The 57,671-nt window shown below is 55.2% G+C and carries 53 protein-coding genes and 1 tRNA gene (1 of these 54 running past the window's edge); 36 read left to right on the top strand and 18 right to left on the bottom strand.

The window, feature by feature from the left end:
- Positions 1 to 1,197 (bottom strand): hypothetical protein (locus Q8902_13935; protein ID MDP4200659.1); only part of this gene is annotated, 1,197 nt, incomplete at its 3' end.
- Positions 1,198 to 1,325: 128 nt separating this feature from the next.
- Between Q8902_13935 and Q8902_13940 the strand changes: the two genes are divergently transcribed.
- From Q8902_13940 to Q8902_14040, 21 genes are all read left to right on the top strand, one after another.
- Entirely contained in the window at positions 1,326 to 1,580 is a 255-nt protein-coding gene (locus tag Q8902_13940; GenBank protein ID MDP4200660.1) for a helix-turn-helix transcriptional regulator, read from the top strand.
- A gap of 148 nt (positions 1,581 to 1,728) precedes the next feature.
- Positions 1,729 to 2,478 carry a sigma-70 family RNA polymerase sigma factor gene (locus Q8902_13945; GenBank protein ID MDP4200661.1) on the top strand — a complete coding sequence of 250 codons (750 nt, stop codon included), beginning with the start codon at positions 1,729 to 1,731 and terminating at the stop codon, positions 2,476 to 2,478.
- A gap of 36 nt (positions 2,479 to 2,514) precedes the next feature.
- Complete coding sequence (locus tag Q8902_13950) at positions 2,515 to 3,819, top strand: hypothetical protein (GenBank protein MDP4200662.1); 1,305 nt, start codon at positions 2,515 to 2,517, stop codon at positions 3,817 to 3,819.
- 250 nt (positions 3,820 to 4,069) lie between these two features.
- Positions 4,070 to 4,573 (top strand): DUF177 domain-containing protein, encoded by a 504-nt coding sequence (locus tag Q8902_13955; GenBank protein MDP4200663.1) that lies wholly within the window; start codon positions 4,070 to 4,072, stop codon positions 4,571 to 4,573.
- A 36-nt stretch (positions 4,574 to 4,609) separates the two neighbouring features.
- Complete coding sequence (rpmF, locus tag Q8902_13960) at positions 4,610 to 4,795, top strand: 50S ribosomal protein L32 (protein ID MDP4200664.1); 186 nt, start codon at positions 4,610 to 4,612, stop codon at positions 4,793 to 4,795.
- Between the two features lie 80 nt (positions 4,796 to 4,875).
- Positions 4,876 to 5,931 carry a phosphate acyltransferase PlsX gene (gene plsX, locus Q8902_13965; protein ID MDP4200665.1) on the top strand — a complete coding sequence of 352 codons (1,056 nt, stop codon included), beginning with the start codon at positions 4,876 to 4,878 and terminating at the stop codon, positions 5,929 to 5,931.
- A gap of 11 nt (positions 5,932 to 5,942) precedes the next feature.
- Positions 5,943 to 6,938 carry a beta-ketoacyl-ACP synthase III gene (locus tag Q8902_13970; GenBank protein MDP4200666.1) on the top strand — a complete coding sequence of 332 codons (996 nt, stop codon included), beginning with the start codon at positions 5,943 to 5,945 and terminating at the stop codon, positions 6,936 to 6,938.
- A 12-nt stretch (positions 6,939 to 6,950) separates the two neighbouring features.
- A complete protein-coding gene (gene fabD, locus Q8902_13975) occupies positions 6,951 to 7,862 on the top strand; it encodes an ACP S-malonyltransferase (protein MDP4200667.1) in 912 nt (303 codons plus the stop codon).
- Complete coding sequence (locus Q8902_13980; GenBank protein ID MDP4200668.1) at positions 7,859 to 8,575, top strand: DUF3109 family protein; 717 nt, start codon at positions 7,859 to 7,861, stop codon at positions 8,573 to 8,575. The genes fabD and Q8902_13980 overlap by 4 nt, the downstream gene beginning before the upstream one ends.
- Positions 8,576 to 8,595: 20 nt before the next feature.
- The gene (fabG, locus tag Q8902_13985; protein MDP4200669.1) at positions 8,596 to 9,384 is read left to right on the top strand and encodes a 3-oxoacyl-[acyl-carrier-protein] reductase; all 789 of its coding nucleotides are present in this window, start codon (positions 8,596 to 8,598) and stop codon (positions 9,382 to 9,384) included.
- 103 nt (positions 9,385 to 9,487) lie between these two features.
- A complete protein-coding gene (locus tag Q8902_13990) occupies positions 9,488 to 9,727 on the top strand; it encodes an acyl carrier protein (GenBank protein MDP4200670.1) in 240 nt (79 codons plus the stop codon).
- Between the two features lie 36 nt (positions 9,728 to 9,763).
- Positions 9,764 to 11,017, top strand: a complete 1,254-nt coding sequence (gene fabF, locus Q8902_13995) for a beta-ketoacyl-ACP synthase II (protein ID MDP4200671.1) — start codon at positions 9,764 to 9,766, stop codon at positions 11,015 to 11,017.
- Between the two features lie 44 nt (positions 11,018 to 11,061).
- The gene (gene rnc, locus Q8902_14000) at positions 11,062 to 12,036 is read left to right on the top strand and encodes a ribonuclease III (GenBank protein MDP4200672.1); all 975 of its coding nucleotides are present in this window, start codon (positions 11,062 to 11,064) and stop codon (positions 12,034 to 12,036) included.
- Positions 12,037 to 12,047: 11 nt separating this feature from the next.
- A complete protein-coding gene (gene aroA, locus Q8902_14005) occupies positions 12,048 to 13,403 on the top strand; it encodes a 3-phosphoshikimate 1-carboxyvinyltransferase (protein MDP4200673.1) in 1,356 nt (451 codons plus the stop codon).
- Positions 13,400 to 14,296, top strand: coding sequence for a shikimate dehydrogenase (locus tag Q8902_14010; protein ID MDP4200674.1), 897 nt, complete (start codon positions 13,400 to 13,402; stop codon positions 14,294 to 14,296). Before aroA ends, Q8902_14010 begins: the two co-directional genes overlap by 4 nt.
- Entirely contained in the window at positions 14,275 to 15,456 is a 1,182-nt protein-coding gene (aroC, locus tag Q8902_14015; GenBank protein MDP4200675.1) for a chorismate synthase, read from the top strand. Before Q8902_14010 ends, aroC begins: the two co-directional genes overlap by 22 nt.
- On the top strand, positions 15,453 to 17,159 hold the full coding sequence (locus Q8902_14020) for a bifunctional shikimate kinase/3-dehydroquinate synthase (protein ID MDP4200676.1): 1,707 nt from the start codon (positions 15,453 to 15,455) through the stop codon (positions 17,157 to 17,159). Before aroC ends, Q8902_14020 begins: the two co-directional genes overlap by 4 nt.
- Positions 17,156 to 17,587 carry a type II 3-dehydroquinate dehydratase gene (locus Q8902_14025; protein MDP4200677.1) on the top strand — a complete coding sequence of 144 codons (432 nt, stop codon included), beginning with the start codon at positions 17,156 to 17,158 and terminating at the stop codon, positions 17,585 to 17,587. The genes Q8902_14020 and Q8902_14025 overlap by 4 nt, the downstream gene beginning before the upstream one ends.
- 14 nt (positions 17,588 to 17,601) lie before the next feature.
- Entirely contained in the window at positions 17,602 to 18,462 is an 861-nt protein-coding gene (locus Q8902_14030) for a 4-hydroxybenzoate octaprenyltransferase (protein ID MDP4200678.1), read from the top strand.
- A complete protein-coding gene (locus Q8902_14035; GenBank protein ID MDP4200679.1) occupies positions 18,459 to 19,022 on the top strand; it encodes a UbiX family flavin prenyltransferase in 564 nt (187 codons plus the stop codon). Before Q8902_14030 ends, Q8902_14035 begins: the two co-directional genes overlap by 4 nt.
- Positions 19,023 to 20,876 carry a UbiD family decarboxylase gene (locus Q8902_14040; GenBank protein MDP4200680.1) on the top strand — a complete coding sequence of 618 codons (1,854 nt, stop codon included), beginning with the start codon at positions 19,023 to 19,025 and terminating at the stop codon, positions 20,874 to 20,876.
- Between the two features lie 6 nt (positions 20,877 to 20,882).
- Here Q8902_14040 and Q8902_14045 read toward each other — a convergent pair whose 3' ends face one another.
- The 6 genes from Q8902_14045 to Q8902_14070 form a co-directional block, all read right to left on the bottom strand.
- The gene (locus Q8902_14045; protein MDP4200681.1) at positions 20,883 to 21,179 is read right to left on the bottom strand and encodes a hypothetical protein; all 297 of its coding nucleotides are present in this window, start codon (positions 21,177 to 21,179) and stop codon (positions 20,883 to 20,885) included.
- A complete protein-coding gene (locus tag Q8902_14050) occupies positions 21,179 to 21,886 on the bottom strand; it encodes a succinate dehydrogenase iron-sulfur subunit (GenBank protein ID MDP4200682.1) in 708 nt (235 codons plus the stop codon). Before Q8902_14050 ends, Q8902_14045 begins: the two co-directional genes overlap by 1 nt.
- Positions 21,887 to 21,903: 17 nt before the next feature.
- Complete coding sequence (gene nuoF, locus Q8902_14055; protein MDP4200683.1) at positions 21,904 to 23,271, bottom strand: NADH-quinone oxidoreductase subunit NuoF; 1,368 nt, start codon at positions 23,269 to 23,271, stop codon at positions 21,904 to 21,906.
- Positions 23,272 to 23,280: 9 nt separating this feature from the next.
- The gene (nuoE, locus tag Q8902_14060) at positions 23,281 to 23,820 is read right to left on the bottom strand and encodes an NADH-quinone oxidoreductase subunit NuoE (GenBank protein ID MDP4200684.1); all 540 of its coding nucleotides are present in this window, start codon (positions 23,818 to 23,820) and stop codon (positions 23,281 to 23,283) included.
- Between the two features lie 72 nt (positions 23,821 to 23,892).
- Positions 23,893 to 25,632 carry a sialate O-acetylesterase gene (locus Q8902_14065; GenBank protein ID MDP4200685.1) on the bottom strand — a complete coding sequence of 580 codons (1,740 nt, stop codon included), beginning with the start codon at positions 25,630 to 25,632 and terminating at the stop codon, positions 23,893 to 23,895.
- A gap of 166 nt (positions 25,633 to 25,798) precedes the next feature.
- The gene (locus Q8902_14070) at positions 25,799 to 26,458 is read right to left on the bottom strand and encodes a hypothetical protein (GenBank protein MDP4200686.1); all 660 of its coding nucleotides are present in this window, start codon (positions 26,456 to 26,458) and stop codon (positions 25,799 to 25,801) included.
- A gap of 698 nt (positions 26,459 to 27,156) precedes the next feature.
- On the opposite strand from Q8902_14070, the gene Q8902_14075 reads away from it, so the two are divergent.
- Complete coding sequence (locus tag Q8902_14075; protein ID MDP4200687.1) at positions 27,157 to 28,557, top strand: hypothetical protein; 1,401 nt, start codon at positions 27,157 to 27,159, stop codon at positions 28,555 to 28,557.
- A gap of 144 nt (positions 28,558 to 28,701) precedes the next feature.
- On the opposite strand, the gene Q8902_14080 is transcribed toward Q8902_14075, so the two are convergent.
- From Q8902_14080 to Q8902_14110, 7 genes are all read right to left on the bottom strand, one after another.
- Positions 28,702 to 30,411, bottom strand: coding sequence for a hypothetical protein (locus Q8902_14080; GenBank protein MDP4200688.1), 1,710 nt, complete (start codon positions 30,409 to 30,411; stop codon positions 28,702 to 28,704).
- Positions 30,412 to 30,543: 132 nt separating this feature from the next.
- Positions 30,544 to 32,823 carry a BatA domain-containing protein gene (locus tag Q8902_14085; protein MDP4200689.1) on the bottom strand — a complete coding sequence of 760 codons (2,280 nt, stop codon included), beginning with the start codon at positions 32,821 to 32,823 and terminating at the stop codon, positions 30,544 to 30,546.
- Between the two features lie 89 nt (positions 32,824 to 32,912).
- Entirely contained in the window at positions 32,913 to 33,599 is a 687-nt protein-coding gene (locus Q8902_14090; protein ID MDP4200690.1) for a hypothetical protein, read from the bottom strand.
- Positions 33,600 to 33,651: 52 nt separating this feature from the next.
- Entirely contained in the window at positions 33,652 to 34,881 is a 1,230-nt protein-coding gene (locus Q8902_14095) for a hypothetical protein (protein ID MDP4200691.1), read from the bottom strand.
- A 13-nt stretch (positions 34,882 to 34,894) separates the two neighbouring features.
- Entirely contained in the window at positions 34,895 to 35,638 is a 744-nt protein-coding gene (locus Q8902_14100) for an RNA polymerase sigma factor (GenBank protein ID MDP4200692.1), read from the bottom strand.
- Positions 35,639 to 35,767: 129 nt separating this feature from the next.
- Entirely contained in the window at positions 35,768 to 36,157 is a 390-nt protein-coding gene (locus Q8902_14105; GenBank protein MDP4200693.1) for a hypothetical protein, read from the bottom strand.
- A 174-nt stretch (positions 36,158 to 36,331) separates the two neighbouring features.
- Positions 36,332 to 36,685 (bottom strand): DsrE family protein, encoded by a 354-nt coding sequence (locus Q8902_14110; GenBank protein MDP4200694.1) that lies wholly within the window; start codon positions 36,683 to 36,685, stop codon positions 36,332 to 36,334.
- 282 nt (positions 36,686 to 36,967) lie between these two features.
- Here Q8902_14110 and Q8902_14115 point away from each other — a divergent pair, with 282 nt between their 5' ends.
- The 13 genes from Q8902_14115 to Q8902_14175 all read left to right on the top strand — a co-directional run bounded on the left by Q8902_14115 (position 36,968) and on the right by Q8902_14175 (position 46,717).
- Positions 36,968 to 37,378 carry a heavy metal-associated domain-containing protein gene (locus Q8902_14115; GenBank protein MDP4200695.1) on the top strand — a complete coding sequence of 137 codons (411 nt, stop codon included), beginning with the start codon at positions 36,968 to 36,970 and terminating at the stop codon, positions 37,376 to 37,378.
- Between the two features lie 168 nt (positions 37,379 to 37,546).
- Positions 37,547 to 38,431, top strand: a complete 885-nt coding sequence (locus Q8902_14120; protein ID MDP4200696.1) for a nitrilase-related carbon-nitrogen hydrolase — start codon at positions 37,547 to 37,549, stop codon at positions 38,429 to 38,431.
- A 223-nt stretch (positions 38,432 to 38,654) separates the two neighbouring features.
- Complete coding sequence (locus Q8902_14125) at positions 38,655 to 39,878, top strand: Glu/Leu/Phe/Val dehydrogenase (GenBank protein ID MDP4200697.1); 1,224 nt, start codon at positions 38,655 to 38,657, stop codon at positions 39,876 to 39,878.
- Positions 39,879 to 39,919: 41 nt separating this feature from the next.
- Positions 39,920 to 40,429, top strand: a complete 510-nt coding sequence (locus Q8902_14130) for a hypothetical protein (GenBank protein ID MDP4200698.1) — start codon at positions 39,920 to 39,922, stop codon at positions 40,427 to 40,429.
- Between the two features lie 39 nt (positions 40,430 to 40,468).
- Positions 40,469 to 41,266, top strand: a complete 798-nt coding sequence (gene bamD, locus Q8902_14135) for an outer membrane protein assembly factor BamD (GenBank protein MDP4200699.1) — start codon at positions 40,469 to 40,471, stop codon at positions 41,264 to 41,266.
- Positions 41,263 to 41,805: an acyl-CoA thioesterase gene (locus tag Q8902_14140; protein ID MDP4200700.1), complete on the top strand. Its 543-nt coding sequence runs from the start codon at positions 41,263 to 41,265 to the stop codon at positions 41,803 to 41,805. The genes bamD and Q8902_14140 overlap by 4 nt, the downstream gene beginning before the upstream one ends.
- An 8-nt stretch (positions 41,806 to 41,813) precedes the next feature.
- Complete coding sequence (locus Q8902_14145) at positions 41,814 to 42,446, top strand: ABC transporter ATP-binding protein (GenBank protein MDP4200701.1); 633 nt, start codon at positions 41,814 to 41,816, stop codon at positions 42,444 to 42,446.
- On the top strand, positions 42,447 to 43,583 hold the full coding sequence (tgt, locus tag Q8902_14150; GenBank protein ID MDP4200702.1) for a tRNA guanosine(34) transglycosylase Tgt: 1,137 nt from the start codon (positions 42,447 to 42,449) through the stop codon (positions 43,581 to 43,583).
- Entirely contained in the window at positions 43,567 to 44,049 is a 483-nt protein-coding gene (locus Q8902_14155; protein ID MDP4200703.1) for an NUDIX hydrolase, read from the top strand. The genes tgt and Q8902_14155 overlap by 17 nt, the downstream gene beginning before the upstream one ends.
- Positions 44,050 to 44,159: 110 nt before the next feature.
- Positions 44,160 to 44,459 (top strand): preprotein translocase subunit YajC, encoded by a 300-nt coding sequence (gene yajC, locus Q8902_14160; protein ID MDP4200704.1) that lies wholly within the window; start codon positions 44,160 to 44,162, stop codon positions 44,457 to 44,459.
- A gap of 161 nt (positions 44,460 to 44,620) precedes the next feature.
- Entirely contained in the window at positions 44,621 to 45,871 is a 1,251-nt protein-coding gene (locus Q8902_14165) for a bifunctional 3,4-dihydroxy-2-butanone-4-phosphate synthase/GTP cyclohydrolase II (protein ID MDP4200705.1), read from the top strand.
- Positions 45,872 to 46,011: 140 nt separating this feature from the next.
- Positions 46,012 to 46,488: a transcription elongation factor GreA gene (gene greA / locus Q8902_14170; protein MDP4200706.1), complete on the top strand. Its 477-nt coding sequence runs from the start codon at positions 46,012 to 46,014 to the stop codon at positions 46,486 to 46,488.
- A gap of 145 nt (positions 46,489 to 46,633) precedes the next feature.
- Positions 46,634 to 46,717 (top strand) — tRNA-Leu (locus tag Q8902_14175).
- Between the two features lie 470 nt (positions 46,718 to 47,187).
- On the opposite strand, the gene Q8902_14180 is transcribed toward Q8902_14175, so the two are convergent.
- The 3 genes from Q8902_14180 to Q8902_14190 form a co-directional block, all read right to left on the bottom strand.
- Positions 47,188 to 47,814, bottom strand: a complete 627-nt coding sequence (locus tag Q8902_14180; GenBank protein MDP4200707.1) for a response regulator transcription factor — start codon at positions 47,812 to 47,814, stop codon at positions 47,188 to 47,190.
- 38 nt (positions 47,815 to 47,852) lie between these two features.
- The gene (locus Q8902_14185; GenBank protein MDP4200708.1) at positions 47,853 to 51,116 is read right to left on the bottom strand and encodes a two-component regulator propeller domain-containing protein; all 3,264 of its coding nucleotides are present in this window, start codon (positions 51,114 to 51,116) and stop codon (positions 47,853 to 47,855) included.
- Positions 51,117 to 51,190: 74 nt separating this feature from the next.
- Positions 51,191 to 51,439 carry a hypothetical protein gene (locus tag Q8902_14190; protein MDP4200709.1) on the bottom strand — a complete coding sequence of 83 codons (249 nt, stop codon included), beginning with the start codon at positions 51,437 to 51,439 and terminating at the stop codon, positions 51,191 to 51,193.
- Between the two features lie 168 nt (positions 51,440 to 51,607).
- On the opposite strand from Q8902_14190, the gene Q8902_14195 reads away from it, so the two are divergent.
- Positions 51,608 to 55,582: a hypothetical protein gene (locus Q8902_14195; GenBank protein MDP4200710.1), complete on the top strand. Its 3,975-nt coding sequence runs from the start codon at positions 51,608 to 51,610 to the stop codon at positions 55,580 to 55,582.
- 38 nt (positions 55,583 to 55,620) lie between these two features.
- On the opposite strand, the gene Q8902_14200 is transcribed toward Q8902_14195, so the two are convergent.
- Positions 55,621 to 57,671, bottom strand: partial view of a M20/M25/M40 family metallo-hydrolase gene (locus tag Q8902_14200; GenBank protein ID MDP4200711.1) — the 3' portion only. 97 nt of this gene lie beyond the right edge of the window; only the last 2,051 of its 2,148 coding nucleotides appear in the window; its start codon lies off the right edge, out of view; its stop codon occupies positions 55,621 to 55,623.

Genomic DNA, 57,671 nt, shown 5'->3' on the forward strand with positions numbered 1-57,671 from the left:
CAGCTTATGCTCCGGCTGAAACACGAAATCGGCCCAAACAGTATCTAACACAAAGATTTCTTTCGCAACCATCGGACCGTTGACCGCCAGCATCCACGTTTTGCCATCGCCAAGCGTCGGATTGACGTGTGCGAAATCGGTGAAGTTCGGCCACCGGTCCGTCGTATCCGTCCCGATGTAAACCGGCGTGTGCAAATAGCAGAGACCATTGACGTTCCGCACGCTATCCCAGGAATACGAGTAGCCGGGCCGAAAAATGTCAATCAGGTGATGGTACTGGTCCGAAGTGCTCTCGTAGCTCCACATCTGGAGCCCATTGCCCGTGACCTCCATCGTGAGACTATGCGTGAAGTCATCGATCCCGCGCATTACGTCATAGGGGAAGCAACTGAGATCGATGTTACCACCCGCATTCTCTGAAAACGAAACCGCCGAACTGGACATGGGCTCAGAGCGGTGAAAACGGTTCGAGCTGGTATCGGTGTGGTCGACCCAGCGATTGTAAGAGATATAGCGCCAATCGCCCGGAAACAGTCCGCCGCCAAACCTCGGCCTATTCTCATACCAGTTTCCCCCATAAATGCTCAGCCCGGGATTTGGATAGGTGTTGCCCGGATACGGCATGACCCCACCACCGATCTGCAGTTGATCCTTCGGAATGCCGAGTCCCGTAGCCGAGTCCGGCGGCAGGTCAATCCCGACGTTGCCATTCGAGAGAATCGTCAGGCGTTCGAAATCGGTGTCGATGACTGCGAGTGGCAGCGATGCCGAATCCGGACTCGTCGCGAACCGGATCGCACCACCGAGCGATCCGCCGAAACTGCGCCAGAAGTCCGTGAGGATCAGATCGCCGTGGTTCGCGCGCAACACGAAATCCTGACCTCTGATGAGCGATGAGTACCGCAGCGAATCCACAGGTGTCAGTGGAATCAGTCCAAGGATTCCGGACGCGTTGGTATTCGTTGATGTGGCTTGCGAGAACCGCAGAACCGCTGGCCTTGTGAGCGAGTCCGTTGAATCGTAGTGGATGTGTAACGCATTCCACGGACCGCCGTCGAGTTGCGTGCCGATTCCAACGGGTGGATTGCTCGGCCATTTCTGCGTCCCCGTCGAGTTCGTGACGCCCTGCGAAACCGCTTGTCCGCTAATCGAGATCATGCCAAGGACCAATAGCACGGAAATACTACAACGTCTCATCTTGAACCTCCTGTTTTTGATAATAACTTCGAGAACCAGGGTTTGTTACTAACTACTTGGGCAAAACTACGAAATAATCACACTCATAGTGTGAAAGCTAATTCGCGAAGCTGTCGGAAATTGCGGCAGTGGATATTCGCAGAACTGTAGGGGATAATATTAGAGGCTACCGTCACAAGAAGAATTACACGCAGGAAAAACTTGCGGTGCTCTCAGGCTTGCACATCAACTACATTAGCTCGGTCGAGCGTGGTGAACGCAATCTTGGAATTGTCAATCTCGTAAAGATTGCAAAAGCTCTTCGAATTCCTTCCGAGTACTTACTCATTCCTCGTTCGCACGAATCAATTGGTCCGGCGGTCAACGCTGCAAAGAAGGTTTGAGTATTTCGTGCGGTTCTAAGCTGGCAATCGAACTCGCCGCAAGATGCCGAAATTGCACTGGATTGGCGGGTGTCCCGAGGAAGCCTATTTTGTTGGACGAATTATTTGTAACCGTAGGCACTCTCGAGCGTTTTAAACATAGAGCATCATGCGATTAATCAGGAGGAAGGGTCTCGCGGGAACGCGCGCCGATGGAATGGCTGCGCCTCGCGAAGCTTTGTCTACCGCGCCGCATGAATCAGCCACCGTTCTGGATGCCTTCGCGGATTCGCTCGCAACTCCGATCGCCGGTGCCACCATTGCGAGCACAGCCACCGAGCCGCGCTATCTCAGCGATGAGGATCTCTGGCAAGCGTTCAGGTCCGGTGAAGATGCAGCGTTCAGTATGCTCTATGCCCGGTATGGCGACAGGCTCTATGCGTACCTGAAATTCTTGCTCGCCCATGCGCCCCGGCATTTGGACGATGTATTCCAGGAAACCTGGATCACGGTATTCAAGGAGCGTGGCGCGTTTCACGCAAATACGACCAATGCATTTAGTGGCTGGCTCTTTCGTGTTGCGCATAATCTTGCGATCAGTCAGGTGCGGCGCGATCAAAAGACAATTCCGATCGACGACCTCGATTTTGACAGCGAACTGATCGAAGGCTTTGTCGTGGAGGCCGCGCAGGAAACATACGGGACGCCGAATCCTGATGAGGTCATGCACCAGGTTTCTTTGGCTGTCGAAGAACTGCCGCTCCTATTGCGAGAAGTATTCGTGCTTTCGGAGTTCGATCATCTGACGCTCGAACAAATCGGTGAGATGCTCGGCATCTCACGCACGAATGCGAAGGTTCGGCTCTTCCGTGCCCGCCGCGAAATTCGCGAGCGACTGGCTAACGTTTTGGATTTATAACGCTCAGCGGGAATCTTGCCCGCGACGGAGATAGGTATGGCAATAAATGAAGAACGGATTTTGGATTTCCTCGATGGCCGGCTGAACTCCGGTCAGGAAGAGGAATTATTGCACACGCTGGCCGTCTCGCCCGAACGGCGGGGGCTGCTGCGCGCCCACATGCGGCTCCGTGAGTTGACAAGTAACCTCGCGAGCGCCGAGCGCTTGAGCGTCCCGAAACACGTGACCAGTCAGCTTTTTCGGACGTTGCAGACGATGGGACTCTCGGCCACCGCCAGCACCGATCAGATTCTGACGAATGCGCCCCAACTCGCAAAGCTGGCACTTGCCGAAAAGACCGCTGAGACGTTCGGGACATCCGCGATTGCCGTTGGCACCGGCTGGCAGTTGAGCTTTGCCTCGATTGCCGCAGCCACGCTCCTTTCGTTCACACTTGGCGCTGGCGCCTACCATGTCTTCGCGCGAAGCCTTGGATTGACCAGCGTGCCAGAAGTCCGGACCATCGTTCAACTGGTGCCTCAGCCAGCGACACCATCGCCGGCCAATCTCCAAAGTAAGGCGACTTCTCCCATGCATTCCGACGAAGCGCCTCTCTCGCTCGATCACACGACCAACATCAGAGCCTCAGCACCGGCTGCGCCAACGGTGTCAACTCTGCCAGGTTCGTTCGAGGGCGGACCTTCGATCGCATCCGCTTCTCCACTCGATAGACCAATCCTGCCAGAGAAGTCCGATCAATTCACGAAGCTTGCCAGCCAGCATTTGATGGCTCGAGCAATCGAGACACCGCTCGAAAGCGAGAAAGGAACCATCAGCTTCCGATATGGCACCGGTGTGATGCCGACCAACAATATCAGCTCGATGAGCTCTCTTTCGGAAGTGAAATTTCGTTGGACATTATGGAATTACGTCGTTGGCCAGGCATCACTGGGTCAACTTCAGAGCTTCGTCCACGAAGCCAAGTTGAATCCCGACCCGAGAAAGCAAGGCGAAATCACCACGGAGGAAGTGGCGAACAGCACCTTCGTGATTGGCGCGGAAGCCGGCTTAACTTTGGACCCACTGCATTTGCCATTCGAAGCGACCGGAGGATTCCTCGTCGATGGGGCAGGCACCCCATACTTGCGTACCGGCATCTTCGCACACTATGAGCCATTCGAGGCTCTGAGTATCATCGCCGGTATCGAGGGGGTCTGGTACACGCATTCGATTCAGAAGTCCATCGATCAGAAGGAAATGATGTATCAGGACTTCTCTCCTCATCTAAAGCCAGGATCGGCGCAGGGCAACGAAACCGCCGGGTTCTTTGGACCATCGCTTGAATTCGGCTGGCATTTCTGAGAATCTGGCACTCCGCCAAAACAATTCGTGTTGAAGCGAAAGCCCACCGTTCGGTGGGCTTTCGAACATTTGTTGGTCCAGAACGCCATGAAGGGGGAGGCTACCATTGAGAATCGATTCACGGGAACATCATGCGGCCACCCATTCTATACCCTCTTCCCCCGACTCTGACAAAAGCAGAGTAGAGCTGCCGAGCATTAAGATTCGGGTTCGCGGCCTGGGTGAAGGTGAAAATCCGGTCGATTTCTCTGTGGACGCCGCTGTTCTGGATTATGCGCCATTCGAAGACACCGTTCGAATCCACGGATCATTAGTCAGGGCTGGCGAACAAATACACCTGAAAGCGACGGCCTCGGCAGAAGGATCGTTCGAATGTACCCGATGCACCGAGCCATTTCGTCGCATAATCGACGCCCCAATCGCACTTGAATTCGTGCCTCCTCGACTGGAGCGGGACCCCAACGATCCTAACGTCCATGTGTATGATGCGGCAATCAATGCATATCTGGACATCACCGAAGATGTTCGCGATGCGCTGGCATTGGCCATCCCAATGAAACATCTCTGCCGGCCGGACTGCAAAGGGCTTTGCCCTGTCTGTGGAAAGGACCTCAACAAGGGTCCCTGTGGCCATTTGGAGCAGAGCGAGGAGGAAATCAAGTTTCCGGCACTCAAAAGTTTAGGTGAGCGTTTGCGTGCCGAAGAAGGGAATGCCGGGCCTTCCGAGCACGGGTTGTCCGACCGCGGACAGTAACGTTTTTCGTCCCTTTTCGATTTTTAGAGCGACATCATGCCAAATCCAACACATAGGAATTCACGGACCCGCCGCGATAAACGCCGGACCCATTACAAGCTTTCGAAGCCATCGTTTGGGAACTGCCCGAACTGCGGTTCGCCGAAACTACAACATACCGCGTGCGCGAGCTGCGGCTTTTACCGCGGTCGTTCGGTCTTCCAGCCGAAGGTCCAAAGCTGATCAACGCCTCGGGAATGATGAATGATGGATGATGAAGCGACCAGTTCATCATTCGCCATTCATCATTTATCATTTTGTCGATGACTGCCGCGCAAGCGCTTGTCGCCACTTCAGACCAACCTCTTACGATCGCACTCGATGCGATGGGTGGCGATTTTTCGCCGGCCAATGAAGTTGGTGGTGCGCTCCAGGCCGTGCGCGAACGAAAGGGTCGGCTCAAAGTCCTTCTCGTTGGTGTCCGTGAAGAGATCGAGCTGGAATTGAAGCGTGCCAATGCGATGGATGAACCCGGCATTGAGCTCGTTGCAGCTTCTGAAGTAATCGGGATGGAGGATGAGCCGGTTGCAGCGCTGCGGCAAAAGCGTGATTCTTCCATCGTCATTGGCTTCGATCTCGTAAAACAAGGACGCGCTTCAGCGTTTGTCAGTGCCGGTAATACAGGTGCAGTCATGAGCGGCGCGACGCTGCTGTTGGGTCGGATTCCAGGCATCAGCCGCCCGACGATTGGCTCCATGTTCCCACGACCCGATGGCGGCTTCACACTCCTCTTCGATGTTGGTGCAACAGTGGATTCCAAAGCAATCCATCTTCGCGAGTATGCCATCATGGGGTCGATCTATTCCGAGCAGATTCTGGGAATAAAGAATCCGCGCGTGGGGCTTCTGAGTGTTGGTGAAGAGCGATCGAAAGGCAACGAACTTGTTTTCGGCACAACGGAGCTGCTCGAAAAGTCGCACGTGAATTTTGCGGGAAATGTCGAAGGTCGCGATGTGTTCAAATCAACGGTCGATGTGATTGTTTGCGACGGATTCGTCGGCAACATCGTATTGAAGCTCGCCGAAAGTATGTTAACCGTCATGAAGACGATCATCCGTAACTATGCCTCACGCGGGATCTGGCAAAAGCTGAAGGCTGCCATTGCCGCCTCGGTGCTGCGTGAGTCGCTGAAGGACTTCGATTATCAGGAGCACGGCGGCGTGCCGTTGCTTGGTGTGCGTGGTGTGACCATCATCGGCCATGGCCGGTCCACTCCGAAGGCGCTCAAAAACATGATATTCAAGGCAGAAGAAATGGTCGAAAAGAAGATCGTCGAGAAAATCGCCCATGCGGTCGAGGTCGAAACCGTACCAGCATAATACAGAACGAATTGTCAGCTTACAAACTCCACGCAGCCATTACGTCCGTCGGTCATTACGTACCACCGGACGTTCTCGATAACGCCTTCTTCGAATCGTACCTCGATACATCCGATGAATGGATTCGCACGCGGACCGGCATTAAAGAGCGGCGCATCCTGAAACAAGGCGCGACCAGCGACATGGCCGTACTCGCCGCGAAACAGGCGCTCGAACGACGTGGCTGGACACCCGATGATGTCGAGCTGATCATCTGCTGTACCGTGACACCGGACATGATGTTCCCATCCACGGCGTGTCTCATTCAGGAGAAGCTCGGCGCGAAGAACTGCTGGGGCTACGATCTGGTGGCTGCGTGTTCGTCATTCCTGTTCGGCGTTGAGACCGCTGCGCAATTCGTGACATCAGGACGCTACAAACGTGTGCTGCTGATCGGCGCGGACAAGATGAGTGCGATCGCAGATTATCAGGACCGCAACACCTGCGTTCTCTTCGGCGATGGCGCCGGAGCGATCACGCTCGAGCCTTCGGAAGAAGAGATTGGAATTCTTGATTCCTATTTGCGCGTGGATGGAAGTGGCGCGCCATTCCTTCACATGAAGGCTGGCGGCAGCCTCCGCCCGGCATCACACGAGACGGTCGAGAACCGTTGGCACTACGTTTATCAGGAGGGCAAGCAGGTTTTCAAGCGCGCTGTCGTGGACATGGCCGAATCCTCAGCCCGTGTGGTCGAGCGTAATGGAATGACAGGCAAGGATATCTCCTTCCTTGTCCCTCATCAGGCAAATCTTCGCATCATCGATGCCGCCCGCGAGCGCATGGGGCTCTCGCCAGAGCAGGTGATGATTAATATCCAAAAGTACGGCAATACGACCAGCGCGACAATCCCGATATGTCTTAGCGAGTGGTGGGCCGATGGCAAACTCAAGAAAGGTGACAATATTGTCCTTTCCAGTTTTGGCGCGGGGTACACGTGGGGAGCAATTCTCGTCCGCTGGGCGTACTAACCGATTCGCACAATGATTGCTCACATTTTTCCCGGACAAGGCTCGCAATATCCCGGCATGGTGAAGGAATTCGCCGAGGCCTTCCCCGCTGCACGTGCCCGACTCCAGGAAGCTGATGATCTGTTGCACATCAATCTTTCCCGAGCGATGCTCGAAGGACCCGAAGACGTTCTTCGGCAAACAGATTACACCCAACCGGCCATCTTTCTGCATTCGATCATCGCGCTCGAGTTCGATGAAGAGCGCGCGCCGGCGCAGGCAATGGCCGGTCACTCGTTGGGTGAGTATACGGCGCTCTGTGCTGCCGGCGGACTCGAATTTCGCGATGCGCTTTCGCTGGTCCATTTGCGCGGCCAACTCATGGCCGAAGCCGGACGCCGCAAATCTGGCACGATGGCTGCGATCATTGGAATGGATGCCAATAAGTTGACTGCAATTTGTGAAACCGTCGAAAGCGAACTGGAGACGGTCGTTCGCCCAGCGAACTTCAATTCGCCGGGCCAAATTGTCATCTCAGGGACTGGGCAAGGCGTTCAAGAAGTGATGCGCCGCGCGAAAGCAGAAGGCGTTCGAATCGCCAAAGAGCTTTCGGTTTCGGGCGCATTCCACTCGCCACTTATGCAGTATGCCGCGGATGGACTCCAAGAGGCGCTTGCTTCGACGGACATTACATCTCCGGATGTGCCGGTCTTCAGCAATGTGAGCGCCGAGCCAGTCGAGGATGCAGAAGATATCCGGAGACTTCTCATCGAGCAATTGACAGCGCCGGTCTTGTGGGAGCAGTCCGTTAAGAATATGTACGACTTCGGCATTCGCGAGTTTGTCGAGTACGGTCCGGGCAAAGTACTGCAAGGGCTTATCACTCGCACGCTGACAAACGTGAAAGTGACGGGTGTTGAAAAACCAAAGGCGGTGGCCGCATGAGTCAGGAAGCAAATCAAAACGAACCAATGCCAGAGAGCGACGAGATTCCTGAGAGCCGGATTGCACCGATCACTGTCGGTGGCTTGCGCGTGGACGAGATCATCTTCACGCACGGCTTTGTCGATTACTGCAACATCTCGCTCTGCGGTGGCGGATGCTGTCATTCCGGCGTCTATGCCGATCTGGGCGAGCGCGATCAAATCCTCGCGCACGCGACCGAGATCGCGGCAGCGATGGACGAGACCCAGGACACCGACACCGACACCTGGTTCGATGGCGAGATCATCGACGATCCCGATTTCCCTTCCGGTCAGGCCGAAGGAACGGACGTACACGAGCGCGATGGTGGTATTTCCGGATTTACCGAAGGCTGCGTGTTCTTGGACAAGCGGCACTTCTGCTCGATCCAGGTTGCTGCGGCCAATGCCGGACTTCACCGCTGGGCCTGGAAACCACGATACTGCATCCTCTTCCCTGTTACGGTCGTCGAAGGGACGATAACGTATGACGATTCACACTCGGAGGATTTGCATCACTGCGGGCCTGCCGGTGCAGGAAAGTATGTGCACAGCGTATATGAGTCCATGCGCGAAGAGTTGACCCATTTTCTGGGCAAGGATGAATTCGCGAAGCTGGAAACCTATTATCAATCGAACCGCGAGCGCTTTGAAGCCGCACGCTTAAGCGATAGTCTTATTCAAATCACTGTATGAGCGCAGAGAAACCAGCGTACATGAAGGCCTCCTGGCCCGAGGATCAGCCGGTTGGGGGACCAAAACGGGTTGCCGTCGTAACGGGTGGGGCTCGTGGTATCGGGCGGGCCATTGTCGAAGAGCTGTTTCATCAGCGGTTCACTGTCATATTTCTCGACTACGTTATCGGCGAGGATGCGATTGCGTTTGCGGAGAGTCTGAATGCGAAGGTTGTATTGCCAAAAGTTAGTCTGGTCCACTACGAGCAACTCGACGTGACAAACGGCGTAGCTGCCCAGGTTGTAATTGATAAAATCGTTGCCGAGCACGGCCAGATCGACGTTCTGGTCAATAATGCGGGTATTACCCGCGATGGGCTTCTGATGCGGATGTCCGAGGCCGACTGGGACGCCGTGCTGAATACCAATCTGAAAGGTGTTTATAATGTGACCAAGGCGGCCATTCGGCCGATGATGTCGCAAAAACGCGGGAAGATAATTAACATTGCCAGTGTTGTGGCGCTCACGGGCAACCCCGGACAAGCGAATTATTGCGCGTCCAAGGCGGGTGTGATCGGATTTACCAAGTCGATCGCAAAGGAAGTCGGGTCGCGCGGGATTACTGTTAATGCCGTTGCCCCAGGCTTCATCGAGACGGAAATGACCGCCAAGTTGAACGATGCGCAGCGCGAAGCAATGCTCGCGTTGGTGCCCCTGAAACGCCCCGGCAAACCCGAAGATGTGGCGCGCGTTGTGAGCTTCCTCGCTTCGCCAGCCGCCGATTATGTCACCGGACAGACGATTGTCGTCGATGGTGGCATGGCAATGTAGAACGTAACGAGCAATGAGTAACGAGATAATGGACTACGTACTCGTCACATCGCTCGTAAGTCGTTACCCCGTAAGTTTTCAACTTTAACATATACTAAGACACATGGCAGATCCGAACGTTGAATCAAAAGTCAAGGAAATTATCGTCAGTAAGCTTGGCGTCGAGGAATCACAAGTGACGACGAACGCGTCGTTTACGAACGATCTTGGCGCGGACTCGCTCGACACCGTCGAACTCGTCATGGAATTCGAGAAGGCGTTCAATCTTCAGATTCCCGATGAAGATGCCGAAAAGATCCAGACCGTCGGCGATGCAGTCAGCTACATCAACGCAAAGAAATAACGTATTCTCACGCCAGAACGGACTTCCGAGTCGATCATGTCAAAGACCCGCCGCAGAATAGTCGTAACCGGTATGGGCGCGATCACGCCGCTTGGGCTGAATCTCGTTTCATACTGGGACGGCCTCGTCCATGGCCGCTCCGGTGCGGCGCCGATCACGCGCTTTGATGCGTCGGACTTCGACACGCGTTTCGCCTGCGAGGTGAAGAATTTCAATCCGCTTGATTTCATCGATCGCAAGATGATCAACCGGATGGATCTCTTCACCCAATTCGGGGTGGCGGCGAGCGACATGGCGATCAAGGATGCCGGTTGGTCCCTCGATACGATGGACCGCACTCGGTTGGGCGTGGTCTATGGCTCCGGGATTGGCGGAATGTCCACCTATCAGATCCAGCAGGAGACGCTCTACCAAACCGGCGGCCCACATCGGATCTCCCCGTTCTTCGTCCCGATGCTCATCAGCGATATTTGCGCTGGCTACATCTCGATGCGACACGGACTCAAGGGTCCCAACTACGCAACGACAAGCGCCTGCGCGACCAGCAGCAATGCGATCATCGATGCCGTCATGCTAATCGAGCGCGGCCTCGCCGATGCTATTGTGGCGGGCGGCGCCGAAGCGGTGATTTGTCCGATGGGCGTCGGCGGATTCAATGCGATGAAGGCGCTTTCGACCCGCAATGACGAGCCAGAGCGGGCCAGCCGGCCGTTCGATCGCGAGCGCGATGGATTTGTCATGGGTGAAGGTGGAGCGACACTGGTTTTGGAGGACCTCGAATTTGCGAAAGCCCGTGGCGCACGCATTTATGCTGAGCTTTCCGGTTTTGGGATGTCTGCAGATGCTTATCACATCACGCAACCTGCGCCCGGAGGTGAGGGAGCCGTCCGCTCGATGAAAATGGCTGTTGCGGACGCGCAAATGAGTCCATCGGACATTCAGTATATTAATGTTCACGGGACATCCACCTTGCCTGGCGACATTAGCGAGACGGAAGCCATTAAAGTTGTATTTGGCGATCACGCTCGGAAAGTGGCCATCAGCTCGACCAAGTCGATGACCGGCCATCTGCTCGGCGCGGCCGGAGCGGTCGAGGCGATTGCCTCGGTGCTTGCAATTCATTATCAGACGGCGCCTCCAACCATCAACTACGAATTCCCGGATCCGGCGTGCGACCTGGACTACGTTCCAAATGTCGCGCGCCCAATGAAGATCGACGCCGTGCTCAGTAACGGATTCGGTTTTGGCGGTCATAATGCCTCCCTCATTTTTACGCGGTTCGAGGAGTAGTTTGGCATTGTTATCGCGAGTATTTTGGTCCATGCTCCATATTTGTGATATCGGATAGAAACGAATCTCGGCATACGAATTCCGGCGAACGAACGCGGCGAGCGCGATTGCTCGAACGCCTCCGCGACCGTGTCGATCATTACCGTGAAATCGGACGCGCCCGCCGCGAACGTCTTGAATCGCGGGCCTTTGTTAAAGGACGCCGCCCTGAACAGCCATCCGCCGATTTACTGGGACGCGCCTCCCAAGTTGTACCCGGCACGGCACGGCCAGTCCTTTCAGCCAAAGATTTTGATGAGCTTGAGCGCCGCATCGGTTATACCATCAAGCACCGCGCTTATTTTTTGCAGGCGCTGACCCACCGCTCTTATTTACAGTTTGTAGACAATACCTCACTTCGCTCGAATGAGCGCCTGGAATTTCTTGGCGATTCCATTCTGAATCTGGTCATCGCAGAGTATCTCTACGGCGAATTCGAATCCTTACCAGAGGGTGAACTCACAAAGCTCCGGTCACGACTTGTAAGCGGCGCATCGCTAGCCCAGCACGCGTCCGATATCGATCTTGAGCATTATCTCTTACTTTCTACTTCTGCGCGCGCCGCTGTGGATCGTGGTTCGGCAACCTTGCTGGCTGATGCCTATGAGGCGCTGATTGCGGCAATCTATCTCGATGGTGGAATGGACGCCTCCCGCAACTTCATTTATCGCCACATCATCACGCACACGCGGCGGGATGAGCTGATGTTGTCGGACCATAACTACAAGTCGATGCTCCTGGAGTTTGTCCAGGCGCGCAAACTGGCGTCGCCGAAATATGTCACAGTCCGCGAAGTCGGTCCGAACCATGCGCGCACGTTCTCGGTCGATGTTCACGTCAGTGGCATGAAGCACGGTTCCGGCGAAGGACGCTCGAAAAAAGAGGCAGAGCAAAATGCTGCGCGTGAAGCACTGGAATATCTCGGTGTGCTTACTCCGGAAGCTTCCGAGGAGTCACATCCGATCCAGAACGCAGACTAGCTTCCGGCAGGATGACTGTTACGATTTCGCCTATTCCTATTGTCACCGCCGATTCGAAGCCGTGTGGTTTGATTGTTGGACCGGACAAGTCGATTCTCCATCGTTTGCTGATTCTTGGTTCACTGACGCGCTCGCTGATTCGCATTCCTATCCGGTCCATCGAGTCACTCTCGCATGATGTGCTCGCTACCGTGCTGGGACTCGAATCCCTTGGGGTGCCGATTGAGATCACATCGGATGAAATTGAACTTCAGGGTGTGGGCCGGCATGGTTTCCGTGCGCCAGGTCACACAATCAACTGCGCGAATTCTGGCACGACCGCCCGGCTGCTCATGGGTTTGCTGGCGGGACAATCATTCGAAAGCACGCTTGCAGGGGATCGATCGCTCAGCGCACGCCCGATGAAGCGGCTGGCAGATTTGCTGGTGGGGATGGGCGCCGCAATCGAAACAACGGCAACCGGTAGCCTGCCTGTGAAGATCAAAGGACGGGCGCTCAAAGCCTCCGAAATCACATTGCCGGTTGCCTCGGCGCAGATGAAGACCTCCCTCCTGCTGGCCGCGCTGTTTGCGGATGGAAGGACATCCATTCGCGAACCGCTGCAAAGCCGTGACCACACCGAGCGAATGATGACGGCCTTTGGCTATGATCTTGTTGCCGAACCTGATCGCTGGATCCGGCTCGAACCATCAGTTCCTGACGATTTGGAAGAAGAATTTGTCTACGAGGTCCCCGGCGATATTTCAAGTGCGGCTTTTGGCGTTGTCGCTGGCATATTGCTCCACAAGCATACGGAGTTGAAGAATGTCTCACTGAATCCGACGCGAACCCGATACCTTGACATTCTCGCACTCATGGGAGTTGAGTTTGAAGCGACCAATGTCCGCGATTCGTTTGGCGAAGCCCGGGGCGATCTTCATGTCTATGGTGACCGAATGGATGGTCCGCTTGCTCCATTCGAAATCACGCCTGACGATGTTCCTTTGCTACTCGATGAGATTCCAATTCTTGCCACGCTCGCACTGTTCGCCGATGGGACCAGCACTATTCGAGGTGCTCGTGAATTGCGCGTGAAAGAGACCGACCGTCTGCGATGCCTCGCGCAACAATTCACGGCTTTTGGCGCGGAGATCGCGGAAGTGGAAGACGGACTTTCGATTGTTGGGATTCCGAACCGAACGCTGCGCGCTTGCGCGATCGATCACGGCGGCGATCATCGGCTTGTCATGGCATTCGCCATTGCTGGGCTCTTCGCCGATAATACCGTGACCGTTCCGGAAGCAGAAATCGCCGCGGTCTCCTATCCGGAGTTTTTTGAGCATCTCGCTGCTCTCGCAGGCGAGCATCAGATCACATACCAACGATGAGACCCCTGAAGGCCGCGCTAATCGGCCGCTCGCTGACACATAGCATTTCGCCGGAAGTGCATTCCGCACTATTCCCATACGTATGCCCTCCTCAGCTAAAGTACAGATACGATGGCATCGACTATTCAAAGATCGAGTGCGCGGACGAGAATGAAATGCTTGACATCATACGGGGCGGCCTGCTCAAGGGGACACACGGGTACAACGTCACCTTTCCCTATAAGGATGTTGCAAGCCGGCTTTCGGGCGAGGTCGATCCCGTCGCTCGCGATATCCATTCGGCCAATACGATCGTTCTTATTCCCGGGGGTGCCAAAGTATATTCGACCGATGGATTAGGCTTTCGAGAGGCTCTTCACAAAGAACAACCGTCGCTCGCGCCTTCGCAGTATCAATTGATTGTGCTTGGCGCTGGCGGGGCCGCTCGCGCTGTTATCCAAGCTGTATACAAAATGGGATGGGGCGAGATTACAGCATGTGCCAGATCGCTCGATCACGCTCGCTTTGCCTTTGGCCATTATGGCAACGTAAAAACAAGCACGATCGCCGAGTTGACTCCGACACCACTGTGGAGGCTGGTCGTACAGGCGACGCCCGTCGGTCAGCGGTCCCGCGAGTCGCTGTTGGAAGACTTCGATTGGCGGCCGGGCGATATTGCGGTCGATCTTATCTATAACCCGCTCCGAACGCGATTTCTCGATACTGCGGCGAGCGGCGGCGCCACCATCATTTCCGGTTTGGGAATGCTTATCGAGCAAGCAGCGCTTTCGCAGTATATTTGGATCAAAGAGAAGCCCGCAAATACTACCCTCTTGAGTGTGAAACACTATCGAGAACTATATACTGAGCTTGCCAAATTCGTAACGCCGAGATGGGACGACTCCGCTATTTAACCGCCGGCGAATCGCATGGCCAGTGCCTGACCGGAACTCTCGATGGAATGCCATCGGGGCTTTCGCTCGTGGCCGAACGCGATATCAATCCCGCCCTCCACGAGCGCCAGCGCGGCCATGGGCGATCCCATCGACAGCAAATTGAATCAGACTCCGCGACTATCACTTCCGGCGTTCGGAATGGAGTGACGACCGGCGCGCCGATCGCCATCACGATCCAGAACAAAGACTGGCAACGCTGGAAAGAGCAGATGGCAATCGAGCCAAATGACGTAGAGCCCAACCGGGTGACGATCCCCCGTCCCGGCCATGCCGATCTTGCGGGTGGAATCAAGTATGGTCACACGGATGATCTTCGGAATATTCTGGAACGCGCCAGTGCCCGTGAGACGGCGATGCGCGTGGCCATCGGTGCGATTGCCAACACGTTACTCCGCACACTTGGGATCGAGTCGATCGCATTCGTGAAGTCCATTGGCACCATCGAAGACCAAACACAAGATGATCCCTTTGCCTTTCGCACACGATTGGCAACGAGCGCTGTTCGAGTATTCGATGAAGCGTGCGAGGCAGCCGTTGTCGCTGAAATTGACAAGGCTCGTTCTGATGGCGATACGCTTGGCGGCATAGTAGAGTGTAGATTTCGAGGCGTGCCACTCGGCATCGGAAGTCATGTCCAGTCGGACCGCAAATTGGATGGGCTTCTGGCGCAGGCGGCAATGAGCATTCAGGCAGTCAAGGCTGTGGAAATCGGTGCGGGCATTCGGGCAGCGCATGCGCGCGGCTCCTCGAATCACGATGCCATCGTGCAAAGCAACGGGTCGATCGCCCGCTCTTCGAACAATGCCGGCGGAATCGAAGGCGGCATGTCAAACGGTGAGGATATTATCGTTCGGGCTGCGATGAAGCCAATCTCGACGCTGATGCGACCGCTCCAGTCAATCGATCTTGCCACAGGCGAAGCGACCAAAGCGCACATCGAGCGCAGCGATGTCTGCGCGGTACCAGCCTTAGCCGTGATTCTGGAAAATGTTGTCGCGCTCACGCTCACATCCGAGTTGCTCGAGACGTTTGGAGGCGACACGCTTGTCGATCTACTCACCCGCGTGGAAGAACGTCGTGACCGCATGAAGATGAAACCAGCGATCGCTCACGCATGACCTGGCGCAATCGCAATCTGTATTTAATCGGCTTGCCGGGCGCGGGCAAGTCCGCCATTGGCCATGCTCTTAGCCAACTGCTTCAAAAGTACCGGTACGAATTTATCGACCTGGATACAGAGATCGAGCGGACGGCCGGCAAGACCGTTGGGCAGATCTTTTCGGAAGATGGCGAAGCCGCATTCCGTTCGTTTGAGACGACTGCATTGTTACGAGCAGCGAATTCGAACAGTCATCGACTCGTCGTGGCAACCGGCGGAGGGGCGGTAACAACTGCGCTCAATCGATCGATCATGCGCGGCTCCGGGATTCCGATTTGGATTGACGTGACCGTTCGCGATGCGACAAAAAACGTGTTGTCGGACATTCTTCAGGGCCGCGACCGTCCGTTGTTTCGTGCCACAACAGCCGACGAGTTACGCGGTAAGCTCCGCGATCTGCTCGAAGCGCGGCGTCCCTACTATGAGGAAGCACAACTACATTTCGTGACCCGCAGTCCGCGCGGGGATGAGCGCACTCCGCAGGAACTTGCCCGAGAGTTATTGACGGCACTCGATAATATGTCGCTTCGGGTGGCTCTTCATCCTCGGTTTCGAACGCTTCTGGCCAGTAGTGCACTCGGCAATTATCCGATTGTTCTCGGTAATGGCTGTGCTGTACGTGAACTGCCTCACACCATACGGGCACACGGCGCGAAGCAGATTATTACAGTCACCGATGCCAACGTTGCCTCCTTACATGGCGAAGCATTCCAATTAAGTCTGAATCGGGCTCTCGGCCGCGGCTATACGCTGCAGACCATTGTGATCGATCCGGGAGAATCCGCAAAGAACGAGCGAACCCTCTTTGAACTGTTGCAGAGATTCAACGAGTATCATGCAACGCGTCGGAATACAATCGTCGTCGGGCTTGGCGGCGGTGTCCTCACCGACATCACTTCTCTAGCGGCCAACTTGTATCATCGGGGACTGCCGACGATCTTGGTACCAACGACACTCATCGGTCAGACCGATGCAGCGATTGGCGGAAAGACCGGGATCGATCTGTTCGGTGTCAAGAATCTCATCGGCACGTTCTATCCACCACGGCAGGTCCTGATCGATCCGTCTTATCTCAAGACGCTCCCGAAACGCGAACTTCATGCCGGACTTGCAGAAGTGTTCAAATATGGGCTGATCGGCTCGCGCCCAATGTGGGACACGCTCGCGGGCCGAGTGCGCCGCCTGGTACGTGGTGTCGATCTCGCGTATGAAGAGACAATCCATGATTCGGTCCTGCAAAAATTACGCTACGTCGAGTCCGACGAGTTCGATCAAGCCGGCGGCATTCGAGAGCGTCTAAATTTCGGTCATACGTTCGGCCATGCGCTCGAAGCGGCCACTCAGTTTACCGCGCTGCTCCATGGCGAAGCGGTGTTACTTGGAATACGAGCAGCCGCGTGGCTCTCGAACGAGTTGGGGCATTTGTCCGCGGATGATTGGCGAGAAATCGAACTGGTGCTGGGACACATTCCCGTTAAAGCGAATGTGCAGACCGATGCAGAGGTAATTCTCAGAGCGTTTGGCAGCGACAAAAAGCACGACTCGAACCACCCGGGCAAGCACCGCGTCATACTACTTCACGGCATTGGCGAGGCATTCGCGACATCAATTTCCGAAGCGGACGCAACACGCGCGATCGAATTCATGCTAACACTCGTATGAACATCCTTGTCCTGAACGGCCCCAACCTGAATCTGCTCGGCGAGCGCGAGCCGGAAATCTATGGCCGGCAAACACTAGCCGACATCGAGGAAATGCTGCGGCAAGAAGCTGGCAGATTTAAGACTGATCTTCATTTTCTACAGTCAAATCACGAGGGGGTGCTAATCGATGCCATCCATGCCGAGCGTAAGTGGATGGATGGGCTGATCTTCAATCCGGGCGCGCTTGCGCATTATTCCTACGCACTGCGTGACGCCGTGGCCTCTGTGATGAAACCAATGGTGGAGGTCCATCTTTCCGATCTTTTGTTGCGGGAGGAATTCCGGCACAATAGCGTGTTCCAAGGCCTGCCGAACGTTCGACTGATTATGGGCCGTGGAGCGCAAGGCTATCTAAGCGCGCTCCGGCTGTTGGCCGATGCAGTCTGACTGGCACAATCTGAATGAGCAAATTTTTTTCCTTCGTTAAGATCGAGCACACGCTTTTTTCACTTCCGGTGATCTTTGCGGGTATGGCGCTCGGGTTGCATGCGAATCAGCTATCGGGTGTGGCACTCCCCAATCTCTGGATAAAGATCCCGTTAATCTTGGGGGCTGCAACCGGTGCGCGAACGATTGGCTTCGCAGTAAACCGAATTGTTGACCGGCATATCGATGCGCGCAACCCGCGCACCCAGATGCGCGAACTGCCATCGGGACGGATGAAGCTCCGCGATGCGTATCTCGTTCTCGTCAGTGGCATCATGCTCTATGTGGGATGCGCCGCGGGGCTGAATTGGCTATGCCTCCTGCTTGCACCAATTCCGGCTGCTGTCTTCGGCCTGTATCCATTTTTGAAGCGGTTCACTTCACTTGCACATGTGGGACTTGGCGCATCGCTGGCGCTCGGTCCATTGGGTGGGTATTTTGCCGTCCGGCCGTCACTCGATGGAGCGCTGCCAGCAATTTTGCTGAGCCTCTTCACATGGACCTGGGCCGCCGGCTTCGACATTATTTACTCCACATCGGACGAAGCATTCGACCGCAAAGAAGGACTACATTCGCTACCGGCACGATTCGGGTCTAAGCTAGCTCTCCAAATTTCAAGCGCCGCACACTTTGCAGCGTTTCTTCTTTTGGTTATTGTTTATCTTGCGGCCTTTCGCGGAAGCGTCACGGCCGCCGTGCTACTACTGATTGCGGGATTGTTGCTCTACCTCGAGCAGCGCAAATCCGCCAATGTCGAACTTGCATTTTTCAAGATCAACGCCATCATTGGCTTTGTGGTATTGCTGTTCGTCATCGTGGGAGTCTCGCTCGCATGAGCACGCGCATTGCAGTTGGCATTACAGGGTCGAGTGGCTCAGTGTATGCCCTCGATTTTCTGAAGCGATGTCCGCACGACAAATTTCTGATCGTTTCCAAATGGGGCAAAGCTGTTGTGAAGGACGAGCTACGTATGGCCGATCCCATGGCTGAACTCACGCCGCTCGCTAAAGCCGTCTTTGCCGACAGCGATCTCACTGCTCCACTTGCTTCCGGCACCAATCCAATCGATGCATTCGTCATTCTGCCGGCCTCCACGAGTACGATCGGCAAAATCGCAAGTGGCATTGGCGATACGCTGATCACCCGCACCGCCGCAGTCTGCCTCAAGGAGCGCCGCAAGGTTATCCTATGCGTGCGCGAGACGCCGCTTTCGACCGTGACGCTCCGGCAACTTGCCGAACTATCGGCAATGGGAGTCATTGTCATGCCAATCTCGCCGCCGCTCTACTTTGTGCCGAAGACGGTGAATGAATACGTGCAGGGATTTGTCAATAAGGTGCTGCATCACGTCGGCGTGGACGTGGGTGGCGGATGGCGCTCGGAGGAGTTGGAATAAATGGCAGGCAAAGAACGCGGCTTCGATACGTTGACGCAATTCCTCACACGCCTGGAGCGCGAGGGAGAGCTGCATCGCATCACTACGGAAGTCGATCCCTATCTCGAAGTTTCCCAGATCGCCTGCCGCGCACTGCTGGAAGGCCAAAAGGCACTGCTCTTCGAGAACGTAAAAGGCTCGCGATTTCCGCTCGCGATGAATTTCCTCGCCAGCAACCGCCGCGTGGAGATCGCGCTCGCGACTGATCCCACCCAACTTGGCAATGAGATCCTGCATGTTGCGGAACAACTGATGCCGCCAAAACCGCGTACGATTTGGCGCGCAGCCCGGCCACTACTCAGCCGGTTACTGGCATCGCGCGTGCGTCGCACCAGTCCGGACGAGCCACGGCCATTTTTTGACAAGGTCGATCTTAATGCTCTGCCAATCCTCCAGACCTGGCCGGAAGATGACGGTAAGTTTATTACATTACCAGAGGTCTTCACTTACGATCCAGGCACTGGCAAACGCAATGTCGGCATGTACCGCATGCAGTTGTTCGATGCGGCAAGCACGGGCATGCACTGGCAAATCCAAAAGGGCGGCGGCTTCCATTACACTGTGGCGGAGAAGTTGGGGCAACCGCTGGAGGTTGCCGTAGCCATCGGCACCGATCCCGCACTGCTGATGGCGGCAGTGGCGCCGCTGCCGGAAGGACTCGACGAAGTGCTGTTCGCGGGCTTCCTTCGCGGACATCCAACGTCAATGACACGTGCCAAGTCGATTTCCATCGATGTGCCGACTTACGCAGAGTTCATTTTGGAGGGTATCGTGCCGCCGCAAGAACGAAGGCTTGAGGGACCCTTTGGCGATCACTTCGGACATTACTCGCACGCCGGTCAGTTTCCCGTCTTCCACATTCGCGCGATCACGCATCTTGCGAAGCCCGTCTTCGCCGCAACAGTTGTTGGCAAGCCGCCGATGGAGGATAAATGGCTGGGCGATACGACCCAACAGATCCTCGGCCCTCTCATTCGGCTCAACCATCCAGAAGTGAAGAGCGTGTGGGCATTTTACGAGGCAGGCTTTCACAACTTACTCGGCGTTGCGAGCGAACCGCGTTACGCGCGCGAAGCGACGAAGACTGCGCTCTCACTGCTCGGTGAAGGGCAGCTCTCGCTCACCAAATGCGCGGTCGTCATCAATCCCGATGTGAACAATCGGGATTTTCGCGCACTGCTCCGCGCCATACGCGACAACTTCGATCCGCATTACGATCTCCTGCTAATACCAAACACGGCGATGGACACGCTCGACTTCACGAGCTATCAGATGAACCTTGGCAGCAAGATGGTCATCGATGCGACACGGAAGCAGGGGGCAACCGCAAGCGGTGGCAAATACCCCGAACGCGGCGTGAATGCTTTCTATGCGCGCACTGGCCGTGCGTCAGAAGATGTGAAGCACATTGACCTGCGCATTCGAGAGTGGAAAGTTTTCGAAGATGTCCTGCTCGTGGTGAAGCTCGAAACACTGGGCAATGCCAATGGAGTGGCCGGTCGCGAAGTGATTCAAAAGTTCATCGCCGATTCCAATATTGAGAAGCTCCCCCGCGGCGTGAAGATGATCGCTGCCGTGAGCGAAGACGTGGACCTCTCAAGTGATATGGAGGTCATTTGGGGAATCTTCACTCGCTTCGATGCGGCACGAGACATTTCATTTACTCGGACGACTCTCGCTGGCGCGACGGCCGTGAATGAAGGCATCATGGGCATCGATGCGACATGGAAGCCGGGCTACCCGAATCCCTGTGTCATGCCGGAGGATGTTGTCAATCGCGTGGACTCGCGATGGAGTGAGTTCGGCTTCCGTTAAGCAGAATCAAAACGGCGCGTACCTCGACAAGAACCCAAGAACGAAGGCTGCAGGAATCGCCGAGACAAATGCGGCAAGCACAAAGCGCGAAACTGGCATGGACGATGTAATCGACTTGTGATAGAAGTCGGCGTAGATTGCAAGATTGATCACCGCGAAGAATTCGCCAGCGGTTGAAACCTGAGAGTGTGATAGTCCGAAAATAGCAGCCGCAATCCCAATGCCAATTGCACCGCCCACAATGAGCGATGGCACGCCGGCCAAATTGCGGCTAAAGTTCTCTTCGTGGAATGGATTGATCACTACATCTCCATTTGCACCAGCTTCTTCTTGGTCTGCGAGATGTGCCACGTAATGTTGATCTCCTTCGGGCAAGCCTCGACGCAGTTAAAGATCGTGTGGCAACGCCAGACGCCGTCCGGCGAATCGAGCGCGGCGAGATGTTGCTCCGGTGCTTCATCTCGCGTATCGAACGCAAATCGGAAGCCTTTCAGGATCGCGGCTGGTCCGAGATAATTCTCGTTCGCCCAGAGCGATGGGCAACTCGTTGTGCAACAGGCGCACATGATGCACTTGGTCGGCTCCATCAGCAGCTCTGCATCATCGTATGATTGCAGGCGCTCCATCTGCGGCGGCGCACTCTCGGTGATGAGCCACGGCTTGGTCATCTCGTACTTCTTGAAGAAGTCAGACTGATCGACCGTGAGGTCCTTGATGATCGGCAGATACGGCAGCGGCTCGATCACGATTGGTTTGCTCGTATTGATATCCTTGAGCAGGATTGCACAGGCCAGGCCGTTGCGGCCGTTGATCCGCATTCCATCCGAGCCGCACATCCCGTGCGCGCACGAACGGCGGAAGGTCAGCGTACCATCGAGCGTCCATTTGATTTCATGGAGTGCATCGAGCACGCGGACCGTGCCATCGAGATCGTTGAGCGTGTAGTCTTTGAAGTATGGCTTCTCATCCTTTTCAGGATTGTACCGTTGAATGCGAAAGGTTGCAGTCATTGAGGATCGTCTATTATCTAAACTCGTTCTACCATGGGCACGTGGATCTGGACCGGTTCGAGGCCACCCTTGCGAAGCGCATGTACGCGGTTCGGGCTGCCGATCTTGAGTCCCGGCTTCACTCGCTGTTCAAACACCTCGCGGAATCGCTCGACGGTAAACCGGACGGGCCAGGCCGCGGCCTCACCGAGCGCGCAGATCGTGCGGCCCTCGATGTTGAACGCGACATCATGGAGTAAATCAATATCTTCTTCGCGGGCATTGCCTTGCTCGAACCGCTGGAGAATCTTCAGCAGCCAACCAGTGCCCTCACGGCATGGTGTGCACTGACCGCAGGATTCGTGCGCATAGAACTTTGAGATGCGTGTGAGTACCTTGATGATATCGGTATCTTCGTCCATCACCATGATACCTCCGGTGCCGATGGCCGATCCAGCAGCTTTGAGGTTCTCGGCATCCATCTTGACGCCTTCGAGTTGCTCGCCTCGCAGTGGCGGCATGGAGGAACCGCCCGGAATCACCATCTTGATCTTCTTGCCACCCGGCACTCCGCCCGCGTGCTTATTGATGATGTCGAGCAGCGTCGTGCCCGTCGGAAGCTCGTACACACCCGGCTTATTGACGTGACCGCTGACACCGAAAAGCAGTGTACCCGGATGCTTCGGATCTCCGATCTTCGAATAGGCGTCGCCGCCCATCTTCAGAATCACCGGGACATTGGCGAGGGTCTCGATATTATTGATCGTGGTCGGGCTATGCCAAAGACCTGAGGCGGCAGGAAACGGCGGCTTGACGCGCGGATAACCTCTGTCACCTTCGAGGGATGACATCATCGCCGTCTCTTCACCGACGATATATGCGCCCGCGCCCTTATGCACCGTGATGTCCACGGAATAGGCGATGCCATCACCCGAGGGCTTGAAGGTGTCCTTCATACGCGGACCCACGACACCACGGTCGTACGCCTCGGCAACCGCCTGCCGGACCATCTTGATCCAGTGCTCGTACTCGCCTCGAATATAAATGTAGGCATGATCGATCTGCATCGCGTAGCTCGCGATGAGAATGCCTTCGATCATCTGGTGCGGATTGAACTCGAAAATCTGCCGGTCCTTAAAGGAGCCTGGTTCGGACTCGTCACCATTGACAAGCAGGTATTTCTTCTTTTCATTGCCCTTCGGCATGAAGCTCCACTTGAGTCCCGTTGGGAACGCCGCGCCGCCGCGGCCGCGAAGTCCGGATTTCTTGACTTCATCCGTAACGGCAGTGGGCGACATCGTGAACACTTTGCGCAGTGTCTCGCCGTACCCGCCATGCTGCATGTAGGTCTCGATATTGCGGAGACCGGGAACGTCAGGAAGGATTAATTTCGGGCTGTCCGCCATAATCAGTCGTTATCGGTTAGCTGCTTCGGAAAGCTCTGGGAGTTGGGCGACGAATTTCGGCTTGGGGTTGACTCCCGCGCGCTGGGTTTCGGCGAGGACCTTAGAGGCTTCCTCTGTCGTCACGCACTCATAAAAGGTATCATTGAGCGCCATCATCGGTGCGCCGCCGCAAGCTCCCATACACTCGACTTCTTCAAGCGAGAAGATACCGTTCTCAGTGCGCCCGTGGTTCTCGATCCCAAGCTGCTGCCGCACGTGATTGTAGAGCTCTTCACCGCCACGAAGCATACAACTGACATTCGTGCAGACCTGCACGTGAAAGCGGCCCATCGGCTTATCGAAGAACATGGTGTAGAATTGCACGACGCCTTCGACGTGGCTCTTCGGCACCTGGCAGATCGCGGCGGCTTCTTCCATCGCGTCGCTATCGATCCACCCTCGTTTTTCCTGAATGCGCCAGAGGACCGGGAGTAAGGTCGCGGCTGGCTTGCCGTAGCGTTTTTGAAGCTCTGTAAACTCCTGAAGTTCTTCGTTTGAAAAGATTGCCATCCGTTCGTCTGTGTTTCTTCGGTGTGCCAAACAGCAATAATTCCGGTGTGGCTCCCCCCTTTGTACAAACAATTAGTGGAGAATCACAACTTTCTCGATTGCTTGCTTGCCACTCGTGCTCGATAACACGATCCAATAATTTCCGGATGCGACCCCATCGGTCGCAATGAATACCTGCTGAAGGCCTTGCTTCGCGGCGGTCAGCGAGCGTGAGATCAGCGCACCTCGCGTGTCCCGAAGTTCGATTGTGATCTCCTCGGATTTCGATGCGAGGATATCGCACACAAACCCACCAGCCGTTTGCCATGGCACAATACTGAATGCGGAAGGATCGCTCATCGAAGGGTCACGAACTGAAAGTTGCGGCGCCGCAGCGTGCGATACAGGTAGATTGTAGAATGCCGTCCCGAAGATCGTATCGCCGCTGACTTGCTCGATCGTCGCAATGGGAGCTTGATCCGCGCCGGCCGTTGCATTATAGGTAATGCTCCATTGGTGATCGAGGCTTATAGCTTCGTCCCGAAGTCCGAGTAGCACGCGCTCTGAATCACTAGAAAGCCTGAACCATACTTTTGACGTATCGACTATTTGTCCATCCTTTGCGAGTGCAAAACATTGCGCGGCATGGGCGGTCATCAACTTCACTGACTTGCCGCGTCGTGTCCAGCCGAGCGAGAAGCAATAGCGACCAGGAATACTGCCATCAGCGATCGAATCTATGTATGCCACGGAGTCCGGCATAAGCGGAGGATACATTGGACGCGATTGACTGTATCGCTCGGTGAGAATTGCATCGGCGAACATATCACCGACCGCCCAGAGCGTCGGAACGTCGTAATGGACTCCGTCGCCTCCGACGGAACGACCCAGTGCCGTACCGGCCAAAATAGATGGAGGTAGCGAACGCTGCGCCTCGTGAACTAGCGGAAAACACGGGGCCACCAAGTTGACTACTCCTCCGACCTGCAGGTGGAATATCTGGAATGTGTCGCTCAGATCTTGCCTCAGATCGCGCATCAATCCCTGAAATGCGGCGCGGTACGTTGCTGGATCTTGAAGATAGGGTGCAAAGTAGGCCTCGTTCTCGCCCTGAATCCAGCATAGACACTCCAATTCCCCGCCAGCGGCATAGAAACGCCGCAATGCGCTTCCATAATGTGAGCTGTCAACCGGATTCATGCTGTTTCGCTGCCAAAGTCCTCCATCGCCTGGTATGACAATGCCGCTTCCTGCTGCCGCCACATTTACAATTCCAATCGGCAACGTATCACCGATCAGCTTGTAGAGTTCGTTCGCCATGACGATCCATGGCCCGCCAGCCTCATTACCAGTAGGTTCGAAGGCGTGCTGCCACACGGTATCATTTCGAAGCATCCGGATGTCACCATCCGCCTGTTCGAACATGTCCCAGCAGAATCCCTGAGCGTTCGATTGTCCGGCGATGCCGATAATATGTCCCGGTGTCAGGCCCGGCACGTAGCCAAGCAGCGGCGAGCCGGCAGAATCCGCAAACCACCACAACGTATAATTGCGTAGTGATTTTGGAACGGTAATCAGCGTGTCAACAGAGCCATTCTGCACCAATACCGTGTCCTGATTATAGAAAGGACTACTCGTATCCTTATCCGAGCTGAGCTTGATACGAAAGTGCTGATACGACGGCGGAATCAGCGCGTGCAGTCGAAGGTCGGCGTGATCGCCATGGACCTGCAAAATGCCTCGCGCGAGCGGCGAAATAAAATGCACCTGCGCAGCGGCTCGTGCTCCGAGCAGTAGAACGACACCGATGACGAGAGTCCACTTATGACGCATCACGCAAATTTACGAAAGGAAAAAGCACAAGTATGGAAGTCGAGCCCAAACCAGTCATTGCGAGGAGTGCGAAGCACGACGAAGCAATCTCGTTCAGGAAACGAATCGGACTTCGTGCAAGGGATTGCTTCGTTGGCCTTCGGCCTCCTCGCAATGACGTGCGCTATTAGTACCGCGCCTCGAGCACCACAGCCCCGCCATAATTTGGCGAGATGCGATTGACATTGATGAACAGCAATGCACCGATACCAACAAAGCGGAATGGCTCGTATGTCGCCGCTAACTGAACAGGAAAGCCGATAGCGTAATCAAACGTGTTTGGTTGCTGCACCTGCGTCGTATCGACAAAGCCGCGACGGAACCGACGCCAGCGCGTGGTGTAAGTGTTGAGACCAATACCCGCGGACAGTGATGCGTGGAAAAATCGTGGCTCGGATTCGTAGCGTGCAACTTCTTCATCCACGGCATAACCATACAGTACATCGAACTCATCGAACGACCGGCGCGGGAAGCCGCCACGTGACGTATTCGAATGAAATGCCGCGCTGAAAAGATCGGTGAGACCATGGGTGCTCTCCCCCATCTGATAACTTGCGACGCCGATTGTCGAAAGTGGTGCTATGCTGGCGAGTCCCGCATTTCCGCCTGCGCCGAACAGCAGACGGTAGTGCGCCAGCGGCGGCCTGTGATATGGCGTCACGCCAACCGATGCCTCGCCAAATGGTTGATCGGCAAATCCATCCAAAAGTGGAGTTTGCGCACGCAACGAGAATGGCACCAGCAGGAGCAAGACCGTGACACTGTGAACGAAGAGCGGCTTTTTCATACGTATCGTCCCTATTACAACACCCGAAACCTGACTAACGTAACGCAGTACTGGTCGATTGGGCTCGCCCGGCTCCGCGACCGAAAAGATAGCCCTTAAATTTTTCCGCCAGTCCCAAGTAGTGCAGGTAATTATCCTGCAGCCCAGTTCACCGAATCGGAAGTTAAGTGAAGAGTACCCCTTCCATCTATTACAACGTTGTTCGACCCCTCTGGTGTTGCATGAACAGCAAAATCCTATATACTCGACCGCAGAATTCATACAATATTCATATTTCATAATTTATATTTCATATTTTGCGAAGCGACCCACTTCACCCTAATAACAAGGTTCGAAGTTCTCGGTGTTGCATGAATATCATAATTCTATATAGTCACTTCACTTTTGTGGATAAGTTTATTGCTTTTGAATGCGAAATATAATTCATCCCGAAAAGAAAAAACCCGCCCCAATTTCTTGGAGCGGGTTCTTAGGACCAGTTGGAGAATGTATTCTCCTTACCCCGAATATGATACTCCTTCGACGCGGTTGTACGCGGATGGTTTAATGATGGCGGAGGATTTGGATTCTATCGCTCCAACTCAGCCGCGCCCGCGCGACACGCGGCTCGCAGCGTGAATCGAGTGGCATGAGCTGTTAGGGGACTGATCGGCCATCAAGCTGGTTATGTCGATGTTCTCTGTCAACAGGAGATAAACATGGCATTTTCAAAAGCCTTTGTTTTGGTCATCGTCACTATTTCCCTTTCGGCTGCAACACTAACGGCGCAGCCGAAGGGAACGTGGACGAAGACGAAGGTGAGCTCCTATGGGCCTATGGATATCGCGTTTGGCGATTCACTCTATGGCTTCGTTCTAACGGCTGGCTTCGACCAAAATGTCCACTTGACGACTGACGGAGGCCGAACCTTTTTCTCAACGGCTCGCGGCGGTCAAGGGGGTTCGTATTTGTTCAATCAAGCCTTCAGTGTCCGCGACACGCTCGAAACTCATTTTTTCACCATGGGTGAGAGTGAGATCGATCATATCTCATTTCCCTGGCACCCCAGTTGGTACATCATCCATCCAGAGGACACTAATAACACTCCTCTCCATTTTCCGACCAGCAATTGTCTTGGGTGGCCTACGCCAGATACTGGGTTTATTACATCAGGGTCGCAACTCTGGCTAACGGGCGATGGCGGAGCGCACTTTTTGCCGGTTGGCGAACCGCTAAATACGCTTGATGGCTCCTCGGGCGCTATCGCTGTCACAACGCGAGAGTTCTTTGCGATTCCGTACCTAACATGGTTCGATAGTCTTGTCGCGCACAGCACCGATCAGGGAGGACACTGGACATATACCCGGCCTATCGATTCGACTTCGTGGCCAAGACAATGGGCCAATTTTTCTCCCGTTGTCAAAGGCTACGAGCCTGGCCACTTCTTCTTGACAGGCGGACGAATCGACACTATGAATAAGCAGGCCGGACGCATTGACGATTACCTGGAATCAACAGATGATGGGGCTACGTGGAAGATTGTTAGTGATGTCTCCCATGGCCGCGTATGGCGGATGGCCAACCCAGGGAAGGACATTCTTTGGCTGGCGGTTGGGCGTGTGCCTCAACTCAACAGGGATCTCGTGAGCAGTGCCGACGGTGGTATTCCTAAATACAACGGAATCCTGTCCAACATTGTCGATTCTATGTTCTATACCTCGGATAATGGTGCGACTTGGTACCGCGATGGCACTACTTTCGCGGGCGATACGATTTGCGCAATGCGGTGGGTGAGTCCGACGAACGGATTTGTTTTGACATGTCGCGATGGAGCAACATGGCTGTATCACTACTCGGAAGGTCCAGCCGCAGTGGAGCAACATCCTCTTCACAGCAAGTCACCAATACCACAGTTCTATCCAAATCCTGCGTCAACGAAATTGACTGTCGATCCGGCCGGTCAAATCGGTCTTGCACGCATAGTCGATCCCCTCGGCTGCACTTTGAGAATCGAAGCAATACCTCAGAATGGACTCCTCCACTTTAATCTTGCAGCGTTGCCACCCGGCCCGTATTTCCTTTTGATAGGAAACCTTCCGTTGAAATTCGTCAAGGGATAGACCGATTAGAACGCGCAGTGAAAGTGTTTATGCCGTCGCAGCCACCAGCACCGGCTTGGCCTCCCGCACCGATTGAAGTCCATGGGGTGCGGAAGGTTTAATGACATCACCGAGCCGATTCGACCGAGATCGAATCCTTACCGGCTAATTCTCGACTACTAATCGCGCCATACGGGTACACGGCTCCTGTTCGAGAACAAGATAATATTCACCGGAGGCAAGCCGTGGCAGGTCAAGGCTGAAGCTCTCGAGGCTCCCCGTTGTGGCGCGTGTTTCGTGAAAGACCTCGCGGCCAAGCGCGTCATAGAGATGCAGCTTTACCGATCCCGAGCATGCCGATTCCCATGTCACCACACTGTGTAGCGAGCATGGATTCGGCGCAAGACCAATCGAATCGCCACTCATGATGGCCGGAGCAACCGAAGCCCATCGAGGGTTGAGCTTCACCGGAATTTTTCGCGTGCCGTGAATGATGCCCAGCGAGCCCGTGTCAGGTGCCCAAGTTGGTCCGGGGAGAGCACCCGTAGCAAACAGGTCGCCCATGTTGTCGCCATCCGCTGTTATGCTATCAAAGGAATTCCCCCAGTTGACGATCATGTCTGGCCTTGAATCGGCGGCCTGCCCCATCACATAAAATAAGTTGCCACCTTGGTTGAAATCAAGCAAGGAGCTATAGACCACGTTGTTTCCTGTACCGGTCAAATCGCCCATGTCATCCATTGTGCCAAAGAAGTCCATATTGGATTGTGGGCTTCTAACACAAAAGTCGGTGTCCTTCGCAAAGAGTCTGTGCGAACCGAAATTCGGGCCGCCCTTCCAGATGTTTGCACTGTACTGGGCATAGGACTGGTTGTCATCACTCCGTATGAACGCCCCGCAAAAATCAACCGAGCTATCGCCTGGCGCCTTCGGGAGTATATGGTCCGCAGTCAAATACCAGGCATCGGCATCGTTCCGGATAAACATCTCCGGGTTTTGCCAAGGTGCGAACAAAGTGTCATACAAGATCGCCTGAGCGAATCGTGAGAGATTAAATGGCGTATCGTTACGGTAATAGAGTAACACACCCTTCGCCGTCAAACCAGTATTAACGAATGCGAGGTAGTCCTTTCGGCCGGTTCCCCGAAAATCTGCGCACACGGCCCCTCGACTGGCAGTTGACTTCATGTCATCGGAATAATAGGCAAGATCATCGTTCCAAATTGTGTCTCTGCCCATATGCGTAGTTGGTTTCGCCTTATAGAGCAAACAGAAATTGCTATCAGGGTGGACGCCTCTCGGCCACCATGTATAGGTAGAGACGCCTATAAAGTCATCTAGTGAATCACTCGTGAGATGTGCAATGTATGGAGTAGCGAGGTCCAAAGTACTACCGCCAAACGCTGTGTCTTTCTCTATGGTGGTATCATGGTTCCAGTACCTCAAATTCATTACAAGTAAGCCGGTTCGATTGCTGTCGTATGATCCGTTCGAATCTGCCCAATAGATGTAGTTGAGTCCTCCGTTGAGGACCAGCATATCATAGATTTTGGTCGAGTGAAAGTGTCCGAAAAGGGGAGAAGAGATAGAAGGCAGGTTGAGCTTTGTCCCCCGGTTCCGCAGGTCGAAACCTGGACCGCTTCGTACCATATAGATAGCGTTCGGATTGTCCGGATAGCCCCTGACTAGTAATCGATTATAACCATCGGGTCCGGGCACGGATCCGATAACTCCAATCCCCACTTGGTTTGTTTGAGCCTTTTGAAGAATGATCGTGTCGAACTCCCCCGGCGTGCCGGGCTGCGGCCGGTATTGGGCGCTGGCTTTCCCTCCTACAAAAAGGAGCGCCATCAAGAACAGCAACAGCTTCATCATTTGATGACTCATGAAACCCAAATTAGTAACAACATCTGGCTGCAAATGTACGGGGAAAGATTTATGACCTGTTCGAAAGAGGACCACCCCCCAGCCCCCTCCTTCTCCGCTTCGCTTCGTAGGAGGGGGAGCTTATGCCCTCGCAGCCACCAGCACCGGCTTGGCCTCCCGCGCGATAATCAGTTCGATGATCGCGAGAATCAGTGCTGCCATGAGAAGCGATTGCCAGAGTTCTACACCGTAGCGGGACTGATCGACGATCTTGGCGAGGTCTTTGGCACCGGGCGCAAGCTGCGTGATGCGCGGTCCAGCGCCCACGCTGCCGGTCATGCGTGCTGCGAGATAAGCCTGCATGTCTTTGTCGGACGTTGCGCGCAAATCCGATTCGTCGCTCGTGATGTTAACCGCGAACGCGCCAATGGGCTCGCGCGCTTCGGCATCGCGATAGACTGTGTAATTTCCAGCGACGACTGCGTGCTCCACATGGATTCGCGAGCGGCCCTCGGCGCTCGTCACGACTGGCGCTCGCTCGCTCGTGCCGTCCGGCGCTTTGATCAGCACGGTCGAAGCCACGACGCCTTGCCCGCCGCTGGCACTCCCTACTCCTGCAAGTGGCGAGAGATCGACATCGAACGGCTCGGTCGTCACAAATCGCTCGGCGACGTTTTCGTCAGCGCGGGAGTGGACCGCGCTGGCATACGCCGCCGCGCGGCGAATGAGCGGCAGGAAAATACTCTTGCGCGGCAGATCGCTGAACTGCATCGTCGGCGGCGCGGCAAAGAGCAGCACGTCGCCTTTGCCGGTCGGGATCTCACTGAGGAACGGCGCGCCATTCGAAAGCTTGATGAGCGCGAGACCGATGTTCGGTTGCACGGCATAGGACTCGAACACCTTCGGCGATTCTATTCCGCGCAATGCGCCGCCCGTTGTGGAAATCGCTTCGAACATCCCGGAAAAAAACGGATGCGCGAAATCGAACTGCGCGAAGCTCTGGTAATGCGTGGCATCATTCGGAGTGCCGTCCTTACGAAGTATTTGCGGCAAACCGAGTGCGGTCATGTCCTTGCTTGCGGCAGCAATGTCGAGACCCGGCATAAGGAAAATGCCGGCGCCACGGCCCGAAGCCAAAAACGATTTGAGTGCTGCACGGTCGGCCTCTTCGAGCGTCGTTGGACCGAGCAATACGAAGATTGCATCGTAGCGATCGGGAAACGATGCGAGGCTCCGCAACTCCTGCATGCGTCGCACTTCGGTTGTAAACGGCATTCCGGTCTGCGATTGCACGAGCGTTTGCGATAGTGCAAGCGTGACAAACGTCGCACTCCCCGGGTCCTGCGTGAAGATGCCAATGCGCCGAGATGACGGGACATCGATCACAGCGAATCGCGCGTTATCGAATGGCAATGCGTCCGGCTCCAATTCGGCTCGCACGGCCACGCGCCCTGACCCGCGCAGCGGTCCCTGAATTTCGACACGTTCGGTCGCATTGGCCGAAATGGCCGGGATGGTCTTTTGGGCGACCCGATCCCCATTGTAGAACAGGGAGAGAACAGCGTTCGACGCGGCCTCGGTTGTGGTGTTGCGCACCCACGCTTCGAAACTGATTGGCCGGCCCGGCTCAAAGACGGTCGTTACCGGCTTCAGCGAATCGAGCGAAAGATTGCGTCCATTCAACCGCTCGCCTTGTCCGACGGTCATCGTAAAGAACTTGGTCGAAGCATCAAAGAGCTTCATCGCTTTGCTGGTGTCACTTTGGGGGAGGGTGCCTCCAGCCGGTCCACCTTGAGTCTCTTTTAGGTTGCGGGCCTGCGCATCGCTGAAGAGATACACCTCTTTGTTGACATTATGCGACTGCGCGAGCACCGCACTGGCCATGCGTAGTCCATCCGGCAATGTTGCTCCGCGATCCGCCATGTGCACGTCGTTGATCTCCGCCAATACCTCTCGCTTGGTATGGACGGGTCGATACTCCTTACCGCGCTCGATCGAAGCCAGCGGAATGATCGTGGCTTCGTCTCCTTCACCGAGGGCACCGACGAGCGATATGGCAGCTTCCTTCGATTGCTTCAGCAGTTCACCGCGATCGTCCGAACGTGACATGCTGGCGGAGTTGTCGATCAGGAACACCATGGAGGTGTTCGCATGTGAGGAGCCAAAAAATCCGCCAAGGTATCCGCGCAGCGCCGGGCGAGCAAACGCCAGCACGACAGCGGTCACGAGCAGGGTCCGAACAATGAGCAGCAATATCTGCCGGACCTTAACGGCTCGCATCGAGGTCTTCTCGAGCTTTTGCAGAAACCGAAGCGAGCTAAATTCAACTCGGCGGGATTTCCTTCGCGCGAACAAATGGAACAGCACCGGCAACGCCGATGCCGCAAGTCCGATGAGAAAGAGAGGATTGAGAAAGGTCACCCGCAGGAAGTTGATCGTGGATAGCGGATAGTGAATCGCGTATCTCGCGCGCTCCTCTATCCGCTATCCACTATCAACTCTCCAATGGATTAATTCGTTTTGCTTTGGAATTTCAGGTCCATCATTTCATTCCCGGGGCGCTCGATATGGGAGTAGATGGTCCCGATGCCGCGAGCAAACCAGGTCGTGCCGGTCGTACCGGCAGCGCCCTTGTAATCCACGACGACCACATCATCGTACGACTTGCCATTGACAGTCGCCGATACACCGTACTTGGCAACAGTTGCGGTGACGGACTCTCCTTGTGAGGTGAAGGTCCATGTCGCGCCAGAGGAGAGCGGCGCTTTGAGTTCGACCCACGAATCGGTATACTGGCCGTACATCTCAATGCCGAGACCAACCGCTTCGGTATCGGAAAGCGCATAGAACCATGGACGTGGCTGGCCAGCGGTGGCATAGGACCACAGGCAAGTCCAGACCGGCATCGATTGATAAGTGGTGTTCTGGTCCGATCCTTTCATGTCCATGGTTAGCATATCGCTGGCGGGCAGGTATGGATCACGCGAGGCGAAATTGTAGTGATACACCATATTCGGCGCTTCGAGAAGAATGTAGTAGTTCTTCACGTTCTGCTCCGCCTTCGGCGCCTGCGGGTTCGGGTCGGCAATCTGACTGCATCCGGAAAAAGCTCCGAGCATAGTCAGCATTCCGACGATGCCAGTCAGCACTGACATCCGGACTCGGTCACTCTGTAGTAATAATCTCTTGACACTCATAATATTGCTCCCACGCATAGAGACACTATTTTGTCTCTGCAGTTACACGTCATTAGAACCGGTACGACAGCCCATACTCGATGCGGCTGAGCAGGGTATTGTGGATATCGGGGCCGTCATAAATGGCGGGCCCGGATTGTGACGAAAGCAACTCTTGCTTTGTCTGCCCATTTTCATGGCGTCGCGTCAGCGACCAGGTTGCGCCGGCAAGGAAATGCTCCGCGATCGGGATGCGCACTCCGGCGCTCACGTCCATGAAATTCCCTCCAGAGAACAAGCCAGCGCCCACGCTGCCATCGATCAGGAACAGACCCCGATCGACCGACAAACGCCGCGTATAATACACTTCATATGTCGTCAACCAGGTCGGCTCCATCGATGCTGCAAACTCATTGAATCCGGTACTGGCAGTTTGATCAACCGTGAGCGAACCGAACATGCCACGTTCGATTCGGACGCCGGCCAAATCGTGCTCATCCAGCGCATACGCCGCGTGCAGCACCCAATCCTGAAGCGGACCGGCCGCAAAGGCATTTGCCGGAGTGATGGACTGCGTTGACGTCTCGATACCGATTTCATACCGCGACATCGCATCCAATGGCGCGATCGCAAGATCGGCAATGCTATGTGCGATAATGCCCGGCGGCTGTATATGCTCGGCCTGTGTTTCGCGCGGCATTGCCGTATAAGCAATCTCCCGGTCCTTTATATCCGAACCGCTCGCGGGCATCACATCATAGGACGGGGCGACCACCGGGATACCCACGGATGAGTGCTGGCTCGAACGTACCAGATTCTTTGAAATATTCTTCACGGCAAGCGTAGCAGCTTCCGGCGTCACGGACGTCGCATTCGCATTCTGAACTGGACTGCCTGTCGCAGTTGCAACGGAAGAAGGATTCTGATAGGCACTTGTCTGAACGGCCGCCGGGACGACGATGGACTCTCGATCGAACGATTCCGCGAGCCCAATCGAGATGATGCCAAGAATAGCCGCGGCCATTGCCCCCCGGCGAATTGACCAGAACCCAGCGGGCGTTTTCCGACGCTCCTCCCGTTGAAGGGCCGCGATTTCGGCGAAAACAGCAGCTTCGACATTCGGTGAAACGGATACGTTGCGTGCAGCCCGTGTCGCCATGCGGCGCATCGTCTCATGCTGGGTGAAGATCTCGCGAATCTCCGGACTGATGGAGACGCGGTGCATCAGCTCGGCGCTTTGGCTGTCGTTCAACCGGCCATCGAAATAAGCGATGATCGTGTCTTCGATTTGATAGACTTTCATCTTCTCGTCCGTTCTAATTGCTAAGTCCTAAGTTCGGTAAGTCATAATCTTGGACTTCTGACACCTGTTCGTCCTGAGCTTCTGATACCAGTTCATCATTCGCCGGCTCTGCGTCCGAGCGTCTCGGACTTCTTCGCCGCACGCTGCCTCGGCTTGCCTGCGATCCATAATACGGCGCGAGCAACTGGCGGAGTTGCTTTTTGGCACGCGTGATTCGCACCTTGACATTCATTTCCGTCGTGCCAGTCAACTCGGCGATCTGATCGTAATCGTATCCCTCGAATTCTCGCATGAGGAATGCTTCGCGGTAAATCGGCGCAATGCGCGCGAGCATCGTCTTAAGCATATCGTCAGCCTGGAGCGTCTCGGCGGGATCGCCCGGCGAGTCCAGAGTCATCGGCGCATTCTCGCCATCGGCAAATGTGCTCGTCGATACAAACTCCGGCGTGAATTTCGATTGACGAAGCGAATTCAGGCAAACCGAACGTGTAATCAGCAGCAGCCAACTCTTAAGGGCTTTGGCCTCGCGAAGTTGGGCGCGCCGCGAATACACGCGACTAAAGACTTCCTGAAACGCATCTTCGGCGAGCGTCTGCGAGTGCATATAATAGACGCAGTAGCTCATCACGCGTTGGCGATACCGGGAATAGACAAACTTGAATCCCGCAAGGGCTTCGCGCTCACCGCCTCGAATGAAGGCGTCAATAAGCGCGGATTCCTCTTCCGAATGGACGATCGGTTCGTTACGCGACGACATGCGTGGTGGCTAAAGGTGGGTGCTGGCGTTGCACCCGATACTTTAAGGACACAGAAGAAAGTCCTTCCGTTACAACCGGCAAGGGTTTGGCTATTCATTTCTGAAAATTCTTTAAGAAAAGAACTCACTCTAGCAATCGGCCCGAATGCCCGGCATCATTTGCTTGATCGTCAGCGCGACGAGCAACACCGAACTCAGCACGTGATAGCGGACGGTATCGATCGAATACGCGACATCATTCGAGAGCTCGAAGACAACCCGATCGATGGATCGCTCGCCGCGCTCCAAACTGCTACGCGATAGCGTGTTCCATGCTTTGGGGATGGACGGACCAAGCCCGTAGAGCAACTCCCATAAACTATCGATCCGCGTCGGAAGGGTATCGCCGCGAGAGATCGCGTTCGTCATTGCGTAATGCACTGCATCTGAGTAGAGGTGACCGCTGTATTCCATTGCCATCATGCCGATAAAGACACAATCGCGAGCGGTTGAGAGACACGTCAGGCGGCACATACGCACTGGAAATCAACTTTTCAACTCGACCGGCAAATGTAGCCACAGAGACACAACGAACTAATGTAGCGTGTATGTACTTCATTTTTCATGAATCAGTTGCTGTGTCGTTTGCGGCTATTTTCATTAGCAGCCAGCTTGGAAGGAATTGCCTTTTCAACCGGCGGTTAAAACCGGCGGTTAAAACGAAAGCACCTTATCGCTATCGACGACCCATTTTGTCAGTTCGGCCATCGTGCTGATTTCTGAACCTTCGATCAAAGGAGCTTTGCTGATCCCGCGCGCTTCGGCACAACTGCCACAAATCTTCACCGAAGCATTCTTGGATAATGCGAGCTTCAGCATCCGCTCGATATTATAGTACCCATTCGGAGTCGTTTGGTTAGCGATCGCGCAGGCGGCAGCATCGGCCATCAGAAAGATTCTTACCTCGACTTCGGGATGGTCTTTCCCGAATTGATTCGCGAGCCGTAGCGCATTGTATGCTTTCTCGGATCCATACGGCGCATGATTGATAACGATCAAAATCTTCATTGTACTTACGTCTATTTTAGAATTAGCTCCTCGTCAACTGCGTGCGCGCCAATATCCATTCCGATGACGAACTGATAGAACGGTGGCGGCTTTCAACTTTACGAGACTTCAAAATGCGTAAGATTCTATTACCATGAGCGTATTTATTATTATTGGCTCATTGCTCGGTTGGGAACGTACTACCGTAGGTTCTACTTCAATCATGCATTACGCCATGGCGATGGGAGAATAGATAACCCTCAGCGAATCGGCGGTGTAAACTCGTCAATCAATCACCATAATATGTTGAATCGAACAATCTCGAAGAAGCTGTGGCAATCAGGAGCTATTGTACTTGCTCTAACCATGGTCAGCTTTATTCTCAGCGCGCCGGTCGCGCGTGCATCTTTTACACTACCATTGGTATCGAAACCGGACACGAGCCGGATCATCACTGACACGGTTCACGTGCTCGATATGGTCTGCGGCCAATGCGAGTCCCACATCAAGTCCAATCTTAAGAAAGTCGCTGGCGTCAAGACCGTCACGGCCTATCATAGTACTGGACTTGTCATTGTCAAGCACCACGCATCACTCTCCGAGGCCGCCATCGAGCAGGGCATTGCGAAGAGTGGATATAGCACGAAGAACTACCCCGCCGATAAAGCCGCCCATGAGGCGTTGGACGAGTGCTGCCGAAAGGAATTGCAGTAACCACGCATTGTGTGGCGACGAGTTCTACTCGCCGACCCGAGGAGCCCTCTTCGGCGGTTCGGCCAGTAAAAACTCGCCAATACACCTCGCGTGAGAGCTTTGCCTGACGAAAGTTCGTGATTTTTGGGATAATTCAGCACCTTTTCACGCGCGATCTGTTTTCCACGCGTGCTTCTCAAGCCCTCGAAGATCGTACTCGCACAGACAGGCTCCGTACTCGGGGATGTCGCGAAAAACGTCGCTCATCACGCTGATCTCACACGTCAGGCCATCGATGCGAAGGCCGATGCCATTATTTTTCCAGAACTTTCGCTCTCCGGCTATACGGTCCGTGACCTGAATTTCGAGATTGCTATCGATCTGAGCAATGGCGCCCAGACCAGCTCCCTCAAGCCGTTGCTCGAGCTATCCAAGCAAATCACGATCATCTGCGGTGCCGTCGAAGAGGACGAGCGTGGCGCAGTCTATAACTCCGCACTACTGATCGAGTCTGGCGAGGTGCGGCACACCCATCACAAAGTGTATCCGCCGACATACGGCCTGTTCGAAGAAGGCCGGTATTTTCGAAGCGGACATGAGGCTCAGGCCTTCGACTCTAAACGGCTCGGACGTATCGGACTCCTCGTCTGCGAGGACTTGTGGCATCCGGCACTTCCGTATGTCGAGGCACTCGATGACGCGCAGATGATCATCACCATCGCAGCGAGCCCGACACGGCTCGATACCGGCGAGGCCGCGCTCACGGCACCCGAGCCAGAGAACTACACGATCAACCGCGAGCACCACGCAGCGTATGCACGGTTGCTCAGTGTTTTTCTTGTATTCGTCAATCGCATTGGTGTTGAGGATGGCGTGAATTTTTGGGGCGGCTCGGAAGTCGTTGCGCCATCGGGCGAGACCATCGCTCGCGGCAAATTCTTCGATGAGGATTTTGTCACGTGCGAGATCAATCCGGATCAATTACGCCAGGCGCGCCAATTATCGCGACATTTCCTCGATGACCGGCCACTCCTGACCCGTCATTTAATTGAGACCCTGATGGAAAGAAAGTAGAACCTTCCGTGTTTACGCGACCACCGTCCTCCTGTTTTTGCGGTGGGGACAGACTAAAACCGATAGATACATGGCAACAGTAACAGACCTACCCTCCAAACGAACCGAAACCAACGGGCAGAGCAAACCGCAGCCAAACGGCAGCAGTGCTTCGCCGAATATCCTACCTTCCGTCTATAAGGAACCCGCACCGATCGTTGATAAAGACAATCCGCTCGAAAGCATGATGCAGCGATTCGACCGCGCTGCCGAAATCCTCCAACTCGAGCCAGGCATTTATGAGTACCTTAAGACTCCGGTCAAATCGGTGATCGTCTCGATCCCGATCCAGATGGACGATGGTTCAGTCCAGGTCTTCGAAGGCTATCGCGTTATTCATAACGATATTCTTGGACCCAGCAAGGGCGGTATCCGTTACGCCCCCGATGTGAATTTGGATGAAGTCAAAGCACTGGCCGCGTGGATGACGTGGAAGTGCGCCGTCGTGGACATTCCGTTTGGCGGCGCCAAGGGCGGCGTCCGTTGCGACCCACGTACGCTTTCGATCCAGCAGATCGAAAAGATCACGCGGCGTTACACAGCGAACATGCTCGATGTCTTCGGACCAGACCGCGATATTCCGGCACCGGACGTGAACACGAACGAGCAGATTATGGCCTGGATCCTCGATACCTATTCCATGCACGTGAAGCGCACGGAGCCGGGTGTCGTGACTGGCAAGCCGATCGTACTCGGTGGCAGCCTGGGTCGCCGCGAAGCGACCGGACGTGGCGTGATGCACTCGGCATTGCGCGCCATGGAGAAACTCGGCATCAACCCGAAGCAAGCGACCGTCGCGGTCGAAGGGTTCGGCAACGTCGGATCCATCTCTGCCGAACTCCTTGCGGAGCAAGGCGCGAAGATCATTGGCATCTCCGATATTAGTGGCGCGTATCACAACGATGCCGGAATCGACATCGCAAAGGCAATCGCGTTCGCCGAAAGCCACGGGCACATGCTCGATGGTTTCCCGGATGCCGAGCGGATCACGAACGAGCAGCTCCTGACGCTCGATTGTGATGTGCTCGTACCGGCCGCACGCGAAGACCGCATCACCAAGCGCAACGCGCACAACATTCAGGCGAAACTCATCGTCGAAGGCGCAAACGGCCCGACGACTGCCGGCGCCGATCCAATTCTCGAATCGAAAGGCGTTCTCGTCGTACCGGATATTCTCGCGAATGCCGGCGGCGTGACGGTCAGCTACTTCGAGTGGGTCCAGAACCGTGGCGGCTACCATTGGACGCTCGAAGATGTTAACAGCCGTTTGGCGACCGCAATGAACTCGGCCTTTGACCGAGTCTATGCGACATCGCTCAAGCATAAGGTTTCGCTACGGCTCGCGTCATACATCCTTGCGATCGATAAGGTCGCTCGGACGCTCCGGCTCCGCGGCATTTACGGATAAGACCTTCCGTGCTCCGCTGGACTGCTATCGTTGTTGTACTTATGTTAGAAGCCGCCTCGCCAGAGGCGGCTTCTTCACAGCTTAGTCATGCAACGCAAATCGGTCATGCGGACAGCATGGTTGCAACATCTCTGGCGGCGCTCATCCAGCCACTTGCGAGTGGACCCCTCATCGTGACAGGCGATACAAGTCTTCGACCCTTGCTGGACCTTCTCCCGCAACCGGTTGGAATTTGCCTTCCGATGTTTTATATCGAAAGACTCACGGCGACGATCCGTGGAAAACGAACGGATACGGCGCACCTATATGTCAGCTTCACGGGCGCGTTTCTCAGACCGGGGAATCCGACTTCAAAAACGTTTTCGTTGTCTGCGAATTACGGAATCACGTTGACCGATCGCGAATATGATGGCATTGCCGCTGGACGCGATCCATACGTTCGGATCGAGGACGAGCCCTCGACCAGTTTCTGGTCGCGAACGTTGGAACCGGCACTCGTCGTCATTGGCGCGGCCGTGATCGTTGCACTCTTCTTTCTGGTACGGGGTTAGCGGATGTTCGCGCATCCGAGCCATTCTACGAAAAGCCTTTTGAACTACACTCGCACCCATACCTTATATACCGGTCTTGCCGGGTTTCTCCTCTCCTTCTTCCTGTTCGGTTGCGGTTCCGGCAGCGATCAAATGGCGAAACCCACACCGGTGGGCACCGCCGACAAGCTTTTTACGGACGGCAAGGCCGCGTATGCGAAGGAAGACTGGCCCGAGGCCATTCGGCTGTTTGAAGAGGTGAGGGTTCAGTCGCCAGCCTCGAACATTGCGGCCGAAGCGACCTATTTCGAAGCGATGGCTCGGTTCAATTCCGACATGTTCAGCGGTGCCGCGCTTGATTTTCATACCGTCCGTCGCAATTACCCCAATTCGCCCTATGCATCGCGTGCGCAGTACATGGCCGGCGAGAGCTACTACCAGATCTCTCCTCGACCGGATCTGGACCAATCCTATACGACACTCGCGCTGAGTGAATATCAGATCTTCCTGCGGGACTATCCCAAGGCCCCGCCATCGTTGATCGATAGCGCCCAGAAGCGGATCATCGATATTCGCTCGAAGCTCGCGGAGAAATTTATTCTCGCCGCTCAATTATATGATAAGCTCGACGATCCGAAATCATCGCTCGTCTATTATAATCGGGTGCTGGATTCCTATTACGATACCCGGTACGCGCCGGAATCCGAACTTCGCATTGCCGAAATCCAATTCGATCGAAAGAAAATGGAGGAGGCAAAGCAAGCACTTGATGCGTTTGATGCAAAGTACCTGCGCGAAGCTACCACGGACCAGCGCCAGCGCGCGCTCAAGCTCCGCTCCAAGTTGCCAAATCAATGATGCACTCCCCGCACCTGACTACTGCGTCGCCGATGCCGGCGAAGTTGGCGAAGGCCTCGCACGTGGAAATGACCGAGATCGTGTTGCCGAACGATACCAACCAGCTTGGTAATCTGCTCGGCGGCCGGCTGATGCACTGGGTCGATATTGCCGCGGCGCTTAGCGCGCAGCGTCACAGCGGCCGCATTTGTGTCACCGCCAGCATCGACGAAATGAGTTTTTTGGGGCCGGTCAAGCTCGGGCAGGTCGTCCGCCTGCGCGCCTGCGTGAACCGTGCCTTTCACACCTCGATGGAAGTCGGTGTTCGAGCAATTGTCGAGGATTTTCGGACCGGCGACACGCGCCATGTGAGTTCGGCATACCTGACATTCGTGGCGATCGACGAGATCGGTCATGCCGTGCCGGTCCCGGCCATCGAAGCGCAAAGCGAAGACGAGATGCGACGCTTCCTCGCTGCCGAAGAGCGCCGCGAACAACGGTTGCGGAAGCGCAAAGAACTGGTGGCCCGCGAACAAAACGAACGGAATTCCGACCGCTGATCGTGAGTATGCTTCGCATCGTTGCATCGGGCCTGGTCAAGCGCTACGCCGCTCGTCCGGTGATGAAGCCCGTTTCGTTCGAGGCAGCTCCCGGTGAGATCATCGCTATCACCGGACCCAACGGCGCCGGAAAATCCACGCTCCTGAAAATTCTCGCCGATGTGCTGAGCCCCACCAAAGGGACTTGCACCTGGTTTGCGGGCGAGACAAAACTCGATCACGACGCAATCCGCACCCGGCTTGGATTTGTCGCACCGTATCTCGAACTGTATGACGAACTGAGTGCCGTCGAGCATGTACAGCTCGTCATGGACCTCAAAGGCTTGGGAATCGCGGCAGATGATGCGTTGGACATTCTAACGCGATTTGGTCTCGACCCCGCTATTGGCCAGAGCGACCGCCGGCTGCGGGCCTATAGCTCCGGCATGAAGCAGCGCGTCCGATGTGCGATGGCCTTTGCCGGTGAGCCATCGGCGTTGCTACTCGATGAATCTACGTCCAATCTCGATGAACCTGGTACTGTCGCTGTACTCGAACATGCCATTGCCGCGGCAGCACGGGGCGCGATTGTGTTTGTCGCAACCAATGACGCACGCGAGCGTGGGATCACCCAGCGCGAAGTCCGATTAGAGCCAGCATAAGTGCAATTCACGCTCGAAAAAACAGATAGCACCACGAAAGCCCGCGCGGGTCGCGTTCAAACTGCGCACGGCGAAATCCTCACGCCGGCCTTCATGCCGGTCGGGACACTCGGCACCGTAAAGGCGCTTACTGCAAAAGACGTATGGGAGACGGGCGCGCGTATGGTCCTCGCGAATGCCTATCATTTGTATCTGCGGCCCGGCACGGAAGTCATCGCCGAAGCCGGCGGGATTCATCGCTTTGCACACTGGCAAGGCTCGGTCCTGACGGATTCTGGCGGCTACCAGGTGTTCTCACTCGCCGATCTTCGGAAGACAACCGACGATGGCGTTCACTTCAAGAGTCATCTCGATGGCTCCGCGCATTATTTCACGGCGGAGAAAGTGATTGAGATCGAGCGAGCTATCGGCGCAGATATTATCATGCCGCTCGATGAGTGTCCGCCATCGAATGCCAGGCCAGACGTGATCGAGCAGGCCGTACGACGCACGATTGCCTGGGCGCGCCGCAGCATGGAGCATCTGGCAAAAACATCGGGCGCGCACGGGTACGAGCAATCCCTCTTCCCCATCGTGCAAGGCGGCACGGACCGAGTCATGCGAGAGGCTTGTGCCCGCGAGTTGATTGATCTGAGCGCCGATGGCTATGCGATCGGCGGTCTCGCTGTCGGCGAACCAAACGAGACGATGTATCAGGTCACCGATTGGACAACGGACGTCTTGCCCGCAGAGAAGCCGCGCTATTTGATGGGCGTCGGCACGCCAGTGGACTTGCTCGAATCCATCGCGCGCGGTGTCGATATGTTCGATTGCGTCCTTCCCACACGCAACGCGCGGAATGGGCAGATCTTCACCCGGCGCGGCAAACTGAACATGCGCAACGCAAAATGGAAGAAGGACTTCTCCCCCATCGATGAAGAGACCAATAGCTACGCATCGAAGAACTTCTCGAAAGCGTATCTCGCGCATCTCATCAACTCGAACGAAATTCTTGGACTTACGCTGGCCACAATGCACAACGTAGCATTTTACGAACAGCTGGTACAGGAAGCGAGAGTGAGAATCCTGAATGGATCGTTCAGCGATTGGCTCCCAGAATTTCGACATCTGTATCTATCGAATGATGAGAACTCGTAATCAGGCTCGCGGTTTTGTCCTCAACGAAGCCGGACATGTCTTGCTGGTCAAGTATGAGGATACCGAACCCGTCAACCCCGCGGAGCCGGAGATTCTGCACTATTGGGTACTGCCCGGCGGCGGCATCGAGCCTGGTGAAACCTACGAGCAGGCCGTTGCGCGAGAAGTACTCGAAGAGACTGGCGTAACAGTCACCGAGGTTGGGCGACGGCTCTATGTTTTGGAAAAGGAGCTGATCTTCGCCGGCTCGCCGCATCTGATGCACGCCGAGTATTTCTTTGCGCGTTGTTTGGGTCAACCAGAAGCATTCAACGCCGATCCGGATGAAGGTATTGTTGATGTTCGCTGGTGGAGTTACGAGCAGATTCGCGCCGCCGATGAGATATTTCTCCCGAAGGGTTTTCTGAAGTTATTCGATGAGGCGTGGTCCGATAACAGCCCAGAGCGAGACGGGCTTCCTGAATGATTCGGTCCGGCCTGCTGTTTTCTGTGGCTCGATAATCGGCGCCTCTGATACCCCATAAACTAAGCATTATGACCAACTTCTTCCATTTACTTAGCTTCCACTCACTTCTGATGTCTCCCCCAGCGGGCCCCGGACAACAGACGAATCCCATCATGCAATTTCTGCCACTGATTCTGATCGTGGCCGTTTTCTATTTGTTCCTGATCCGCCCGCAGAAGAAGCGTCAGAAAGAGCGCGAAGCACTCATCAGTAAGATGGAAAAGGGCGACAAAGTCGTGACGTCGAGTGGTATCCACGGCACCGTCTCCCAGGTCGAAGACACCACGATTCTCGTTCAGGTCGCTGAGAATACGAAGATGCGATTCGAGAAATCGGCCGTCACGAATGTCACATCCAAGAACGCTTCGTAGTTACGAGTAACGAGCGATGAGTAGCGAGTCACGAGCATGAAACTCCGAACACACAAAGCCTCCATCTACTTCGACGTATCCCGGGCTACGCATTTCGCGTTGAGCATTTCGCGTCACGCGTTACCAGTTTCCCATCACTCGTTACTCATCCACTAAAGACGATGCTGCACCGAATCGAAGAAGCGATTGCCGATGTCCGTGCCGGGCGTGGCGTCATCGTTGTGGACGATGAAGACCGCGAGAACGAAGGCGATTTTATTGCTGCCGCCGAGACCGTAACGCCGGAGATGATCGCGTTCATGTTGCGCCGGACCAGCGGGATTATCTGCGCGCCGCTGACCGAAGCACGCGCGGCAGAACTCGATCTGCCGATGATGGTCGAGATCAACACAGCGCGACATGGTACGCCGTTTACCGTCAGCGTCGATTACTTACAAGGGACATCGACCGGTGTTTCTGCCGAGGATCGCGCCAAAACGATTCTCGCACTCGCCGATCCGAAATCAAAAGGCCGCGACTTCGCCCGCCCAGGGCATATCTTTCCACTGCGCGCGGTCGATGAAGGAGTGCTTCGCCGCGCCGGTCATACTGAAGCTGCCGTCGATCTTGCGCGGATGGCGGGATTCCAACCCATCGCGGTCCTGTGCGAACTCATAAATGACGATGGCTCGATGGCACGCCTTCCCGATCTGCAGAAGATTGCGGATGAGTTCAAGCTGAAGATCATTAGCGTTCAAGACCTGATTAGCTATCGGATGCACCGTGAGCATTTGATGGAAAAAGTCGTCGAGGTCGCGCTGCCGACTGAGTATGGCGAGTTTCGATTGCATCTCTACGAGAACAAGGTCGACCGCAAAGAGCACATTGCACTGACCAAGGGCGATGTCGGCAATGGCGATCCTGTACTTGTACGAGTTCACTCCGAATGTTTTACCGGCGATACGCTGGGCTCGCTCCGTTGCGATTGTCAGGACCAACTGCATGCAGCAATGATGATGGTCGAAGCGGCCGGCCGTGGAATTGTCGTATATATGCGTCAGGAAGGTCGTGGAATTGGACTCGTCAACAAACTCCGTGCATACAAATTGCAGGAGGAAGGTAAGGATACAGTCGAAGCGAACGAGGCGCTTGGCTTCAAGGCCGACTTGCGGGATTATGGTCTGGGCGCGCAGATCCTCGCAAACCTCGGTGTCAAGAAGATGCGCCTCATGACGAATAATCCCAAGAAAGTCGTCGGCTTATCCAGTTACGGCCTCGAAATCGTCGAACGCGTCCCCATCGAAATCCCCGCGAACTTACGGAATGCACACTACCTCGAAACGAAGCGCGTGAAATTGGGACACATGCTCACGCAAAGCGGACTGCTGCCCACGAACGGCACCGCCCCGGCTCACGAGCCAGAGCAACCCTAAAGCTCCGGGAACAGATTTGGGCTGCGAAATGCTAAGAACTCTGAGGCAACCGTGGTTGCATCAGATGTGCTGAGCATGGGGCAGATCGCATTCCCATGCTCAGCACTTTGTCACTTAGGCTCCGGTTCATTTTCCCATTTATGGAACAAGGCAAGATTTACGTTACGCGGCAGCGCCTCGCCGAAATCGAGGAGGAGGTGCGCAAGCTGAAGGTCTATGGACGTCGCGATATCGCGGCGCGCATTGCCGAGGCCCGTTCGCACGGCGATCTCTCGGAGAATGCCGAGTACGATGCGGCGCGGGAAGAACAAGGCCTGCTCGAACTCCGCATTCGAAAAATGGAGGAAATCCTTGGCCGCTCCACGATCATTGATGAGAGCAATATCTCCATCGACAAAGTTGGCATTATGACGCGCGTCACGGTCATTAATGAGAAGACTGGCAAAGAAAGTGATTATCAGATCGTCTCCCAGGAGGAAGCCGATTTTGACAATGGCCGGATCTCCATGAGCTCTCCAATCGGCAAGGCCCTCATGGGCAAGCGCGTCGGCGATGGCATTCAGGTCAAGGTACCGGCCGGAGTGCTGAATTTTAAGGTTAAAGAAATCGGAAGGTAGAAAGAATCTGGATTTCGCAGATTAGGTCGGATTTCGCGGACGATTTTTCGGATTTGAATTGTTTACGCGTTCACATGCGGATTCCAGAAAGTTAGAATCAATCCGGTAATCCGCATCATTCGTGTAATCCTGGTTCAAGTATCTGGCCCGAGTGGCGAAATTGGTAGACGCAGCAGACTCAAAATCTGCCGTTAGCGATAATGTGCCGGTTCGAGTCCGGCCTCGGGCACAAGCATTTTTCAACGAGCGAGTGGCTCAACGAGCCTGGCTGAGATGCGCTGAATTGAATGTCCCACAACCCCGCTTGCCAGCGTGAGCCTGAGAACGCCACGAAGGCGTTCCTAAGAGTTGGAAATGCAAGCAAGCGATTTTGATGCATCCACCCGACACTCGGTAGGAGAGCACCAAGATTATCCTAACATTCGAGATCTCCAAATACTGTCCCAAATACTCTTTGCCGGTTCGCATATAGAACGCAAGCATTCGAATGGTCCCATCTTCATCGAAGTGTTCCATTCGAGAAGTGCAGGTAATTCCGTAGAGGGAATAGCCTTTGTAAGGAGTTGTCGTGACCGTGTATCCAACACCAGATCGGTCGTGAAAAGACAGTGTCTTCGGTCATGCTTCTATCGCTTTCGGTCATAAAAAAACCGTGACTGAAATCACGGTTGGTGCAAGAACAAAAATGCGCTGAATTGCCTACGACTTGGTTTCGAGGATGCCTTGTTTGCGAGCCCAGGATGCTGCTTCCGTGCGAGATGTCGCTCCGAGTTTGCTGTAGATATTCGAGACGTGGTTCTTCACGGTCCCCTCATTGAGGAACAGCTTCTCGGCGATCACGGCGTTGCTTTGCTCGATGAGGCCGAGCACCTTCAATTCCATGTTTGTGAGATGTGCCTGCTCGATGGCGGAGTCAGTCTGGACCAATTCCGCAGCTGTGGTCGGGCTAATCCACGCCCCCTCCTCCCGTAGCGCGGCCCATCGGACGGCCTCAATGATGCGCTCGCGTTTCTCTTCTTTGATCAGGAATCCATTGGCGCCAGCCTCGAGCACGGCACGGGCGCGCTGCTTTTGGTAGCCAGTCATGACAAGGATCGGCGTCGTGTCGCCAATCGCGCGGAGTTCGCGGATCACATCGAGTCCGTGTTTATCCGGCAGGTGTAGATCGAGTACGATGACATCGGGAGTGAACGACCGGATGCTCGCAAAAACATCGAGGCCACGATTGGCCTCGGCCACAACTTCGATGTCCGGCTCGGCATCGAGCCATGACTTAATTCCTTTGCGTACCATTTCGTGGTCATCCACGATGAGGACTCGGACCATAACTCAGGGTTGTTTGTGGGGGAACATTCAGGCCGGACTCAGGCCTTTCGATTCAAAACATAACGGTTCCAAAACGGTTTACGCCTCAAATAAGTAACACAAATTCGCGTCCCCTTGCCGCGCGTGGAGGTGATTTGAAGTCTGGCTCTTATCTCATTCGCATACGCTTGCATCAGGATGAGCCCATATCGCTTGCCCGATCCAATCGCCTTGAACGTGGAAGAAACATCGAATCCTCGACCGTCATCGATGATTTCCAGCGTGCACCCGGTGCCTTCCCCCGCGAATCGCACGCGGACCTCCGAAGCTTCCGCATGCTTCTTGACATTCGCCAGCGCGGTGCGGAATATACGGAAGAGGTTTTGCTGCGCGATCAGGGGCAGTTGGTTCGGCTCCGGACGCATCTCGGTGGCGATCTTAAGATGTGGATTCTGTTCTTCAAAGCTCTCGATGAACTGCGCCAGCTCTTGCACAAGCCCTTGCTCGAATCGTGGAAGTTGCAGCTCACCCGTAACAGCCCGCAATTCTCCACGCACTTTCTTTAGCAGTGTGCCAAGCGTCTCGTGTCTAATCTCATCCGATTCGTTCGCTGCCACACCCTCGAGTAGAAACCTGGTCGCATAAAGATCCTGAAGGGGGCCATCATGCAACTCGCCGGCGATGTTGACGCGCTCTTGTTCCAGGGCACGATCGATCATGTGTTGATTTGCGCGTTCGAGCGTGCGGTGCCGCTGGACCCAGGCGAGTACCAAAGCAATGGAAGTAAACCCCACGAGCAGTTCGAACCACCACGATTCCCAATACGGGGTGGCAATGAACACATTGATGCCGATTCCCCGGGCATCCCAGAATCCCTGCGCATTAGCACTGTTGATTCGTAGGAGATAGTGGCCCGGCGGCAAATTATTGTACGATCCGCTATTGCGACTGCCGCACTGGACCCAATCGTGATCGACCCCGTCCATCATGTAGGCATAGCGTTCCTTGGCGGCGCTCGCAAAATCGAGAGAGGCAAATTCGAACGAGAGATCATTCTGGTCGTACGCAAGTGTAATGGTATCGCCATCCACCAATTCACTCGCAACTGGCGAGTACGCGGCGTTGAATGACGTGATTGCCAGGGGTGCTTTTGGAGCCTTATGCGCCAGCCGCTCTGGGAAGAAACTCGTAACACCATGATTACCTCCAAAGAACATTTCGCCTGTCGGCAACATCGCCGCGGCGCTCGGCTGGTATTCATTGTCCAGCAATCCGTCATCGATATCATAATTGCTGAACGTACGAAGATCGGGATTGAAATGGCTTATCCCTCGGCCAGTTGCGATCCACAGGGTTCCAGCCTTGTCTTCGAGCATGGAGTATATGATGTTGCTGGACAGACCGTCCTTTTCCGTGAAGTGCCGAAAGCGGCCGCTCTCACGGTCGAAGAGATCCAGCCCCCCACCCCAGGATCCAATCCACAATCGCCCGCGCGAATCTTCAAACAGCGTCGAACAGGAATTGGAATTCAGACTGTATTCGTCGGCTGGATCATAGGTGAAAGAGGTGAATCTTCTCGTCGTTCGATCGAGCCGGAAGAGCCCTTCCGCGGTCCCAATCCAAAGATCGTTCAGATGGTCCTCCAGAATCGCGTAGACACCGTGCAAGCCGTTGTGGCCGACCTCCGAACCGGGGTATGAATACGATACCCATGCTCCACTCCTAGGGTCATAGCTGTGCAGCGTTGCAGCATTCTTGTCCATGGGCACCCCGCTTCCAAACCAAAGCTGTCCCTTTCGATCGCAATAGACGACATAGCCACAGGTTGCAGGTGGAAGTACCCCCCGCCCGCTCCGCGGATGAAATGACGATGAGATCTGCAAATTCCGTGGCGTCCTGTGATCCGTCAGTGAGAAGAGTGCATGGTGGCCTGCGGCTCGAACAAAGAACGGTCCTGCCGTCACTCCAAACCATGTGTTTCTCGCGAAGTCCTGAACGATACAGTTGATAGGATTCGGACCCTGAAAGACTGAGGGTCTCCCCTCAAGATGGAACTCATGATCTCGCGCGGACCATGCGAAGAGTTGGCCGGACAGCGTGCCTGCAAAGAGCGAGCCTTGATGATCGACATAAAGTGACCGGATGGTCTGTGGAGCAACCGAAGCACGCATCGTCCTACCCTGGTTCATCCCGCTTTGCAAGCGGTGCTTCTTGAACACGAGCGCATCCTTGTTCAGCGCGTAAAGGCCATTAAAGCTGCCAATCCACAAGCGCCCCTGGCGGTCCCACAGTCCGCACGTAAACACATTGTCGTATGAGTTGACTGGCTCCAACAATCCCGTTTGGAACGGCTCGATGGAATGGTTCGCCACGTCGAAGATATACAACCCTCTCGATGTCCCCAAGATATAGGACGTTCGGTTTGTGGTCCCGTTGCTTTCAAATTCATCGGGGAGTATGAAGGTTGGATTTTGGTTGGACATTCCCCAGCCAGCTGTCAACCGAAATTCTATGAGGCTGCGGGACGCATGAAGAATCAATCGCTCGTGTGCTCCGCGCTCGAGAAAGAGATAGCCTTCACCCTTGCGTAAAGGCCACACCGTGGCACTAGCGTCGCTGACAAGCCGTGACAACTCGGTCTTCGTATTGAACTCCATCAGCACGCCTGGTCTGTTGATGAGGATGTTCCCGCTATCGGTTTCGAAAATTCTCACATCTCGGGGATCGGCTGCATGCGACATCAGGACCATCGCAGGAAGGTACGGATATCTTGTGAACGAGCCGCTCGTCCGATCGAAGTAATACAGTCCATCGCCATATGTTGCTACCCAGAGGCGGCGTTTGGAGTCACAAAGGATCGCGGAAATGTCGTTCGAACTAAGTGAGTTCTGGTTGTTGGAGTTATGAGTATAACGTTGAACGCGATCGGTTCGCCGGTCGAGCGAGTAGAGACCACCGTCGCGTGTCCCGACCCAAATGGTATGGGAGCTATCCTCACACAACGCGGTGATCACATTGCTTTGGAGCCCTTCCGGATGATGCGGAAGCGCATAGTACTGCTTGAAGGAATAGCCATCGTACTTATTGAGCCCATGGAAGGTCCCGATCCAGATGAAGCCCTTGCTATCCTGAAGCATGCATGTGATGCGTCCTTCCGAGAGTCCGTCCGCAGTCCCGAGATGCCGAAATGACCGAGTGTTCTCCTGAGCGGAGGTTTGGCTGGTATCGAGCGAGAATACTACGAAGGCGAGCAGCACGAACCACCAAGGGTGGCCGCTCCATCGTGATGCCGCTAATTGGACTTGAACCAACATTCCAATCATCGCCTGAATAATGTTAAACCGAAGGAACGGGTGCGGAGATTTCGGAAGGACCCGTTTCGGACCGCTTATCTTCTTTACAAAGATACTACACGTCCAGCACTGCCAATCAAATCGCTCAACCAGACTTGCCAGTTCAACGCGATTGCAGCGGAGAAGACGCGCTGATGGGTGTCCCCATGCAAGCGCGCTCCAGCGGAAGCTCGAATGAATTTCCACAAAAAGGGGATCGATCGCCGCACTGTCAGGAAAGCTTGCTCGATCGTTCGATCGTGGGCTTTGGGTAGCTCGGTCTCAGTCTTGGTAAATCCATTCGTCTTAGTCAAGCAAGTGTTGTGCTTGACGAATCTATCATGTTCCTGAGTTCAACGGCAGAAGAACGCCAGCCCTATTCTTTGTCGTCTTTGCTGGTTCGAGTTCTGTACAGAATCATGAAATGACAATCTCGAATATTCCGTAGAACACAAATTGACTACTTGCATGTTAATTGTGGTATGAAGTTGTTGTTCACAGTTCCTATTCTACTTGTTGCATTCAGTGCCATTGTCCTTGCGCAGTGGCAGCCATCGAGCGACGGGGTTTCTCCCCAATGGTCTATGCAGCAACGCTCGGTCTATTCCTTCTTCGAGAAGGACTCGTTGCTGTTCGCGGGGACGGACCAAGGGGTTTATCGCTCCACCGATCAAGGTCATACCTGGCGTGGCCAGACAAATTATGTGGACCGTTGGACGAAGCCTCCGATGGCACACGTGAAGGACTTTCTGGTCATGCAGCATCGCTATTACATGTCAACTCCGAAGTGGCAGTGGGTCGATCAGCTCTTCTCCCCGACCGATAGTATCGATCGTGGCGCAATAGCGACCGATCCGCACGGCAACGCCATTGTCGCGACGATGGTCGAAGGTAAATGCATCTTCGACGAAGAGGATAGCCTCAATATCTCACCAGCCGGCATGCTGGTAATGAAGGTTGACTCGAATGGAAAGATCCTGTGGAAACAGACCGCATTAACCCCGAACTATGGTATCACCGTGACTGCCGTCGCGTGCGATAGCTCCGGTAATTCATTTATTCTTGGCGCGGCCGATCCGTGGATATTCCATCAGATACGCACTGTGGATTTTGGCACAACGCAGATTTCGACGAATACCACCGGGCGGACATTCTTCGTCGCGAGCTACGATCCCGCTGGAAGCTTCCGATGGGCGAAGATGGCGACCGTCGATACCATCGCTGACGCCTATGGGATCGCCGCAGACGCGGCCGGCAACGTGTACTTCACCGGTACGATGATGGGTCATTTGGATATGGGTGGCCCATTCAATGTATATAATCGCCGGGATTGGGCGGCCTTATTCGTGGGTAAGATGTCACCAACCGGCTCGATGAAGTGGCTCAAGCAATCGTCATCAAAGAATCATTTTGCGCAGTATCAGACTAACCGCGGCGAAGCGTACGGGCTTTGTGTCGATCCGCCGGGCAACTGCTACGTCGTTGGCTCGACGAACGACACCGAGTTCGTTGCCGATCACATGATTGCCGGCGACTATCTTTCGTTTATCGCCCGATATAATACTAACGGCTCCGGTGACTGGGTTGTGACGATCATCGATCACGGCGCAGGCTCGGCATATCACGACGGTTCGATCACGAGCATTACCTGCGACAAGCTCGGCAATCCCACATTCTTATACGCTCCGGACCGAGACGACGTGACGATCAATGACACGCAATACTGGGCGGGCGATGGCGGGGGCGTGTATGCTGCGATGGATTCGAGCGGCGGATTCCGTTGGGTCAAAACGGGGCCGAGGCCGAGCTCCGACGCAATTTCTTCGGACCCAACCGGAAACCTGTACGGCACCTGCAATTTTGGAACTCCATTGGTATTCGGAAAGGACACACTCTTCAATAAATACACACGCCACCTTGCAGCAGTCTTCAAGATTCGCAGTAATGGAACGCCTGAAGAGGTGACATTCGATGCTGCGACCGATATTATCGCGCCTTGTCGCGATGGAAGCCTCTATGGCATAACCGGCGTTTACGATATCTCCAAAAACCAGCGATTCGGTCGCCTCGGCTATGGCGGCACGTTGGGCATTTCACGGCTCAGCGCCAGCGCGCCCGGATGGACAACGGACACTGATCTTGTGATCGGCGCAGACAATGGTGCGTACTGGTCGGTCAACAACGGCCGCTCATGGAACGAAGGTCTTCCTGCAAACTGGCGGTCTTCCTACAGTGCCAATCAACTGGCGCTCATCGATACCACGCTGTTTGCAGCGGGCGGATATACAAACAACATCATCTTTAAGTCAACTAACTTTGGTGAGGTGTGGGATACAGTCATAACTCCGGCTACCTACGGGTATGTGCGCGCCATCGGCAACAGACTCTATGCGAACGGCACCGCACACTCTGACGATCTTGGCAATACATGGACGCAAGACCAGTGCAAGACAGCCGACGGATATAATCTCAATATCGGCCAGCGTTGGTTCGAGCAAGGTGGCGCAATGGCGCTCGACAACAGCCATGAGTGGTTCTCGGCGAACGTTGGATTCGGCGGCTACACGCAGCGATGGCCGTTGAATGCCTTGGACTCCAAAGCACTCGCGTATTTCGATAATCTCCTCTTCGACGGCTCGACGGCCCTCAACATCTCCGATAACTTAGGCGAAACGTGGCATCCGATCGACGATGGCCTGACGCGTTATGGCTCCTACCTTGGCTATCGGGTGCTCTGTTTCCATCGCCTCGGCGACGAAGTGCTGATTGGCACGGATAGTGGCGGCGTGTTCCGTCGCCCGCTCTCGGACATTCACTCGAAAATCTTCGATGTCGTGCCAACATTCTCGTGGGCCGCGCAGGGCCATGCGCTTGGCGATGCTGCGAGCGATGCCGTCGTCATCGACCAGAGCGGCAACGCAATTGTGCTCGGTCATTTCGCTGGCGCGCTGCAGCTCGGCAATTATTCCTTTGACCACCGGCAAGGCACACCTCGAACGGGCGTCGATTACTTTTTGGCGAAGTACGATGGCACCGGCAACATCGCGTGGGCTCTGCAACTTCAGGGCGGCGGCGTCGCGGATACTTCGTATCCTCTCTCGCTGAGCGTCTCGCGTGCCGGAGCAATCTATGTCAGCGGCTACTTCACGTCGACACTGAGCGCCGGAGGAACGACGCTTCGAGACAGATATAGTGTTAAGCAGACATTTCTCATGAAGTGTAATCCCGATGGCACCATTGCATGGCTCGATACTGTGACACCACCGGCCACTTCAACGAGGATCTATCAGATCGCCGCGGATTCGAACAATGACGTGGTGCTCGTTGGCACCTCCGTTGGTTCCATGTCGATCAAGGGCATCACGCTGCCCGGCCTTCCCTTCTATCCTCGCTCGTTTGTTGCGCTGATCGGAGCTGACGGTGTTGCGAAATGGGCGAATCGCATCGCACCGATCGCTCCGTACGCATCAGCGGCGTATGCCGTCGCGGTCACACCGGATAACCACTATATCGTCGGCGGTGGCGCGAGCGATTCTGGACTTTTCCTCGTCACGTTGGATAACAGCGGACAAATGCTCGACTCGACCCGCACCGGCAAATCATACACCGATTTCGTTAGCTCGATCAATGTCGATGGCAATGGCAATGCGTATGTGCAGGTGATGATCGCCGACTCCGCAGCACTCGGATCAACGAAGCTGAAGGGCAACAGCAGCCGCCGCTTCCTAGCTAAACACAATTCTGACGGATGGCAATGGGCCAGGATGATCGGCAACCAGCGGGTGAACTCGAGATTTGGAGCGCCGCCCTTACCTTGCCGGACATCGACAACGCCCGATGGTCTTACCTATGTCATTGGTCTTGATAGTACCACCGGCCAGAGCCCGCTCGAACGCTCACACGGCACCAATCACGTCTCGAAGCTCGATGCCAATGGACAGTGGATCTGGACGAAGCAGCTCGCGAGCAACTACTCGTGCGACGTTTACGCGATTGCAGCTGGTAACGACGGCGCCGTCTGGACTGCCGGCGCTATCTACACCGACCGTAACGCGATACAGTACTCGTGCATCGACATGGCCTTCGGGCTTATCCCGCTTGGTCCCACGTCGCTTGACTCGAGTACGCGACCCTTTATTGCGAACCTTGGTACCTCATCCGTGATTCCGCCGCTGACGGTAACACATCCTGATAGGACCAACACGGTGGACTTCGTGCGCGTCTATCCGAATCCCACGAGCGGACCATTGACCGTCGTACTCAACAGCGCCAAAGCTGGCCGCGTCAATATCACATTGTTCGACCAACTCGCGAGAACGATCAAGGAGCAGTTTGGGGAGACGAGAGAAGACGGGAGCTTAATCTTTCAATTCCCAGCCGGAACGCCTGCGGGCAGTTACTTGCTTCGAGTCGCGAGCGATGATGAAGTGCAAATGGTGCCGGTTGCGATCAACTGAGCGAATGCCCCATCGGCTGAGGAAGCGATCACGCCGGGTCACAACGTATCAAGCATTCGGACGATCTTCCGAAGCCGATCGGTCGCTTGCATCGTAGCGCGCGTCAATGCTTCGATCGCGAGCGATTTCTGTTCGTGATTCTTGCGGCGCACGGCGATATCAATTGCCGGAAGCTCGACATCCGAGTAGCCGTTGTCAGGATCCGAGAGAACGAGCATGTTCCGCTCCCATGTATCGAAGAACAACCCATCGGGTGCTACGAAGGCGTAACCGACGTTTCGAATCTCACGATTGAGGGAGTCCTGAGTCGCAGAGCCTCCAAGCAGTGACGTGCGCAACGGAGAACCCTCCGAGAGTCCATTCTTATCGCGAGCTTCAGCAAAGTCTTTACTGGCAGCGGTGAATGCGCCGATGGCGTTTTCGAGCCGTCCGAATCCCGACGAATCGTGAGTGTCCCTAAATGCAGTTCTCTTGGCTTTTTGCACGGCACTGGAGAGCCAGTGAGCCAGCTCGGCAAAATCGAACGGAAGGATCTCTGCGTTCGCAAGCCGCATGGCTTCGACCGCTGCGAACTGCGACGTCAATGCGTGGTACTGAAAGGTCGAATCACCTTGATGTAGCGTCCACCCGATGTTGTCATGATTGGAATGATACTGCCCGAAGGGTCCGCCGAAGCCATGCTCGAGCGATGGAATCCCAAGGTGATTGTAGAATGCCGAGAAATCGCTGCCGCCGCCGAGTAGTCCGATCGCGGGACGCTTGTCTTCACCGTCCGCGTTCACACCAGCGTTCTTGCTCCACTCAGAATAAACCGAATGCCCGCTCGCATCGAGTAGCGATTGGCTCACTTCATAGACGAGTGAGCGAAGCGTTGGGTCCGCACCGGCGGAGAAGGCGGAGCCAGTCGCACATTCATCCTGATTGATATACGCAATCGCGTTTGCGCCGAGTTCTTTCTCCAATTGTTCGACCCACTCTGTCGATCCGAGCAGACCCCACTCTTCGGCGTCCCACGTTACGAACAGCACGGAGCGTTTTGGTCGAATCCCTTCGCTTGCAAGTTTGCCGAATGCTTCGGCAGCCGCAACCACGCTCGCACATCCGGCGGCATTGTCCTCCGCCCCGTAGCCCCATGCGTCGCGATGACCGCCGATAATAATCCACTCATCCGGCCATGTCGAACCCTCGACTCGCGCGACCGTATTCCAGATCGGCTTGAGTCCCGGATCCGTTTCGACAGTCAGTTTCACCCGGACTCTTGCTTTCTCCGATGGCCCGCCACTAATGTGATAGCGGAATCCAAGCCCTCCCTGCCAGTTGGAATTCGGAATGTCACGACCGTGCATCTTGCTGAGAATTTGGGAGGCGACACCGTACGATATCGGAATCACCGGGATCGTTGGCGTGGGGTACATTGAGTCCGGTTCGGCGCGACGAGCACCTGGCACGGAGGCATAGCCCGGCGTGGTCGGATCGCCGTGACCGTTATAGATGCTGCCGCGCTGCACGCCGCCACTCGGCCGCATCGGGCCAACTGGAAAAACATCCCCCGCATCGTAGCCATCGCCGGATGGGTCGGAAAAAATAATCAGTCCCGCTACACCTGCGTCTTCGGCAACGCGCGCCTTGATGCCACGATAGCATCTGCCATATCGCGCAATAACAATAGTCCCTTTAACGCTGATACCCAGACTGTCAAGCTCGCGGTAGTCCTGGGGAAGGCCATAGTTTACGTAGACCAGATCGCCGCTCACCGTGCCGGACGCAGAGTATCCGTTGACCCACGGGTACTCGTTCGAGTTCGATTCCGATGGCATCTTGTCTTCCTTTAGGGTGAAGACTTTCTTCACAGGGCTCAGCAGTTCGAGCGATGAGCGTTTCGCAAGAGGAATAGAGACCTCATACGGATAAACCTGAGCGGAAAGTCCTGCTCGCTTCCATCGGCCAATCACGTAATCTCGTGTGCGAGCTTGCGCCGGTGTCCCGGCCACATGTACCTCTTTGCTGATCGCTGTCACGATCGCGCGCAGCGTATCGGGCACGATCGCGCCTACAAGCTTCTTCTCAAGAGAAAGTTCGGTGCGCTGAC

It is taken from the genome of Bacteroidota bacterium (assembly GCA_030706745.1).
Lineage (GTDB): Bacteria > Bacteroidota > Ignavibacteria > Palsa-1295 > Palsa-1295 > PALSA-1295.

Excerpts from the sequence above, each read along its gene's own strand:
- Q8902_13945 (MDP4200661.1), top strand. The coding sequence starts at position 1,729 with ATGCGATTAATCAGGAGGAAGGGTCTCGCGGGAACGCGCGCCGATGGA.
- Q8902_13950 (MDP4200662.1), top strand. The coding sequence starts at position 2,515 with ATGGCAATAAATGAAGAACGGATTTTGGATTTCCTCGATGGCCGGCTG.
- rpmF (MDP4200664.1), top strand. The coding sequence starts at position 4,610 with ATGCCAAATCCAACACATAGGAATTCACGGACCCGCCGCGATAAACGC.
- plsX (MDP4200665.1), top strand. The coding sequence starts at position 4,876 with ATGACTGCCGCGCAAGCGCTTGTCGCCACTTCAGACCAACCTCTTACG.
- fabD (MDP4200667.1), top strand. The coding sequence starts at position 6,951 with ATGATTGCTCACATTTTTCCCGGACAAGGCTCGCAATATCCCGGCATG.
- Q8902_13980 (MDP4200668.1), top strand. The coding sequence starts at position 7,859 with ATGAGTCAGGAAGCAAATCAAAACGAACCAATGCCAGAGAGCGACGAG.
- fabG (MDP4200669.1), top strand. The coding sequence starts at position 8,596 with ATGAAGGCCTCCTGGCCCGAGGATCAGCCGGTTGGGGGACCAAAACGG.
- Q8902_13990 (MDP4200670.1), top strand. The coding sequence starts at position 9,488 with ATGGCAGATCCGAACGTTGAATCAAAAGTCAAGGAAATTATCGTCAGT.
- fabF (MDP4200671.1), top strand. The coding sequence starts at position 9,764 with ATGTCAAAGACCCGCCGCAGAATAGTCGTAACCGGTATGGGCGCGATC.
- aroA (MDP4200673.1), top strand. The coding sequence starts at position 12,048 with ATGACTGTTACGATTTCGCCTATTCCTATTGTCACCGCCGATTCGAAG.
- Q8902_14010 (MDP4200674.1), top strand. The coding sequence starts at position 13,400 with ATGAGACCCCTGAAGGCCGCGCTAATCGGCCGCTCGCTGACACATAGC.
- aroC (MDP4200675.1), top strand. The coding sequence starts at position 14,275 with ATGGGACGACTCCGCTATTTAACCGCCGGCGAATCGCATGGCCAGTGC.
- Q8902_14020 (MDP4200676.1), top strand. The coding sequence starts at position 15,453 with ATGACCTGGCGCAATCGCAATCTGTATTTAATCGGCTTGCCGGGCGCG.
- Q8902_14025 (MDP4200677.1), top strand. The coding sequence starts at position 17,156 with ATGAACATCCTTGTCCTGAACGGCCCCAACCTGAATCTGCTCGGCGAG.
- Q8902_14030 (MDP4200678.1), top strand. The coding sequence starts at position 17,602 with ATGAGCAAATTTTTTTCCTTCGTTAAGATCGAGCACACGCTTTTTTCA.
- Q8902_14035 (MDP4200679.1), top strand. The coding sequence starts at position 18,459 with ATGAGCACGCGCATTGCAGTTGGCATTACAGGGTCGAGTGGCTCAGTG.
- Q8902_14040 (MDP4200680.1), top strand. The coding sequence starts at position 19,023 with ATGGCAGGCAAAGAACGCGGCTTCGATACGTTGACGCAATTCCTCACA.
- Q8902_14050 (MDP4200682.1), bottom strand. The coding sequence starts at position 21,886 with ATGACTGCAACCTTTCGCATTCAACGGTACAATCCTGAAAAGGATGAG.
- nuoF (MDP4200683.1), bottom strand. The coding sequence starts at position 23,271 with ATGGCGGACAGCCCGAAATTAATCCTTCCTGACGTTCCCGGTCTCCGC.
- nuoE (MDP4200684.1), bottom strand. The coding sequence starts at position 23,820 with ATGGCAATCTTTTCAAACGAAGAACTTCAGGAGTTTACAGAGCTTCAA.
- Q8902_14065 (MDP4200685.1), bottom strand. The coding sequence starts at position 25,632 with ATGCGTCATAAGTGGACTCTCGTCATCGGTGTCGTTCTACTGCTCGGA.
- Q8902_14070 (MDP4200686.1), bottom strand. The coding sequence starts at position 26,458 with ATGAAAAAGCCGCTCTTCGTTCACAGTGTCACGGTCTTGCTCCTGCTG.
- Q8902_14075 (MDP4200687.1), top strand. The coding sequence starts at position 27,157 with ATGGCATTTTCAAAAGCCTTTGTTTTGGTCATCGTCACTATTTCCCTT.
- Q8902_14080 (MDP4200688.1), bottom strand. The coding sequence starts at position 30,411 with ATGATGAAGCTGTTGCTGTTCTTGATGGCGCTCCTTTTTGTAGGAGGG.
- Q8902_14090 (MDP4200690.1), bottom strand. The coding sequence starts at position 33,599 with ATGAGTGTCAAGAGATTATTACTACAGAGTGACCGAGTCCGGATGTCA.
- Q8902_14095 (MDP4200691.1), bottom strand. The coding sequence starts at position 34,881 with ATGAAAGTCTATCAAATCGAAGACACGATCATCGCTTATTTCGATGGC.
- Q8902_14100 (MDP4200692.1), bottom strand. The coding sequence starts at position 35,638 with ATGTCGTCGCGTAACGAACCGATCGTCCATTCGGAAGAGGAATCCGCG.
- Q8902_14110 (MDP4200694.1), bottom strand. The coding sequence starts at position 36,685 with ATGAAGATTTTGATCGTTATCAATCATGCGCCGTATGGATCCGAGAAA.
- Q8902_14115 (MDP4200695.1), top strand. The coding sequence starts at position 36,968 with ATGTTGAATCGAACAATCTCGAAGAAGCTGTGGCAATCAGGAGCTATT.
- Q8902_14125 (MDP4200697.1), top strand. The coding sequence starts at position 38,655 with ATGATGCAGCGATTCGACCGCGCTGCCGAAATCCTCCAACTCGAGCCA.
- Q8902_14130 (MDP4200698.1), top strand. The coding sequence starts at position 39,920 with ATGTTAGAAGCCGCCTCGCCAGAGGCGGCTTCTTCACAGCTTAGTCAT.
- Q8902_14140 (MDP4200700.1), top strand. The coding sequence starts at position 41,263 with ATGATGCACTCCCCGCACCTGACTACTGCGTCGCCGATGCCGGCGAAG.
- Q8902_14145 (MDP4200701.1), top strand. The coding sequence starts at position 41,814 with ATGCTTCGCATCGTTGCATCGGGCCTGGTCAAGCGCTACGCCGCTCGT.
- Q8902_14155 (MDP4200703.1), top strand. The coding sequence starts at position 43,567 with ATGATGAGAACTCGTAATCAGGCTCGCGGTTTTGTCCTCAACGAAGCC.
- yajC (MDP4200704.1), top strand. The coding sequence starts at position 44,160 with ATGTCTCCCCCAGCGGGCCCCGGACAACAGACGAATCCCATCATGCAA.
- Q8902_14165 (MDP4200705.1), top strand. The coding sequence starts at position 44,621 with ATGCTGCACCGAATCGAAGAAGCGATTGCCGATGTCCGTGCCGGGCGT.
- greA (MDP4200706.1), top strand. The coding sequence starts at position 46,012 with ATGGAACAAGGCAAGATTTACGTTACGCGGCAGCGCCTCGCCGAAATC.
- Q8902_14180 (MDP4200707.1), bottom strand. The coding sequence starts at position 47,814 with ATGGTCCGAGTCCTCATCGTGGATGACCACGAAATGGTACGCAAAGGA.
- Q8902_14185 (MDP4200708.1), bottom strand. The coding sequence starts at position 51,116 with ATGATTGGAATGTTGGTTCAAGTCCAATTAGCGGCATCACGATGGAGC.
- Q8902_14195 (MDP4200710.1), top strand. The coding sequence starts at position 51,608 with ATGAAGTTGTTGTTCACAGTTCCTATTCTACTTGTTGCATTCAGTGCC.